Raw genomic sequence first — 56,793 nt, 5'->3', positions numbered from 1 at the left:
CAGGCCGTAGTGCCCGATATAGACAAAGGACGATGTCGCAAGGAACGCAAAGAAGCTCGCCATGCCGAGGCCACCGATGAAGGTGAGCCCGAGAAAGTGCCAGTCGCGCAGCAGCTCGCCAAAGCTGCCGAGCACATTGCGCACGCTGCCCGAGATGCGCTCATGCGCGGGGCGCGTCTCCGGCAGCAGCGAGGCCACCAGCACAAGGGCAATGACGGCTGCGATGGTCGTTGCAACGAACACGGCGCGCCAGCCGAATGGAACGATCAGCGCACTTCCGCCGAGCGGCGCGAGGATCGGTGATACCGAGAATACCAGCATGACCAACGCCATCAGCCTGGTCGCCTCAGGGCCGGTGTGCAGATCCCTGATGATGGCACGCGGGATCACGCCCATGGCGGCGGCGCCGAGTCCCTGGACGAAACGGAACGCGATCAGCCACGCCACACCCGGCGCCAGCGCGCAACCAATCGACCCGGCGATGAACAGCGTCAGACCTGCATAAAGCGGCGCCTTGCGGCCATAGACGTCGGATAGCGGACCATAAGCGATCTGGCACAGGCCGAAGGCGATGAAGAACGCAATCAGCGTCATCTGCGTCGCCGAGGTCGTGGTGTGCAAATCGGCGGTGATCGCCGGCAGCGCCGGCAGATACATGTCGATGGCGAAGGGACCGACGGCGGAGAGCAGGCCGAGCACGACGGCGTTGCGGGTAAAGGCGGACATGGGATTTTCTTTTCTTGTTCAACGTGGCCGGGACGCATCTTCGATCGCTGATCGTGACACGCCGGCTGGGATGAGGAGCAAGGCACAGCCTCTCACAACACCAATGATCTGACGGGGCGCCTTGTAGCGGAAGCGAGCCCTACATGCCAATCAAGCGGTTGGCATCGTGTCCCGCCCCTCACCCGCCGCGAAGACGCGGCGACCTCTCCCCGCGCAGGTGCGGGGAGAGGTAAGAAAGCGGCGTACGCCTCACATCACTCCATCGCGCAGTTGATCATCCAGGGCGCACCGAATTTGTCGACACACATACCAAATCCCTTTGACCAGAACGTGGCGCCGAACGGCATCTTGATGGTGCCGCCCTCGGACAATGCCGCGAACACCTTGGCGCCATCTGCAGGATCCTGGATCTGCAGACAGACCGACATGCCTTGCATCTTCTCAAAATAATCCGGCGGCGCGTCCGAGGCCATGATGACCTCGCCATCGACCGAGATCTGGCCATGCAGAACCTTCTTGGCCATCGACGGCGGCATCTGTTCCGCCGCGGGCGAGCCTTCCACATGCATGATGACGTCGATCTTGGCGCCGATCGCCTTCACGTAGAAATTGAGCGCCTCTTCGCAATTGCCATTGTAGTGAAGATAGGGATTCACCTGCATCGCTCTTTCCTCCGGTTAAAAACTCTGGTTTCGGATCGGGATCATCGCGCGCATAGCGGGATCGCGCAGGTACAGCCCACCCCATGCCATCACGCCGATGTAAAAGCCAAACAACAGATGCGTGAACAGCGGGCTGTCGACGCGCAGATGTGTCGCCATCGCGCCGCCGAGAAGCCCGGTGAGCAGAATGGCGCCGAAAACGGACGTGCGCGGGATCGCGTACAGCAATGCGCAGAGCAGCGTGAGAACGCCAAGGCCGCGCGCCTGCGCCATGCTGCCGCTATAGCCGAGCTGCTGCATGGTCTCGGTGACCTCCTTGATCGGCACCAGCTTGATCCCGCCATCCATCACCAGAAAGAGAATGACGAGGCCGCTGAGAATGCGGCCGATCCAGAGCGCGATACGGGAAACGGGCATGAAATGGTCCTGTGGTTCGAATAGCTGCCGATGTCTCAAAGACGAGCGGCATCGACGTAATCCGACACCGCTATAGAAATTATTCGCGGTGTGCTTTCTTCCCTCCCCCCTTGCGGGGGAGGGTGGCGCGCAGCGCCGGGAGGGGGGGGCCACACACGCCATCGCTTGTGGTGGGGGGGGGGGGGGGGGGGGGGGGGGGGGGCGCGGGGGGGGGGGGGGGGGGCGCCCCCCCCCCCCCCCCCCCCCCCCGCCACACACGCCATCGCTTGTGGTTACCCCCCTCCCCGGCCCTCCCCCGCAAGGGGGGAGGGAGCAGAAAGCGTCTCGCCCGTCTTTCGTTTGCGGCTACTGTTCGGCGGCTTGCTCTCCAGCATCAGCCGATCGAGATGCATCCGGATGTGATCGGCCTCCGCCGACGTATTGGCCAGCGCGATGGCGCGGTTGAAGCTTTCCCGCGCTTCATCGTTGCGGCCGAGTTGCATCAGATATGCGCCTTGCACGCCGAAAAAGTGGAAATAGTTCGAGAGCTTTGCGGCCAATGGCGCGATCATCTCCAGCGCCGCTTCGGGACCGCGCACTTTCGAAACCGCCACCGAGCGGTTGAGCGTGATCACCGGCGACGGCTGCAGGATTTCCAGCGAGCCATAAAGCAGGTCGATCTGTGCCCAGTCGGTGTGTTCCGGTTTCGCCGCGCGGGCATGCAACGCGGCAATGGCCGCCTGGATCTGATAGGCGCCGGTGCGGCGATGGCGCATCGCCTTGTCGATCAACGCCAGGCCTTCGGCGATCATCTTGGTGTTCCACAGCGTGCGGTCCTGATCGTCGAGCAGCACCAGCGCACCATTGGCATCGAAACGCGCCGCCGAGCGGGCATATTGCAGCAGCATCAACGCTACCAGGCCCATGATCTCCGGCTCGGCCGGAAACAGCTTGAGCAGCAATCGTCCCAGGCGGATCGCCTCCTCGCACAACGGCGCGCGCAGATCGATACTTTCGCCTGACGCCGAATAGCCCTCGTTGAAGATCAGATAGAGCATGGCGGCCACGGCCGCGAGACGCTCGCTGCGCTCCGGCGCGCCGGGCGTCTCGAACGGCACATTGGCCTTGGCGACGGAAGATTTGGCGCGGGTGATGCGCTGCTCCATCGCGGCATCCGAGACGAGGAACGCGCGGGCGATCTGCTTCACCGTCAGGCCCGAGACGATCCGCAGTGCCAGCGCAATCTGCTGCGTCGCCGGGAGTTGCGGATGGCAGCAGATGAACAGCAGCCGCAGAATGTCGTCGCGATAATGCGAGCCATCGAGACGCTCGGCGAGTTCGCTCTCGGCATCGTCCAGATCGGATATCGCGTGGTCGTCCTCCGGCAGCGGCTGCTGCTTCGCGCCACGGCGGATATCGTCGATAGCCACATTGCGACCGACCATGATCAGCCAGGCGGCGGCATCGCGCGGCGGGCCATTTTGCGGCCAGGTCTTCAGCGCGCGCAGGCAGGCGTTCTGGAACGCCTCCTCCGCGGTATCAAGGTTGCGGAAATAGCGCAGCAGCGCGCCGAGCGCCTGGGGACGCGCCGAGGTCAGCGCCGCATCGATCCAGGCGACATCGGTCATGGCTGAAACGCTCCGTGGAAGACGCCGATCGGGCGAATTTCATAGGCGCCGCCGGGATTGGCGCGGCCGAGGTCCTGCGCAATCTCCAGCGCGCCGTCGAGATTTTCTGCCTCGACCACATAGAAACCGAGCAACTGTTCCTTGGTTTCAGCGAAGGGGCCGTCCAGCACCACCGGCGGCTCGTCCTTACGCAACGTTGTCGCCGCGGTGGTCGGCAGCAGTCGCGCAACGGGACCGAGCCGGCCCTGTTGCGCGAGCTTGCCGTGCACAACGGCAAGCTTCGCCATCACGGCGTCGTCTTCGTCCTTCGACCAGCCGCCGACAACGGCTTCATCGTGGTAGCAGAGGATGGCGTAAAGCATGGGGTCTCCTTGGATGAAAGACGGTCGACATCGTGCGATCCCGACAGGTTAGCGGAAATTATTGTTGGGAGCGCGGCGACGTGGAACACGTCATGCGGAGGACCGGCATAACAGGCCGACCGCCTTCTGCAGGAACGCCTCCAGCTCTGCGCGCGGAACACCGGCACGGGACCGGATCGAGAACATATTCAGTATCGCAGACGCCATCTGCGACAGCGTGGGAACATCGATCGTCTCCGGCAATTCGCCGCGCGCGACGGCGGTCTTGAAACACCAGCCAAAGGCGTCATCGAGCTCGACAAAATTTTCGCGCATCATCGCGCCGATCTCCGGATCGGCGATAGCGTCGGACGCCACCGTCATGACAGCAAAACAGCCGCGCGGCGCGGTATCGCCTGTGGTGTAGATGTCGAGTGCCGCATCGAAGAACCGGCGCAGCCGCTCCCGGATGTCGATATCGGCCTTGAAGATCTCGATGACCCGGACGGTGTAGTCGTCGCGATAGCGCTGGTAGCTCTTGACATAAAGCGCGCGCTTGTCGCCGAAGGCGCCGTAGAGCGACGGCCGGTTCATGCCGGTCACTTCGCTGAGATCGTCGAGCGACGTCGCCGCATAACCGCCTTTGCGAAACAGCGCCAGCGCCTGCCCGATCGCCACATCGGGCTCATAGGCGCGTGGCCGGCCGCGGCGCTTCGGCTCGGTGGCCACCTCCGGCTTCGCCACGACGACGGGCTTTTTCTTTTTTTGTACCATTTCGCATTAATTCCTTGACCAGATTTATATTATGCGAGACGGTACGAAAATCAACCGGCGGACAGGTCGTAAACAGTCCGCCATCTCAAGGAGGCTTCCATGGATCTGTATTTCTCCCCGATGGCCTGTTCGATGGCCACTCGCATCGCGCTGTATGAGGCCGAAGCCGGCGCCGATGCCCGGTTCTTCGAGGTCGATCCACTGAACAAGGAGGTGCGCAACGACGGTTCGGATTTCCGCGACGTGAATCCGCTCGGTCTGGTGCCGACGCTGCGCACCGACGATGGCGTCATCCTCACCGAGAATGCTGCGATCCTGCAGCATGTCGCCGACTGGTTTCCGCAGTCCCCCATCGCCGCGGGTTCGGGCATCGACCGCAGCCGGCTGCAGCAGTGGCTCTGCTTCATCGGCACGGAACTGCACAAGGGGCTGTTCGTCCCGCTGCTGGCCAAGAAGGCCCCCCCGGAGATGAAGGCCTATGCACTACAAAGCGGGTTGTCGCGGCTGACCTATCTCGAAAACCATCTCACCGGACGCGACTTCCTGCTCGACAGGTTCAGCGTCGCCGACGCCTATCTTGTCACGGTGCTGAACTGGACGATGGTGTTGCCGGAGATCGATCTGAACAATTGGCCGGCGATCAAGGCCTATCACAAGCGCCTGCGCGAACGCCCGAGCATCGTGCGCGCGGTCACTGAAGAGTTCGAACTGTTCAAGGCCGAACAGGAACGGCACAAGGCGGCGGCGTGATCACGCCACCGCGCGGCGACCGATGATGGCAAAGCGCAATCGGCTGGAGATCCAGTCGATTGCCGCCACGGCGACCAGGATCATCAGGATCAGAAACGAGACCTTCTGCCATTCCAGCACGCGGATTTGCTCGGCGAGCTGAAGACCGATACCGCCCGCGCCAACGATGCCGATGATGGTGGCGGAGCGGGTGTTGGACTCGATGAAATACAGCACCTGTCCGGCGATGACAGGCAGAACCTGCGGCATCAAGCCGAAACGAATCTCGTGCATTGCGCTGCCGCCGGAGGCCCGAATGCCCTCGACCTGCTTCTTGTCGGCGGCTTCAATGGCTTCCGAAAACAATTTGCCGAAGGCGCCGAAATCCGAAATCGCGATCGCCAGCACGCCGGCAAACGGGCCGAGACCGACGACGTTGATCCAGACCAGCGCCCAGATCAGCGTATCGACGCCGCGAATCGAATCCAGAAAACGCCGGACCGGAAAGCGAAGCCACGCGGACGGAATGACGTTGCGTGCCGCGAGCAGACTGACCGGCAGCGCGAACACTGCAGCAAGGGTGGTGCCAAGCAGCGCGATCGACAGCGTCTCGCCCATCGCGTGCAGATAGGCAGGCAGTGACGAGCCGGGATCCGGCGGGATCATCATCATCGTGATCCAGCCAAGTTCGCGCAGGCCGGTCCACATCCGCGCCGGCGAGAAATCGAGTTCATTGAGCCCGAAGATGAAAAGCGCCAGCGCCGCGACCAGGATGGCGGGCACACCGGCGCGCGAGGCCATCGGGCGGTTGAAGACATCGGGATAGCGCCCGCGCAATGCGGGGGTATTGATGTCAGGCTGCCTGTTCATGATCTGGCTTCCTTGCCGAACAGACGGCCGCGCAGCCAGCCCGTGCCGATGTCGATGATGAAGACCGTGACGATGATCATCAGCAGGATCGCACTGACGTCGGAATAATAGAACTTTCTGACAGCAACGACGAGTTCCTGGCCGATGCCGCCGGCGCCGACGAAGCCCATCACGGAGGCACCACGCACATTGATCTCGAAGCGCAGCAGCGTGTAGCTCGCAAATCCGGCCGCGACCTGCGGCAGCACCGCAAAGCGCATGCAGTCGATCCAGCCCGCTCCGGTCGAGCGAATGCCTTCCACCGGCTTCATGTCGATATTCTCGACGATCTCGCCATAGAGCTTGCCGAGCGCCCCAACGCAGTGGATCGCAATGGCCAACACGCCGGCCATCGGGCCAAGGCCAAAGGCGATGACGAAGATCAGCGCGAACACGATATCCGGCACGGTCCGGCAGAATTCCATGAAGCGGCGCACGGCAAAGCGCAGCGGCACTGAGGGCGCAGTGTTCTCGGCCGCGAGAAAATTGAGCCCGAAGGCCAGCACGGCACCGATCAGCGTGCCGACATAGCTGATCAGCACGGTCTCGCCGAGCAGCGACAGCCACTTCTTCCAACCCCAGAACCATTCATTGACGTCGGTCCAGACCCGGGTGCCGGCCTCAAGCGTGAAGATACGATCGAAATAACTGCCGAAATTTCCGATCTTCTCCACAAAAGTCCTGAGATTGACCTCGGCGCCCAGCGCCGCGACGAACAGCGCTGCAAAGCAGGCCACCACGACGAACAGCGTGCGCAACCGCCGGCGCGCAACCGCCTTGCGGTAGGCATCGTTCAGCGCAGCGAGCTGCGGAGCCGGAAGGATGGAAACGGCGGCGGACATGATGTGCGGGCCTATCTAGGATCAAACACAGAAAAGGAGCCGGACCATTGCTGATCCGGCTCCCTTCAATGCTCAGGCGATCAGGACGCCTTCTTCTTACGAAGCGCGTCGACGAACTTGATCAGGTCGATGGTCGCGTCCCAATCCTTGGTGGTCGCGGCATGGAAGCCCTTCTTCTGGCCGTCCGACAGGCGATCAAAAGCCGCCTTGTCCTTGGTCGGTGCATCGACGAAGGCCTTGGCGATGGCGACCTTGAGCTCTTCGGGCAGGTCGGAGCTATAGGCATAGGGGCCGTTGATGATCGGGGCCGACTTGTGGATGATGCGGAAGTCTTCCTTCTTCATCGCCGAGCCGTCGGCATTCTTCAGCATGCCCTTGGTCAGCATCTGCTGCAGCGTCGAGTCGTTGTCGTTGGTCCACTGGTTGGCGGCGACATCGACGGTGCCCTGCGACAGCGCCAGCAGCGCATTTTCGTGGCTGCCGGTGAACACGACCTTGCTGAAATAGGTGTCGGCATCGGAGATGCCCATCTTGTCCAGCTCGAAGCGCGGCACGTTGTTGCCGGAGGTTGAATTCGGATCGACCAGACCGAGATTCTTGCCCTTCAGATTGTCGACCGACTTGTAGGGGCTCGACGCTTTGACGAAAAACACCGAGTAGTAGCCCGTCGAGCCATCGATGTTGATGTCGTTGGCGAAGGCATCGGTCTTGACGCCGGTGAGGCGGGCGCGCGCGAACGAGGCCGAGCCGTAGCTGGCGATGTGGATGTTGCCGGAGCGCTGGCCTTCGATGACGGCTGCGTAGTCATTGGCGATGCGCAAATTGACCTTCACGCCGAGTTCTTTCGACAGATAGGCGACGAAGGGCGCCCAACGCTCGGTGACGCCCGAGGCGTTTTCTGCCGGGATGATGGCGAAGGTCAGTTCCGGATACTTGGCCTTGTAATCCTGGGCCGAGGCCGAGGTGGCGGCGAAAGCCAGCGCCGCGGCGCTGAGCAGAATGGAGCGACGGTTGATCATGACAGTCCCTGTTTTGATCTGAGGTGAAACGTTTTTTCTTGGTAGAAGGCGCGTCTATCGCGGCGATGCCATCGTTACGATGACGTCACCGCGATAATTTCAACGCACTGCAATCACGCGACAGCAGCAACACCGTATTCGGGAACGCGGACAGGCGTCGGCATATGCGCCGATCCCATCACCTCATCGGCTTCGAGATCGTAGAGTTCACGGGCGATATGCTCGGTGAGCGCGGACGGCGCGCCATCGAACACGACGCGGCCGGCGGACATGCCGATCAGGCGATCGCAATAGGTGCGCGCCAGATCGAGCGAATGCAGGTTGCACATCACGGTGATGCCGAAGTGCTTGTTGATCCGCAGCAGCGCATCCATGACGATGCGGGTGTTGCGCGGATCGAGCGAGGCGATCGGCTCATCCGCGAGAATAATGTCGGGCTGCTGCACCAGTGCACGCGCGATGGCGACACGCTGCTGCTGACCGCCGGAGAGCTGATCGGCGCGTTGCGAAGCATATTGCGCCATGTCGAACTGCTCCAGCGCCGACATCGCCAGCGCGCGGTCGTCCTCGGGCCACATCTGGGTCAGCGAGCGCCACTGCGGCATCTCGGCCAGACGGCCCATCAGCACATTGGTCAGCACGTCGAGACGGCCGACGAGATTGAACTGCTGGAAGATCATGGCGGAGCGCGCGCGCCACTTGCGCAGATCGCGACCCTTGAGTGCGGTGACATCGGTGCCATCAAATACGATACGGCCTTCAGTGGGCTCGCACAGGCGATTTATCATGCGCAGCATGGTCGACTTACCGGCACCGGAACGGCCGATCACGCCGACGAATGCGCCCGGCTTGATCTCGAACGACGCGTTATCGACGGCAGCCTTGGCGCCGAAACGGCACGTCAGCTTATCCACCACCAGCATGAGGCACTCCAATGACAATAGACATCGCCACCGGTAACGCCCGCGTTTAACAATGATGTGACATGTGCCCTGCGCATACGGGTTATCGTCGTTGCGGGAAAAGGACGCCCGAATTCATGTGAACGTCACGACACCGTCACGAAACCGACCGAAGAGGTGCCCGCGCGCCAGCGCACACTCTAATATATCACCCACCGATTCCTCTTCCGTCGCACGAGCGTCACATGGCCGGAAAACAACTCTCGCTCACGCCAGCGGTCGATCCCACCGCGAAACTCGTCGATACCGAGCTCGGCGCCTATACCGAAGTCGGCGCGCGCACGATCCTCAACGAAGTGGCGATGGGCGACTATTCATATGTCGTGAATGACGGCCAGATCACCTACACGACGATCGGAAAGTTCTGCTCGATTGCGGCGATGACGCGGATCAATCCCGGCAATCACCCGATGCACCGGGCGACGCAAGCCCACTTCACCTATCGCGCCAGCGCCTATTTCCCCGGTGAGAGCGACGACGCCGACTTCTTCGCCTGGCGCCGCGCGCATCACTGCACTATCGGCCATGACGTCTGGCTCGGTCATGGCGCCATCGTGCTGCCCGGCCGCAAGATTGGCACTGGTTCTGTGATCGCCGCCGGCGCCATCGTGACCAAGGACGTCGCCCCCTATACGATCGTTGCCGGCAATCCGGCGCGGCCGGTGCGGCGGCGGTTTTCCGAAACTGTGGAAGATGGGCTGATGGAGCTCGCCTGGTGGGACTGGGAGCACGAGATGCTACGACAGGCATTGCCGGATTTCCGCAAGCTCCCGGTCGAGGATTTCCTGAGCAAGTATAAAGGCGTCAAGGCGCCCAGGCAGATGGCAGTGACATGACGGATATCTTTATCGACGGCGGACGCACTTTGCTCGGCCAGGACATGGCCGAGACCTCACTGCAGATTGGGGATGGCGTGATTGCGGACATCGGATCGGATGCACCCCATGGCGCGCTCGGCCTCGATGCCTCCGATCTGCTGGTGCTGCCGGGAATCGTCGATCTGCATGGCGACGCCTTCGAGCGGCAGTTGATGCCGCGCCCCGGCGTCGACTTCCCGGTCGATGTTGCCTTGATTGACAGCGACCGCCAGGCCATCGCCAATGGCATCACCACGGTGTTCCACGGCACCACGTGGTCCTGGGAGCCAGGCCTGCGCGGCGCGGAGAACGCCCGCAAGCTGCTGGATGCCATCGAGACGCTGCGGCCGAAGCTCGCCTCCGACACGCGCTTCCATCTGCGGCAGGAGACGTTCAATCTCGACGCCGAAGATGAGATCGTCGGCTGGCTGCAGGCCGGCCGCATCGATCTGCTCGCCTTCAACGATCATATGGACATCGCCGGCATCTCAAAGCCGGCAAAGCGCGCGCGGATGGTCGAACGTACCGGGCTCAGCAGCGATGCCTTCGACCAGCTGGTCGATCGCGTGCTGTCGCGCACCGATGAGGTGCCTGCCTCGATTGCCCGCCTCGCCAAAGCGGCGAGCGCTGCCGGCGTGCCGACGCTCTCGCATGATGACGCAACGCCTACGATGCGCGATGACTTCCGCAGGCTCGGCGTCAATATTGCGGAATTCCCGATCAACGAAGAGACCGCGAAGGCCGCGGCGGCGGCCGGCGATTTCATCGTGTTCGGCGCGCCCAATGTGGTGCGCGGCGGCAGCCATACCGGCTGGACCAAGGCGTCCGAAATGATCGCCAAGGGCCTCTGCTCGATCCTCGCATCGGACTATTATTATCCCGCGCAATTGCTGGCCGCATTCCGACTGGTCGAGGATGGTATCCTGTCACTGCCGCAAGCCTGGGCGCTGATCTCGTCCGCGCCCGCAAAGGCCGCCGGACTTATCGATCGCGGCGAGATCGCAGGCGGGCGCCGTGCCGATCTCCTGCTCGTCGATGACAGTGCCGCGCTGCGGCCGCGCATCGTCGCCGTCATCGCACAAGGCAAGCTCGTGCATCTGACCGATGCCGCGCGGCTGCAGCCGGCGCGTGCCATGCAACGTAAAGCTATTGCCGCAGCGTAACGCGGCTTTATGGTGCGGCCATGAATGAATTCCCGCGCTACGCGATCTATTATGCCCCCGACGCCAACAGTGCCCTCTCCCACTTCGGCGCCGAAATCCTTGGTTATGATCCCTTCGCCGGCAATGACGTGCTGGTGCCCGGCGATCTCATCATGCAAGCGCCGGACTGGCCGGCTGTCATCAAGGACCCACGCAAATACGGCTTTCACGCCACGCTGAAGGCACCGTTCTCGCTGACGTCGGAAGCCACCGAAGCCGACCTGATCGCGGCCTTCGATGAATTCGCCCGGATGCCCCGCGCCATCCCGGAAATCTCGCCTGTGGTTGGTATCATCAGCGGCTTCACGGCTGTGGTGCCGGATGCGCCCTCGACTGAGCTCGCCGCACTGGCGCAGACCTGTGTCGAAGGATTCGAGGTGTTCCGCGCACCGATGACGCCGGAGGATCGCGCACGGCGCAAACCGGAGAACCTGACGCCGCGGCAGGTCGAGCAGCTGGATCGTTTCGGCTATCCCTATGTGCGCGACGACTTCCGCTTTCACATGACGCTGACCGGACGGCTTGCACCCGAGCGCAGCGCCGCGGTACTGGCGATGCTGCAGCAGCGGTTCGCGACACTTGATCTCACCTCACTGCGGATCGACCGCATCGGCCTGTTCCACCAGACATCTGCGACGTCGCGCTTCCAGGTGCTGCGTCACGCGCCGCTGACGGCGACTTGACGCGTCACGAGGATGCCATCTCGTCGGCCCGTTTCCAGGCCGGAAACGGATCGGCGAGCTTGGCCCAACCGGCGATATCCATGCCGGGCTTGCCAGGCACGAGACAGGCATCGAGCCGACGACGGATATCGCTTTCATCCATGTCGGAACCGATGAAGACGATCTCCTGACGCCGGTCGCCATAGATCTCGTTCCAGTTCTTCTTCAGGGACTGCCGCCAATACGGATCGTCCGGCCAGCGATCAACGGGGACATTGGCCCACCAGAATCCCATGCCTTCGGTACGCACGATGGCGCCCGCCTGGCTGAGTTCGCCGACCCATTGTGGCCGCGTTGCCAGCCAGAAATGCCCCTTGCTACGGATCACGCCGGCCCAGCTCTCGCGCAGAAAGGCCTGAAACTTCTCGGGATCGAACGGCCGCCGCGCGCGATAGACGAAATTCGTCACGCCGTATTCTTCGGTCTCCGGCACGTGATCGGCGAAGCCATAGAGCTCCTTGTGCCAGAGCGGATGCTGCTGCGCCTTTTCAAAATCAAAACGGCCGGTATCGAGCACGCGGTCGAACGGCACGTTGGCAAAATTCGCCTCGATGATATCGGCATCGGGATTGAGCGCGCAGATGATCTTGCGCGCGCTGTTGCATTGCTCAAGCGTGGCGTCATTGACCTTGTTGAGCACCACGACATCAGCGAATTCGATCTGCTCCACCAGCAGATCCACCAGCGTGCGTTTGTCGCCGTCGAGGGCCTCGCCGCGGTCCTGCAGAAAGTCGGTGGAGGAATAGTCCTTCAGCAGGTTCACCGCATCGACGACGGTCACCATGGTATCGAGCTGCGCCACGTCGGAGAGGCTGTCGCCGTTCTCGTCGCGGAAATCGAAGGTCGCGGCCACCGGCAGCGGCTCTGCAATTCCGGTGGATTCGATCAGCAGGTAATCGAACCGCCGGCTCTCGGCGAGCGCACGCACCTCCTTCAGCAGATCGTCGCGGAGCGTGCAGCAGATGCAGCCATTGGTCATCTCGACCAGCTTCTCATCCGTCCGCGACAGGTTGGCACCGCCATCGCGAACCAGGGCCGCATCGATGTTCACCTCGCTCATGTCGTTCACAATCACCGCCACTTTCAGGCCGTGACGATTGTTCAGCACGTGGTTCAGCAAAGTTGTCTTTCCAGCCCCGAGGAAGCCGGACAAGACTGTGACGGGGAGTTTTTGCATCGAGATCGAACAGTCTTTTGAGGGTACGGGACATCAGGCTCTTCATGTATGAAATGTTATAACATTACATATCCGATGCCTGTCAACCCGCTCACCGATCCTGTCGATGCGCTGTCAGCTTTTCTGATCTGCCGGAAATCTCATCTGGCGCGGTCAGCCCACGCTCATTGCGTGGACGCTAGCCAGCCCGCGCGATTGTCTCGGCATCCACCGGCTTGGCAAAGGTCACGCGGTTTCGGCCGCTGGCTTTCGATGCGTAAAGTGCCCTGTCGGCAGCAGGTGTGAGATCGCAGGGATCGTCACCCTCGCGGCCGATGGCTATTCCGACGCTGGCGCCAACGGTCAGTTCCAGGCCATCGATGATGAACGGCTCCGAGAGCGTCCGAATGATGCGGCGGCCCAGCAACATTGCCTCCTCGCGATTGCCAACGACGGATTGCACCACGACGAATTCGTCACCGCCCATGCGCACCGCGAAGTCGCCGTCGCGCAAAATTCCGCTGAGCCGGCTCGCGACCGCCTGCAGCAGCGCATCGCCTACGGGATGGCCATGCACGTCGTTGACCTCCTTGAACCGATCGAGGTCGACGCTGTGAACGGCAATGAGACAGCCCACCGCCCTGGCGCGCGCGGCGATGATCGCGAGGCGTTCCTGAAAGCCGAGCCGATTGGCCAGACCCGTCAGCGCATCGTGCCGCGCGAGGGTCGAGAATTCATGCTTGAGCGAGATCTGCTCTATATTCTGCCGATAGATGAAACGCACGGTCTCGAAGCTGCCGAGCAGGAACGCTATCAGGATCACCGCATAGAAAGCCAGATTGCTATCGACGCGGGCGAGCGCCGCGAACGCCGTCGGCAAGGCGACCAGCATCAAGGCAGGCAATGCGATCCCCGGCCGGACGGAAATCCGGCAGACGATGCCGGCCGCATAGCCGAAGACCAGCGCCGTTGCGAGGAGTTGATGCGCAGGATTCTTCGCCCAGAAAGTCGCTGCGCCGAGTATTCCGATCAGCCCTGCGAAGACGTAGCTGCTCCACGCGTAAAGCCGCTCCCATCGCTCGGCCGCGGCGATTGTGAAGCTGCGTTGACCCTTACTGCGATGATAGACGCCTTCGGTGGCCACGCGGAAGATCGTGACGATCGCTCCGGCTGCACTCAACCCGTAGAACCATGGATTTGCAGAACTAATAGCGACGTGACACGAGACGATGGCCAGTGTGAAGCCGGCGATCGAGAGCGGCACTCGCGTCTGGAAGAGCATGTCGATGAGTTCGATCCGGACATGGTCCGGAACGCCTACGAAAATTGATCTCCAGAATTTGACCACGTCGCTTCTCCCCGAAGCACCCGATACCGCCAAAGTCTGAAATTTTCATCGGCGAACTCGCTCAAAATCTAACTGAGTTAACCGGCAGTTACCAATCGCACGCTTGTCCGTCAGGCGCAGAGCCTCTTCCGCTGGATGCAGAGAATTCGAGCTTATCGGGTAGAAGACTGGCGAACTCCGGACCAGTCACGGCGCGACGGGACCTGAAGCTCGCCATCGCGCCTTGTCCTGATCGATCAGAAGCCGAGCGCGAGACCATCCTTGCGGTGGTCCGAGGCGCCGAGCAGCACGCCGCGCTCGTAATCGATCTGGATCGCCTGGCAGCCGCCGATGCCGGTATCCATCATCTGCAGCGTATGGCCGCGGGCGGCCAGATCGTTGCGCACCGCTTCCGGGATGGTCTTTTCAAGCTGCAGCAGATTGTTGGTCGCGAACGAGCGCGGCGCCTCGGCAGCGGCCTGGATGTCCATCTTGCGGTCGATCACATCGGATATGAACTGGGCATGGCCGGTGGCCTGATAATGGCCGCCCATCACGCCGAACGGCATGACCGCGCGACCGTCTTTCATCAGCATGCCCGGGATGATCGTGTGCATCGGACGCTTGCGCGGGCCAAGCGAATTCACGTGGCCGGGCTTGGCACGGAAACTCCAGCCGCGGTGATGCAGCAGGACGCCGGACTTCTTCGCATAGATGCCGCTACCGAACGGGCCGAACAGCGAATTGATCAGTGACACGGCGTTGAGATCGCGGTCGACCACGGTCAGATAGACCGTGTCCTTGTGGATGACCGAGTCCCAATGCTCTTCTGGCGAAGCGTGCTTCATGTCGATTTTGGCACGGAGGTCGCCGATGAACTTGTCCGACAGGAAGCGCTCGACATCGACCTGCCCGTAAGCCGGGTCGCAGAAATAGGCATCGCGCGTGCGATAGGCCGCCTTGGTCGCCTCGGCAAGCACATGGATGCGGTCGGCCTCACTCAGATTGGCCATGTCGTAGCCGGCCAGCACGCGCAGAATCATCAGTGCCGCGAGTCCCTGGCCGTTTGGCGGGCATTCGGCGACATCATAGCCGTGATGATTGGCCGAGATCGGTGTCACATAGTCGGAGCGCTGCTCATTGAAATCATCGGCCTCGTGCACGCCGCCGACGGCACGCAGCGTGGTGATGATGTCGTCGGCCACCTGACCCTGATAGAAGCCGTTGCGGCCCTCGCGCGCGACCCGGCGCAGCGTGGCAGCGAGCGCCGGCTGGACGCGCTTGTCGCCGACCGCGGGGGCATGGCCGCCCGGCAGATACTGCGCGGTCGCGTCGGGATGCAGTTCCAGCTTGCGGCGCCATTTGGCCCAGTCGGCGGACACGCGCGGGGTGATGAGGAAGCCGTTCTCGGCGGCATCGATGGCTGCGGCAAACACGTCGGCCAGCGGCTTCGAGCCATGATCCTTGCTCAGCGTGCACCAGGCATCGATGGCGCCGGGCACGGTGACGGTCTCGACACAGGTCTCGGGAATGTCGCGGTCACCGGACGCCGCATATTTCTCGGAATCGATCTTGGCCGGCGTACGGCCGGAGCCGTTCAGCGCGATCGGCGCGCCGCCCTTCGGCGAATAGAGGGCGAAACAATCGCCGCCGATGCCCGTCATCGCAGGATCGGCCACGCATTGCACGGCGACCGCCGCCAGCGCCGCATCGATGGCATTGCCGCCTGATTTCAGCATCTCCACGGCAGCCAGCGTCGCCAACGGATGCGAGGTTGCGGCCATCCCGTGCTCGGCAACGGCGACGGAACGGGCAACGGCCATGAAATCACGCATGAGAGTCCTCTATCGGTACGAAGCCGCCTGGCGCAGATCGCGCGACGAGGCGGGAGAGATGCGGTCGAGCGCCGAGCAGATCGGCCCCCAGGCGCGCGGGGATGGCGTGTGGTTTAGCGTGTGAATCGGCAGTGCGGTAGCCGTTATGACAACAATGAGACTGGCAGCCGCTACCGCGAATACGATATCGCGCCGCAACCCAGTCGTGCAAATTTGAACGTAATGCGCGCGTGACCCACAACCGGCCTTCAGGAGCCGGATCAGCGCAACGCCGGGCAATGCCGCGAGCAGGGCCAAGAGGCAGCAGATCATGATGCGTGCCTCCCGGTCATGGCCTCAGGACTTGTGGCAGCACGAGCTGGCGATAGTTTCCGTGGGCGTTTCGGAGCTCAGAACGCTGCGGCCGTTGCGCTCCGGCGCGATATCCTGCGCTGGATTCGCCGTGAAGAAGCCATTCGGCTTCAACATGAAACCGGCGTATTCAACCGGCATCACCGGAAAATCCTCGGGCTTGCAGACATGGGTGTGGCCGAACGAGTGCCACAACACGATGTCGGTGTTCTCGATATTGCGGTTCTGCTCGATGTAGCGCGGCAGGCCATCGCCGCCGGCATGGACGTTCGGGTAATCGCCGCTGGCGTATTTTTCGGCGGGATCGTAGGCGGTGACCCAGACATGCCTAGTGGCGAAGCCGCCGCGCTTGCGCACGAAGCTGCCTTCCTGCGCCAGCATCAGCGGGCTCGGCATCACGGAGAGCCTGTAACCGGTGGGATTGCCGACGCTGTTCTTGCTGTTCGGGTTGGTGACCTTCCAGTAACGGCCGCTTTGGCCGTCGGCGATCGCTGCCGCATCGCGCTCGCGCGACAGCGTGCGGCTCTTGAGATCAAACGCATTGCCATGAGGATTGTCGGTGCCCCATGGGCGCTGCGCGAATTCATGCTCGGTCACGGTGTTGCCGCCGCCGTCGAGATCCATATGCATGCGGACATTGAAGAAGTGCTGATGGGTGGGACCGCCAAGATTTTCATCGACCATGCCGCCCCAGGCATATTTCTGGCCGGGTGCAACGGCAGCCGTCTGGATGATGCCGGTGAGCTTGGCCTCGAGTTGGATGGTCCCGTCCTGGTAGAGGTACCAGTAGAAGCCGTAGTCGTAGTTTCCAACAGTCGCGAAGAAGCTAATGACGAGGCGCCGCGAGCGGCGCACTTCGAACAGCCCGTTGCGGAATTCGTAGTGCTTCCAGAGGATGCCGTAATCCTCTTCATGCATGCAGACCGCATTCTTCATGGTGAACGGCTTGCCCTGCTCATCGGCCGCCGGGATATCGAAATAATGGATGTTGCCGAGGCAATCGCAGCCGAGCTCCAGCGCGTTGGCGAGCATACCCAGGCCATATTCGCCGGCATCGAAAGCTGACTTCCAGTAATGATTGGCCGTCGGATCGGCGTAAGGCACCACCATTTCGGTGACGCTGGCGCGGTGGATGATGGAGCGTTTCCTGTCGCCGTCCTGATAGGCGAGCTGGTTCAGCACCAGACCTTCACGCGGCGTGAAACCAACGCGAAAACTCCACTTCTGCCACTCCACATTCCAGCCATCGACCTTGAAGCTCGGCCCTTCCGGCTGCTCGATATTCAGCGGCTTGATGTCGGTGCGCAGATTGGCGTTCTCGTGGGCGCCGTAATTGCGCTTCTTCTTCGGGATCGGAATCACGACCTCGTCGTCGAGCAGATCGACCACTTTCTGGTGGATCAGATCGACGACGGCCACGACACCCTCAACCGGATGCGCATAGGCGTTGTCCTTGATGTCCTCGCGGAAGAACGTGACGGCACGCACGATGCGGCGGCCACGCTCGAAATCGCGGTCAAAAAAGCCCGACGAGAACGGATCGACCTGCGCCATCTCCATATCCTTGTCGGACATGCCACGACGGCGCATCGCGTTACGCCAGCCCTCGTCGGACTTGACGATCTGCTCGCACAGCATGAACTCACCGATCATCACCGGTGGCTGACCATAGGGCGCTTCGGAATTCGGCAGCAGCTTGCTTTCGACGATCTTGCTGGCGGTCAAATCGACGATGTATTCGGTCGATGCGCCGGTTGCGGAGTCCAGCACGACGATGAAGGCGAGTCGCGGAAGCGGCGTGCCACTGGCATAGGCGCGCAGATCGGCCTTGCTGGGCTCTTCCAGCCGCACGATGGGAAAGCGAGCCCGCGCCGACAGTTTGGCATCTCTCCTTACGAGATCGCAGGCCGCGCCGATTTCGTCGAGCGAGAGCGGGTTAAGCGGATGGAACGGCACCGGCGCAGCCGTTGGCTGAACGATCGCATCGCTCTCGATCTTGGTCATGACCGTCATAGGCAGAACTCCTGAAGGCGCTTGGCGCCGCGAGGGATTGGAAAGCGTCGAGGGCTAAGGGCTCTCATTGGAGGCGCTCGCGACCGGGAGCTGCCGAAAACAAGGCCTGTGTGTAGGGATGCTGCGGATTGTCGAAGATGTCGGCGGTCGGGCCGCTTTCGACGATCTCGCCGGACTTCATCACCATGATGCGGTCGCACAGCTCACCGGCAACGCGGAGGTCATGGGTGATGAACAGCATCGCGAGACCAAGCCGGCTGCGCAGATCCGCGAACAGTTTGAGCACCTGCGCCTGCACAGTGACGTCGAGCGCCGAGACGGCTTCATCGGCAATCAGAATCTGCGGCTCGGAGGCCAGTGCGCGCGCAATGCAGATGCGCTGGCGCTGACCGCCAGAGAATTCGTGCGGAAAGCGATCGAGGATCTGCGTGTCCATGCCGACGAGCTCCAGCAAGGTCGCGACCTTCGCGCGCGCCGCTTCGGGTGTCGCTCCAAAATTGACGACTCCTTCGATCAGCGATCGTCCGACCGAGAGGCGCGGATTGAGCGACCGATAAGGATCCTGAAACACGACCTGAATGTAGCGGCGATGCGGACGCAGCGTCTCGTTGGATGCGCGCGCGATATCGGTGCCTAGCAAGCTGATCTCGCCCGATGTCGGCTTCATCAGCCGCGACACGCAACGCGCCAGCGTCGACTTGCCGGAGCCGGACTCGCCGACCACGCCGAGGATTTCGCCGCGGCCCAAAGTGAACGCAGCTTCCTTAACCGCCTGCGTCACCCGGCCCCGGCCAAAGAAACCGCGATGGCCATAGGTCATCTTCAGTGCCTTGACCTCCAGCACCGACGGCGACGGGTCACGAATCTCGGCGGACTTGCGAATGCCCTTGGGCACGGAATCTATCAGCAGACGTGTGTAAGGCTGCGTGGGATTCTTGAGGACAGCGTCGGCGCTGCCGCTCTCCACGACCACGCCCTTCTGCATCACCACGACCTGATCGGCGATATCGGCAACGACCCCGAAATCGTGGGTGATGAAGAGCACTCCGATATTCTTGCGCTTCACCAGATCCTTGATCAGCACCAGGATCTGCTTCTGCGTCGTGACATCGAGCGCCGTGGTCGGCTCGTCGGCGATCAGCAGGATCGGTTCGAGCAGCATCGCCATGGCGATCATCACGCGCTGGCGCTGACCACCGGAGAGCTGATGCGGATAGGCCTGCATCATCTGTGCGGCATTGGGCAGCAGCATGTCTTCCAGCGCCGCGAGAACGCGCTTGTCGACTTCGGCCTTGGGATGCCGCTTTTCGGAATGCCATTCGATCAGCTCCGCAAGCTGCTCACGCACGGTCATCACCGGATTGAGCGCCGTCATCGGTTCCTGAAAGATCATGCCGATGCGGCTGCCGCGTAGTTCACGCATCCGGTCGTCCGCGGCCCCGATCAGCTCTTCGCCGAGCAGCTTGATCGAGCCGGCGACGGGCTTCAGCCCTTCCGGGAGCAGACCCATGACACTGAAGGCCGTGACCGACTTGCCGGAACCGGATTCACCGACGACGCAGACGATCTGCCCGAGCGGCACGGTGACATTGATATCTCGGACGATGCGGCGTGCCTCGGCATCATGCGTCAGCCCGACAGCGAGACCCGCGACTTCCAGGACGGCCTCGCTCATTTGACGCCTCCCACCGAACGCGCCAACCGGGGATCGAGCATATCACGCAGGCCGTCGCCGAGCCGATTGATGCCGAGCACGGTGAGCGCAATGCAGATACCGGGGAATAGCATCAAGCCGGGCCTGATCTGAAAGTACAGCCGCGCATCGGCCATCATGTTGCCCCAGCTCGGAATCTCGTCGGGCATGCCGATGCCGAGGAAGGATAACGAGGCCTCGATCAAAATCGCCGATGAGGCAATATAGGTGGCCTGCACGATCAGAGGCGCAAGAATATTGGGAACGATATGTCTGATAACCAGCACTGGCAGCCGCGTGCCCATGCTGACGGCGGCCTCGACATAGGCCTCCTCGCGTACCGTCAACACGACGCTACGTACCATGCGTGCCACACGCGGGATCTCGGGAATGGCGATGGCGATACAGATGGTCACGAGATTGGCGCCGAGCCCGCCGATCAGCGCAATAGCCAGCAGGATCGCGGGAATCGCCATCATACCGTCCATCATGCGCATCAGCACATTGTCGATCCAGCGCACCATGCCGGCGATCAGGCCAAGCGCGCTACCGGCCATAACCGCGATAACGGCCACCACCGCGCCCACAATCAGCGACACACGGCTTCCATAGATCAGCCGGCTCCAGATATCGCGGCCGAGATTGTCGGTGCCGAGCCAGTTAACCGCGCTCGGCGGGCGCAGCCGCAGGCGCGGCTTGAGCGCAGCCGGATCCACCGTCCACAAGACGCTGGCAAAGATCACTACCGACGCAAGCAGGATGAGAACCCCGAGGCCGAACAGGATCATCTTGTTGCGCAACAGCTTAGAGACGAAGGTCCACACATCGACGGGCGAAGATGCAGGCGCGATGACGGTGGTGGCGGTCATTGCGCGCTGATCCTCGGGTCGAAGAATGTGTAACTGATATCGACCAGGAGATTGATCGCCACATAGGCGCCGCCGAATACCATGATGATGCCCTGGATCACCGGATAGTCACGCGCCAGAACCGAGTCGACGGTGAGACGACCGAGGCCGGGCAGATTGAATACGCTCTCGGTGACGACAACGCCGCCGATCAGCAGCGCCACGCCTATACCGACGATGGAAACGATGGGCACCGCGGCATTGCGCAGCGCATGTTTGAACACCACGATGCGCTCCGGCAGGCCCTTGGCGCGTGCGGTGCGGACGAAATCCTCGTTCAGAACTTCGAGCAGGCTGGTGCGTGCGACACGGGCGATGAGCGCGACATAGACGAGGCTGAGCGTCAGCGTCGGCAGCGCGAGGTGCCAGAAGAACCGGCCAATTCCTTCGGACAGCGGTGCATAGCCCTGTACGGGAAAAAGGCCGAGCTGCATCGACAGCAGATAGATCCAGAAATAACCGATGGCAAAGGTCGGGACAGCGAAGCCGGTCACCGAGGTCCACATAGCGAAACGATCGAACCAGCCACCGCGACGCCATGCCGCGAGTACACCAATCGGCACGCCGACGAGCACCGAGAAAATGATGGTGGTGAGCGAGACGGCGAATGTCGGACCGACGCGCTGGGCGATCAGCGTCGAGACCGGCTGATTGGAGACGATGGAGATTCCAAGATCACCCTGAAGAAGCCGCCACAGCCAATGCAGGAATTGCACCGGCAATGGTTGATCGAGGCCGAGCCGCGCTCGGATCGCGGCGATCGCTGCCGGATCGGCATTGTCGCCGGCAAGCTGCGCCACGGGATCGCCGGACGAGAAGCGCAAAAGAAGGAACGCAATCAGCGCGACCACCACGAGCACGGGGACGACTGATACGGATCGCTTCAGGAGGACACCGGCGATCGCCATGACTTTATGCCGTTTTCTCGACGTTCCAGAACAGCGGCGCCGGCGCCCTCACGATGTCCTTGAGAGCTTTGCTGTGTGACACCGGCTGACGGAACTGGCCGCCCGGAATATGCGTCATCACATCATAGGCGCGCTTCTGGATCGCCTCGGCGACGGACTTCTGAGCGGCGGCTTCAGGCTCCAGCGCAAATTTGTTGCGCAGGCTTTCGATCTCGGTGTCTTCCGGCCAGCCGAAGAAGCCGCCATTCTTCCCGCGGGTGTCAAGCACCGTGCTGGCCAGCGGGTTCATGAGTTCAGTCGTGGTGGTGACCCAATGGGTCATCGACCAGCCGCCATTGGCGGTCGAATCCTGCTTGACGCGGCGCGCCAGCAGCGAGCCCCAGTCCATGGTCTGCACCTCTACATTCATGCCGACGGCACGGAGTTTCTGCGCGGTGACGGTGCTGGAGCCGGACAGCAACGGCGAGTCCGTGCCCTGCAGCATCACGACCTTCTCCCCCTTGTAGCCGCCCTTCTTCAGGAGATCCTTGGCGCGTGCGATATCCGGTTTGGTGTTCCAGCCAACCTCGCTTGCCAGCGGCGTGGTGACGCCGAACATTGCAGCGGAGGCCTGATAATATTCGGGATTGCCGACCTGCGCGTCGAGCCAATCGGCCTGGTCGCTGGCATACATCACGGCCTGCCGGATTTCCTGCTTGTTGAACGGCTCCGTGAGCCAGTTCATGCGCACCACCGACATGAAGCCGAGTGGATTGTAGTCGGCGACGGTAACGTCCTTTGCGGCAATCAACGACGGCAGGATGTCGTGCGGCGCGGCTTCGAGAAAATCGATCTCCTTGTTGATCAGCGCATTCGCTGCCGTCTGGAAGTCCGGCATGCTGATCCACTCGTAGCGATCGATCTTGACGATCTTGCCGCCCGCGAGGCCGTCGGACGGCTCGTCGCGCGAGACGTAATCCGCGTTGCGCTCATAGACGGCGCGGTTGCCCGGGCGAAACTCCGACGCGATGAAGCGGAACGGGCCGGAACCGACGAACTCCGTCACCGGCTGATCCGGCTCCTGCGCCGCTAGGCGCGCCGGCATAATGAAGGGCATGATGCTGGACGGCTTGGCTAGTGTCTGCAGGACCTGACCATAGGGGGACTTCAACACCATCTGGAACGTACGCTCGTCGACAGGCTTCAGCTCCGCGACAAAACCCATCATCCGCGAGCCCATGGTGTCGCGCTTGGCCCAGCGCTGCAGCGACGGGATCACGTCGGCCGACGTCACCGGCGCGCCGTCGTGGAATTTCAGGCCGGAGCGCAGCTTGAACGTATAGGTCAGCTTGTCGGCCGATATCTCATAGGCCTCGACCATCTGCGGTCGGATCTGGAATTTCGAGTCGGTGGAGAACAGCGTGTCATAGATGTTCAGGCCGTGGTTGCGGCCGGTCCATGCGGTGTTGATCAAGGGATCGGTGGCACGCAGCGGCGCGTGCATGACAGCGCGGATGACCTTGCTTGATTGCGCGCGCGCGATACGCGGCATCATGCCTGCGGCAAGAGCGGCGGCGCTGACCTTGAGCAACGAACGACGGCTGAAATCATTGAACATGGCGGTCTCCAGGCAATGAGAGTGATGCGAAAACGTCAGACGGGAGATTTGGACAGCGTTTCGCCGATGGCACGGAACGCGGCGAGCCAGCGATGGTCGATGGCGATATCCATCGGCTTCGGCTGTGCCGCGACCTTGACGATCACCGTATCCGTGGTGGGATCGATATAGATCCACTGGCCATGGATGCCGACGGCCGCCAGATCGAGCCGTGCGGGATCGATGGTGTACCAACATGCGCGATAGCGACCGCTCGGGAAAACGAAGGCGAGATCGCCATTCGCAAAGGCCTGCGTGTCGCCATTGAGATGGATATCGTCGATCCAGCCACCCGGCACAACCTGCATGCCATTGGCGAGACCGCGATTACGGATCATCTCGCCGAAGCGGGCGAGATCGCGCAATGTCGCACAGATGCCACCTGCGGAGCGCGACGCGCCATGTGTATCGAGCGTGATATAGGCGTCGTCTTCCGCGCCCATCGGCGCCCAGATATATTCTGAGAGGATCTGTGCATAGGGCTTGCCGCAGGCCTTCTCATAGACCCAGCCCAGCACGTCGGTATTGGTGGACACGTAGTGAAACACCTTGCCGTGCGGTCCGCCATTGGGCCGCAGCGTCGCAAGGAAGCTGCGCTGGTCGCCCTGCGCAGTACCATTCGGCAGAACATCCCAGCCGTTGCAGAGGCGATATTTGACGACATCTCCTTCCGGATCGTCGTAGTCCTCGTCGAATTTGATCGCGACCGTCATATCGAGCAGATGACGAACAGTGCATTCGCCGTAAACCGACGAGGCTACTTCAGGAACGTAGTGGGCGATCGGCTTGTCGGGATCGAGCAGACCGCGCTCGACGAGGATGCCGCCCAGCGTGCCGCAGATCGATTTGCTGACCGAGCACACCAGATGAGGCGTATGCGGGGTCATGCCCTCGCCGTACCATTCGCTGACGATCTTGCCGTGCTGCATCACCAGCAATCCGTCCGCGTAGGTCTGCGCCAGCGTTTCGGCGACCGTTGTCTGCTTTCCGTCGGCAACAAAGGCCACCGTGGTGAGATCGCGAACCGACGACGTCAGTGCGCTCGGCGTTGAGGAGCGTCGGATATCCGCCGTCGGCAGCACCTGCCGCGTATTGCGAAAGCTCCACTGGCTGTGGGGGTACTTCCGCCAATTAAACCGGGTCACCAGCGCCTCGGTCGAAGGAGGCGCACCCTTCATGACGTCACTTGGCTTCATCTCGACCTCGTATGGCAATGCACCATGATGGCGAACCGACCCGGCGGGCAGTTCGGACATGGGATCATCTGCGGAGGTCGGTTCGGCCGTTATCAAGAATCGGCAAATCTTCCGAAAATCAGCCCATGCCTTTCCGGCGGGACTGGCATAGGCTTTGCTTAGATTAACATCTGCACCCTGATTGAGCGGCCAAGAGTAGATCCGGCATGTTGTTGTCTCCTGATGTCTCTGCTGGTGGAAGCGCTGCAATAGCTGCGGATTCCTGGCTATTCGACACCGCGAGCGATGACGTCGATACGCATTGCGCCAATCTCGGCCGCTGGCGGCTGGATTACGATCAGATCAGTTGCGGCGCTTTTCGCGGCACTTTCACCGAGGTACGGCTGCCCGGACTTCAGGTGTTCAGGGAAACTACAAGCCAGAAAGTGCGCCAATACGGACTACTCGGCTCCGACAGCTTCGGCATCGCGCTACCGTGGAATACCCAGACCGACATCAATTTCAACGGCGCCTGCATGTCGCCGGGCAACGTCATCACGTGCTTCGATGCAGAAGTCGACATGTGCACACCGCCGGAGTTCGAGTTGCGCGGCGTCGTGATGGACGCGGCGCTGATGGAAAAGACACTGGCTGCTTTGCAGATCGAACTGCCCGAGGGTCTCTGGCATCAGTTGAGGGAATTGAAGACGGACACCGATGCGATCGACCGCGTCCGGCGGTTGCTGATTTACGTGCATCAGATCGTCGCGCAGACACCGCAGATTCTCGACGACGTTGCCGCCCGTCAGCATCTCGAAGACAATTTGCTATCAGAGATCATCGATCTGTTGCCGACGCTGCAGCCCTGCGACGACCTGCGTGGTGGCAATGCACGGAAGCGTCTGGTCGAACGCGCCTGCGCCTTGATGCTCGCGCGGCCGGACGAGCCGATGTCGATCCTCGATGTCTGCAAGGGCGTCGGTGCCAGCCGCCGCAAGCTGAACTACTGTTTTCAGGACGTGCTCGGCAGCAATCCGATCCACTATCTCCGAGCGGTGCGGCTCAACCGCGTCCGCCGCGAACTCAAGCAATGCACCGATGAGCAGATCGGTGTGTACGATATCGCGGTGAAGTGGGGCTTCTGGCACTTCAGCCAGTTCTCGCTCGACTACAAGCGCCACTTCGCGGAATTGCCGTCCGAAACCCTGCGCCGAGCGCGAATGCTTCACTCCTAGCGCGCTGGCCCCGCGGGCGAACGCCGTGTCGTCGAACGCGCAGTCTCATATTCATCGCGCGTGCGGGCGACCAGCGTCGCTACGGGCTCGATTGCAGCAACACCAGAGACAGAGTGGCCTGCGCTCCAGACGTCGCGCCACCGCTTGACGCCGGACGTCGCCTGCCGGCCATAGAGTGCATCGGCGCGTTCTTTGGTCATGTCCGTCGGCAGATCTTTCGGATCAAGGCCCGCGGCGACAATCGAGGGAACCAGCGTATTGGTTTCCAGGCCTGTGAAGGCCCGTGACAGCAGGACATCGTCGAGCTCGGACGTGACGAGCATCCGCTTGTACTCATCCACCGCCATGCTCTCCTTGGTGGCAATGAACTTGGTGCCCATATAGCTGAGATCACAGCCCAGCACCTCGGCGGCAAACACCGCCTGCCCGTCCGACACACCGCCGGCCAGCACGACCGGCCCCTCCCAGAACGAGCGAACCGCACGCACGAACGAAAAACCGTTGACCCAGCCGGTCTGCCCGCCGGCACCCGCCGTCAGCAAGACGAGTCCATCGACTCCCGCTGCAATGGCCTTCTTCGCATGGCGAATCGAGGCGACATCGGCAAACACCATACAGCCTGCCTCATGCAGCGGACCGACGACCGCATCCGGCGATCCGACGCTGGTGATCACCATCTCGCAGCCATGCCGGATCACCGTCGCCAGATCATCCTGCAAGGTCTCGCGACGAATGATGAGATTCGGACAGAACGGCGCGTCGTCCGGCCCGAGCGCGCCGAGAATACGCGTTATCCAGTGATCGAGCTCTTCGTCGGTTCGGCAATTGGCCGTTGGAAACGAACCGATCACGCCAGCCTTGCACGCCGCGATAACGAGTTCTGGGCCTGAGACGCGAAACATCGGCGCCGCGACCAACGGCACCGACAGCCGCCGCCGAACTGTTTCCGTAAAACGCGCCGCACTCGCTTTGCCGCTGGGATCAGCGATCACGTGGCGGTCGCTCGAAGACAGCGGCATCTGTTTCCATCCCTCTCATTTTTCGGGAGGATAGCCGGAATTCCCCGGTGACCGCTATAAGCTGGACGGAATGTCCGGCATGACGCGGTTACTCCGCGGGCGATGCCACTGCGTGCTCCTGTGCGCGGCCCTTCTCGTCCTTCTTGCGGCCCGGAAACAGGCGCTGCACCAACACATAAAGCACCGGCACGAAGAAGATGCCGAGCGCCGTCGCGGTGACCATACCGCCCGCGACGCCGATGCCGATGGCATTCTGGCTGGCCGAACCTGCGCCGGTCGCCATCGCCAGGGGCAGCACGCCGAGAACAAAGGCCAACGAAGTCATCAGGATCGGACGCAGACGCTGCCGTGCAGCGTGCAACGTCGCCTCGACCAGGGACTTGCCCGCCGCTTGTTGCTCGATAGCAAACTCCACGATCAGAATCGCGTTTTTCGCGGACAGGCCTATCGTCGTGAGCAGACCGACCTGGAAATAGACATCGTTGGCTTGCCCGAACATCGTGGCCGCCGCCAGCGCTCCAAGGATGCCGATCGGCACGGACAGCATCACGGCGAAGGGGATCGACCAGCTCTCATAGAGAGCCGCGAGGCAGAGGAACACGATCAGTACCGAAATCGCATAGAGATAAAGCGTCTGGCTGCCGGTCAGCCGCTCCTGAAACGACAGTCCGGTCCATTCATGCGTATAGCCGGCCGGCAGTTTCTTCACCTGCTCATCGACCGCTGTCATCGCGGTGCCCGAACTGGTGCCGGGTGCCGCCTGTCCCTGGATCTGCACGGCCGCCACGCCATTGTAGCGCTCGAGGCGCGGCGAGCCGTAGCTCCATCTTTCGCTCGCGAAAGCTGTGAACGGCACCATCGAGCCCGACCCGTTACGCACATACCATCTTCCGATATCGGTCGTCCCCATCCGGAACGGCGCGTCGCCCTGCACGTAGACCTGTTTCACGCGGCCGCGGTCGATGAAGTCGTTGACATAAGAGCCGCCCCACGCCGCCGACAGCGTCGTGTTGAGGTCGGTCAGGTTGATGCCAAGCGCCGTGGCTTTCGGCTGATCGATATCGAGATTGAATTGCGGCGTATCATCCTGTCCGTTCGGCCGCGACTGCGCGACACGCTTGTCGCCTGCAAGCTGTCCGAGCAATTGATTGCGGGTCTTTAGCAGCTCCTCGTGGCCGGCACCGCCGGAGTCCTGCAGATAGAAGTCGAAGCCACTGGCATTGCCGAAGCCCGGCAGCGACGGCGGCAACACGGTGAAGGCCATCGCATCACGAATCTTCGAGAAAACTGCCATCGCGCGTCCGGCGATAGCCTGTGCCGACTTCGCGTGATCCGCACGTTCCGCAAACGGCTTCAGGCTGATGAATGCGAGGCCCACATTCTGGCCTTGCCCGGCGAAGCTGAAGCCGCGCACCGCAAACACGCCCTGCACTGTATCCTTCTCATTCTCCATGAATTGATGCTCGACCTGCTTGATCACGTCGAGCGTGCGGCCGGCGGTGGCGCCCACCGGCAGCTGGATCAGCGAGATGAGCGTGCCTTGGTCTTCGTCGGGAAGGAACGAGCTCGGCAACCGGACGAATAGCAGCACCATGCCGGCGACAACGGCGACGAAAGCGATCAAGGCAGCGGCGGGCCGCCGTACCACAGCGCCCGTGGTCTTTTCATAGCCACTCGCGGTGCGATCGAAAGTGCGATTGAACCAGCCGAAGAAACCGCGCTTCTGGCCATGACTCTTCTCGGGCTTTTTCAGAATCGTCGCGCACAACGCCGGCGTCAGGATCATCGCCACCAGCACCGACAGCACCATGGCCGACACGATGGTGAGTGCGAATTGCCGATAGATGATGCCGACAGAGCCGCTGAAAAAGGCCATCGGAATGAACACCGCTGACAGCACGACACCGATGCCGACCAGTGCGCCGGTGATCTCGTGCATCGACTTCTCGGTCGCCTCACGCGGCGACAGGCCCTCTTCCTCCATCACGCGCTCGACGTTCTCCACAACGACGATGGCGTCGTCGACGAGAAGGCCGATTGCCAACACCATCGCGAACATGGTCAGCGTGTTGATGGAATATCCGGCAATCGACAGCACGCCGAAAGTGCCGAGCAGAACCACCGGCACGGCAATGGTCGGGATGATGGTCGCCCGCCAGCTCTGCAGGAATACAAACATCACAATGAAGACGAGCACGATCGCTTCGAATAGCGTGTGCACGACCTTCTCGATCGACAGTTTCACGAATGGCGTCGTGTCATAAGGGTAGATCACCTTCAGCCCCGCCGGCATATTCGCCGTGAGCTGATTGATGCGCACCTTCACACCCTCGGATGTGGCCACCGCATTGGCACCGGTTGCCAGGCTGATGCCCATGCCGGCCGCCGGCTTACCATTATAGCGCGCGACGGCGTCATAACTCTTGGAGCCGAGTTCGACGCGAGCGACATCCTTGATACGAACCGTCTGGCCAGACGTGCTGGTCCGCAGTATAACGTCGTTGAATTGTTCGATCGTCTGCAACCGGCTCTGCGATGTGATCGTCGCGTTGAGCTGCTGTCCATCGACTGCCGGGAGACCGCCGAGCTGGCCGGCTGTCACCTGAGTATTCTGTGCCTGAATGGCTGCAGTGACATCACCCGGCATCAGATTGTATTTCGCGAGCTTGTCGGCATCGAGCCAGATCCGCATCGCATATTCGGCACCGAACAATTGCACCTGACCCACACCGGAGACGCGGCTGATCGGTTCGTTGATCGAACTCGCCACATAATCCGCGATGTCGCTGGCGGTCATGCTGCCGTCCTCGGAGACGAAGCCGAGAACCATCAGGAAGCTCGACGACGACTTCACCACGCGCAGGCCCTGCTGCTGCACGACCTGCGGCAGAAGCGGCATCGCAAGCTGCAGCTTGTTCTGCACCTGCACCTGCGCGATGTCGGGATTGGCCTCGTTGCTGAAGGTGATCGAGATCTGCACGGTGCCGGTCGAGGTCGAGTAGGACGACATATATTGCAGATAGTCGACGCCAGTCATGTTCTGCTCGATGACCTTGGTCACCGAGTTCTCCGCCGTTTGCGCATTGGCGCCCGGATAGGTCGCGGAGATCGTGATCACCGTCGGTGCGATCTGCGGATACTGGGCGATCGGCAGCCCGAGAATGGCCAGCAGGCCGCCGAACATGATCAGGATCGCAAGGACCCAGGCGAAGATCGGGCGTTTGATAAAGAAATGCGACATGCCCGTTATTCCTTGCGGGCCGCGGGCGCAGCGTCGGCACCTGCATCAGCCTGCTTGCCGGGATTGAGGGTCAGGCCGGTGGCGGGATCGACGGTCACCTCGACAGTCCGGGCATTGGCGCCCGGCTTGACCTTCTGCAATCCGTCGATGATCACCCGATCGCCCGAGGCAGCGCCGCGCTCGATCAGCCAGTTGTTGCCGATCGCCTGAGTGACTTCGATAATGCGCTGCTCGACCTTGCCGTCTTTGTCGACGAACATGGCGGTCGCTTGCCCGAGCGGATTACGCGACACCGCACGCTGTGGGATCATGATCGCGGTGGGATCGATACCGGCCACGACGCGCGCTCGCACATACATGCCAGGCAATAGCGCCCGGTTTGGATTTGCGAAGATGGCGCGGGTGCTGACCGAGCCGGTCGCCTCATTCACGCTGGAATCGGTGAAGCTGTATTTGCCTTTCTGATCGTAGGTCTTGCCGTTCTCCAGCAACAGCTCGATCTGGACACGGCCGTCCGGCTGCTTCAACCGGCCGCTCTGAATCTGAGAGCGTAGCCGCTCCATTTCCGAGGTCGACTGATCGAGATCCACATAGATCGGATCGAGTTGCTGGATCGTGGTCAACGCACTGGCCTGGCTCGCGGTGACCAAGGCCCCCGGCGTGATCGACGACTTTCCAATGCGACCGGAGATCGAGGCGGTTACCTTCGTGCGGTCAAGCGCGATTGCCGCGGTATCGCGATTGGCCTCAGCGGCCTTGAGATCGGCTTCACCCTGCTTGAAGGTGGCGACGGCATCGTCGACATCCTGCTGACTGGCAGCATTGGTCTTGAGCAACTGCGTCTTGCGCTCGGCCTTGAGCCGCACGCTCACGAGATTGGCCTGCGCCTTCAGAACCGCAGCCTCCGCGCTTTCGAGCGCAGCCTGATATTGAACCGGGTCGATCTCATAGAGAAGATCGCCTGCTTTCACTTCCGAACCTTCGACAAAGTTTCGCTTCTGCAGGATCCCCGTAACCTGCGGCCGCACTTCCGAGACCTGATAGGCATTGACCCGGCCGGGAAGCACGGTGGAGACCGGCGCCTCCCGCGTCTTCAGAACCAGGACGCCAACTTCAGGTGCCGGCGGAGTCGCAGCTTCCTTCTTCGCCTCGCCGCATCCCGTGAGCGCCAGCAGGCCAACCAGGGCGAAAGGGCGCGCAAATCCAAGGCTCATCATCAGTTCACCAATACAAAACGGCGCCCGGCATCCGCGCAAATCGCGGACGACGTCGCCGTTGGAAATATGTGGAAACTCTTCGGTTTCCGTGCAGGAAACTTGGTAGTTTCCTTTCGGGAAGTCAAGCGCTACACTGCGCGGTAAGTCGCTGCTCAAGCGTTTGTGAGGCGGCCTCCATTAACGGGATCGATGCGCAATGGTTGCACCAGCAAGTGCGAGGAAGAATCGCGATGGCACTTTGTCGCAGGCAATACGTCTGCCGCCAGCGGCACCCACCCCATCAACCGCTTCAGCTCCGCCGTCTGACGAACGCACCGAGCATCTGCTGACGGTGGCCAAAACCACCTTCACGTTGAAGGGCTTCGCGGCGACCACCATGGACGACATCGCCGGTGCGGCCGGGATGTCGAAGAAAACGCTTTACAAGATGTTCGCCAGCAAGAGCGAGCTGTTCCGCGCGATGCTGTTACGCAGCCTGCCGCAGGTTCGTTTCGGTCACGTGGAAACCAAGGGCACGCCGATCGACCGGTTAAGGCTATCCCTGAAGCACATCGTCGATATCGCGCTGGCGCCCGACGAGATCGCGCTACATCGACTAATCATCAGCGAGCGCCTGTTGTCCCCGGATATCGCTGGCATCTTCGCCGAGGTCATCTTCGAACTAGGCGCCAAGGACGTGGTGGAGGCGCTGAAACAGGTGACGATCCGCCCCGAGCTCCGTGAGCAGCCCATCAAACAGGTGTCCGAAATGCTGCTCGGAATGGTGTTCGCCAATGATCATTTCAGGCTGATGGCCGATAACAGCTATCGCCTCAACCGGCGCATGCTCAACACGCGGATCGAGTTGGCGATCGCGATGTTCTGCAAGCCTGCCTGATCACGCATTCTATTTCTTAACCGGTTGATCACCATAATCGGCCAAGCTGCGCCATTGCGCGGCATACCGCCGCGCGCTTGGACCGGATACGGCATGTTCCAGATGTTCCTGCGGGCCCGTGCCCAGAACTATCTTCGCAGCCTTGTCGGCGAGCGTGAGTTCAGGGCGCGTTCGGCTGAACGCGATGCCGAAACTGATCGCGAGCGGCTGGATTACGTCCTTTCGGCCCTCGATAGCGCACTCAGCAATGCCGAAGCCGAGCAGGCCGGCCTCACCCGCCGCGTTGACGATGTGCTGGCGCGCGCGGCTGTAACCTTCGGCAATGGGGACGATGAGTATCTGACCCGAGAGAAGCTCGACAGCGATCACCTGGACCTGTTCGAAACCGAAATTTCAAACGGCCAGCGCCGGTTGCGCGACCTTGCTGTCAGCATCTCGCACTTCAAGTTCCTGAAGACCGCCATGCTGTCGCGGTTTCCGGATTACAAAGGGCCGGGGGCGCGGGCATCATCGTAACGGCAGACGCCTATTAGCTTCGGGCGGAATCCTTGGCATCGCTCCAACGCCGCTTGAAGCCCGCCGTATCCGGCGAACTGCCATCGCGATTGCGCCGCCGCTCACCGCTGAATGTCCGCATGTGATCGTTCACGAATGACATCAGTTCGTTGCGGAAACGCTCGGCCGAGAATTTCTCGGCCTGCATCCGGCAGTCAGCACGCGAAAATGAGCTTTCATTCGCCACGAAGGCACGGACGCATTCCGCAATCGCTTTCGGCTCGTTGGAATCGAAAAACATGCCGGTGCGCAATTCGGGAGAGGCCGAAACCGTCTCGCGCGCGCCGCCGCGGCCGAACGCCAGAACCGGCGCACCCTCGGATTCCGCTTCGACAACGATGATCCCGAAGTCCTCCTCGGCGGCAAAGACGAAGGCACGCGCGGTCGCCATTAATTCGCGCAGCTTCTCATCACTCACGAAACCGACAAATGTCACGTTCGGGCCAGCGATTGCCTTCAACCGCTCCGCATCCGGGCCGTCGCCTGCAACGATCAGCTTCTGATCCGGCAGTTCGGCAAAGGCCTGGATCACGGCTTCGATCTTCTTGTAGGGCACCAGACGGCTTGCCGCGAGGAAGTGGTCCCCGGTGGGCAGATCCGGCGGCAGCTTTGACATGGTCACCGGCGGATAGATGACCTTGGCGTCGCGGCCATAGACCTTCTTGATCCGCTTGGCGACGAAATTGGAGTTCGCCAGCATGGCGTCTGGCCCATGGGCCGTCCGCACGTCCCAGATCCGGATGCGGTGCAGCAGTGCCCGCGCCAACGCGCTCTTGATGCCAGCGGTGTACCCGCTTTCATTCAGATAAGCGTGCTGCAAGTCCCACGCATAACGCATCGGCGAATGCACATAGGATACATGAAGCTGGTTCGGGCCGGTGATCACACCCTTGGCTACCGCATAACTGCTGGAAATAACCAGGTCGTAGCCCGATAGATCGAACTGCTCGATCGCGATCGGCATGAGTGGCAAATATGACCGATGACGTTTGCGGATGAACGGCATCTTCTGCAGGAAGCTGGTGCGCGCCTTCTTGAAGCCGATCTTGGCGCGATCTTCCGGCGTCAGCACATCGAACAGCGTGAACACATCCGCTTCCGGATAGCACTGCAATATCTCGCGCAGCACCTGCTCGGCACCGCCCAGCGTGTAGAGCCAATCGTGGACGACAGCGACGCGCATAGGACCTCAACGGCGGAAACGACGAATGTGGGCTGACCTGAAAATAGACCAATGCGCCCCTTCTACAATCCACTCCTACAACTTGCGTTAATTCGATTGCGAACCGTCGGTAAAAATTGAATCAATTCAGATGTGTTCTGATAATCTCTGGGGAAGATGTTACCCGGTTCGCAGGGCGCGGTCGGTACCATGTCCATCCAAGGCAAAAGAGCGCGCATTCTGGCGCACCATCCGCGCCGTTCAGCATAACGAGAGTTTTTGCGCATGATGACGTTACGCCAGGTTGAAGTGATCCGCGCCGTCATGGTGACGGGCACCATTGGCGGCGCTGCCAAACTCCTGAATGTGTCCGCGCCCGGCATCAGCCGCCTGGTCAAATACACCGAGAAGTCGCTCGGCATCCGCTTCTTCCAGCGCCAGAACGGACGCTACTTCCCGACCCCTGAAGCGCAGAATATTTTCGAGCAGATCAACAGTGTTTACAAGAAAGTCGACGATCTCACCGAGATCATCTCGAAGATCGGCCACGGAACACTGTCGGAATTGCGCATCGGATCGGTTCCCAGTATCTCGCAGGTGATGGTGCCGCGTGCCATCGAGCAGGTGCGGCGGCGTTATCCCGGTCTGCGGATCGACATCAACATTCTCAAGCTTGAGGAGGCGATCGACTATCTGCTGCTCGGTCGCGGCGACTGCGTCGCCATGAGCTATCGGCTCGAACATCCCGGGCTCGACTTCATGCCGCTGGCGTCCGGCGAATTGTTCTGCATCGTGCCGGAGGGACACGAACTCGCAGGTCGCAAGCAGGTGTCAGCCAAGGAGATCATCCGGTATCCCCTCATCGGCATCGACCCCAACGACCCCTACGGTCGGATCATGGCCGAGATCTTCGCCCGCAATAAACTCAAATACGACATCACCATTCGAGCGAGATTTGGCACCACGGTCTGTGCCCTGGTGAAGGCAGGATTGGGCATCGCGGTCATCGACCAGTTCACGGTGGCCCATGGCGGCTATCCCGGCGTCGAGGTGATCCGCATCGTCGAGCCGACCCGGTTCGATACCTATGTCGCCGTGAAACGCGGCGCGCCGCTGTCACTGCATATCGAGCATTTCATCGACTGCCTGCGCACCGAGATGCGCGCAGTCGGCTCTCACAAAATTGCCGCTGCAAAGCCGGCCTCGCGCGTCCGTAAAAAATAACATCATGTTATGTTTGTTGTATAACAGGGTAATTGTGTTAGATCGCCGCCGCGCTATCTTCTGTCCTGTTTCTGATGATGATTGACAGTATTGGCCATCCGTTCATGACCTCTTCGACGCCCCATATCCCGGCGACGGGCCAACGTTTCCTCACCGGCCTGCTAGGCGCGCCGATCGCGCATTCAGCGTCACCGGCGATGCACGAGCGGGCCGCCGAGGCCATGGGCGCCCGCTGTCACTATCAGCTGATCGAAATCGCCGGCGCCGACCGCGGCGATTTGCGCGCCGTTCTGGACGGCGTCCGTCGTCTCGGTTTTGCCGGCATAAACGTGACCTTCCCCTATAAGGAAGCCGTGGTCGATCTGCTCGACGAGCTCTCGCCCGGGGCCAAGGCCATCGGCGCCGTTAACACGGTCGTGGTCCGCGACGGCAGGCTGACTGGCCACAACACCGACACCACGGGCTTTGCACGGGCCGCCAGGCAACTGGTCGCCAATTCCAACCACGGCCCGGTCGCGGTCATCGGCACCGGCGGCGTCGGCAAGGCCATCGCCTTTGCGCTGGCTGATCTCGGCGTTTCCGAGATCAGGATCTTCGATACGGACGCGGCCAAGGCCCGGCATCTCGTTTCCCTGCTCCACAACAAGCAAAGCATCCGCGTGGCGGACAGCGTCGATGACGCCGTTCGCGGCGCGGTCGGCATCGTCAACGGCACACCCATCGGCATGTTGCCCAACCGCGGCACGCCAGTGCCCGATGCGCTGCTGCATGCGGAAGCGTGGGTTGCGGATGCCGTGTATTCCCCGCTGTGGACGCCGCTGCTCAACGCGGCCAAGGCCAAAGGCGCGCCGGTCATGACCGGCCGCGATCTGGCGATCTACCAGGCCGCCGATGCCTTTGAGTTGTTTACAGGATTTGCGCCTTCACCGACTGAAATGGGAATTGCTTTCGACGCCGTCATGGTCAAAAGGTACCCGACACCAAACGCAGCCTGAATGAAGCGGCCGCTCATAAGGCCGCGCCCACAAACACAACAATAGCAACAGGAGGATTCTATGAAGCCAGTGTTTTTGGCGAGCGCCCTGCTCGCGACTGTATTGACCGGTGCTGCCATCGCGCAGTCCGGAGCCCCTATTAAACTCGCCAATGTCGCCGAATTGTCCGGCGGCGGCGCCACCGTCGGCACCAACTGGAAGAACGGCATCGATCTCGCGATCGAAGAAATCAATTCCAAGGGCGGTGTACTCGGCCGCAAGCTGGAAGTGACCCACGCAGACTCGCAATCGAACCCCGGTGTCGCCCGCGCACAGGTTCAGAAGGCACTGGACGCCGAGCCTTATGTGCTGCTCGGGCCCGGCTATTCCGGTTCGGTGAAGGTCACCGCGCCGCTCGCCGCCGAAGCCGGCATCGCACAGATCATGGGCGGCGAAGCCGCCGAACTGACCCAGGCCGGCAACAAGTTTCTGTTCCGCACCTCGTTCGGCCAGCAGTCGTCGATGCCCAAGGTCGCCAAATACATCAATGATGAATTGAAGGCGAAGTCGGTCGCCATCGTCTGGGTCAACAACGACTTCGGCAAAGGCGGGCGCGATTCCATCAGCAAGGAATTCGCCAAGTACAATATCAAAGTCGCGGCCGATCTCTCCACCGAAGCCGGCCAGGCCGACTTCGCGGCCGATGTCAGCAAGATCAAGTCGGCAGCGCCGGATGCAGTCTTCGTTTACGTCAACGAAGAAGAGAGCGCGCGCATACTGAAGGAGTTGAAACGCCAGGGCATCACTGTGCCGCTGGTCGGCGAAACCACACTGGTCGGACAGAAGGTCGTCGAACTCGCCGGCGACGCGGCCAATGGCGCGCGCGGCCATGTCGGCCTCACCACCGACGCGCCGGTCGAACTGATCAAGGCGTTCCGCGACAAGTTCGTGAAGAAGTACAACTACGTCCCAGACCATAACGGCCTCAAGGGCTGGCTCGCGATCTACATGATCAAGGCCACCACCGAGAAGATGGGCAAGGTCGATTCCAAGGGCTTCGCCGATGCCCTGCACGGCTTCACTATCACCGCCGCCAAGGAGCCGGGCATCCTGATGGACGCGACTTTCGACGCCAATGGCGACATCGATAGACAGGGTTTCCTCGTCGAGATCGTCGAGGGCAAGCAGGTCGTCAAGCAGGTGCTGCCAAAGCTCGGCAACTGAGGCCTCGCGTACTTAACCTCTCCCCACTTGCGGGGAGAGGTCGGAGCCGAGCGGAAGCGAGGCTTCGGGTGAGGGGGAGCGAGTGTTTCACTCGCAAGAGCCCCTCACCCCAGCCCTCTCCCCGCAGGCGGGGCGAGGGAGCGCGCGGCCGGTGCTTTAGCTGCCGGCCATTTGGAGAACCACATGTCCAACCTTCTCGATCTCCTCATCGCAGGTCTTGCCACCGGGGCGATCTACGCGATCGTCGCCGTCGGCTTCACGCTGCTGTGGCAGACCTCACAGACCATCAATTTCGCGCAGGGCGAATTCGTCATGCTGCCGGCCTTCCTGATGCTGGCGGTGATGCATGCCGGTGCGCCGTTCTGGCTGGCGATCCTGATTGGCATCGCGCTGTCGCTGCTGCTGCTGGGCCTCGGCTTCAAAATGTTGCTGGTCGATCCAATGCTGCGCCATGGCGTGCTGCCGCTGGCGATTGCGACCATGGCCCTGGCCATCGGCATCAAGGAAGCCGCCAAGCAATTCTGGAGTGCCGAAGCCTCGCCATTTCCATCGATCATCCCGGGCGGTGACGTCACGATTTTCGGCCGCGTCGTCGCCCTGCAGAGCATCGGCGTGCTGGTGCTGGCGATTCTCGCCGTGCTCGGCCTGACAACGCTGCTGAACCGCACCTCCATCGGTCACCAGATGCAGGCTGCCGCGCAAAACCCGACCGTCGCGCGCATCATCGGCGTGCCCGTTGAACGCATGATCCTGCTGACCTTCCTGATCAACGCGTTTCTGGTCGCGCTGGCTTCACTCCTCATCACTCCGATCTATCTCGCTAAATTCTCCAACGGCGAAGTGCTTGGCCAGGCCGCATTCATCGCCGCCATTGTCGGCGGCTTCAACCAGGTCCGCGGCGCCATTGCCGGAGGCCTGCTGATCGGCGTCGTCGACAATCTGTCAGCCGCCTATGTCTCCACCCAGTATCGCGCCGCCGTGCCATTGGTTCTGCTGATCGCGATCATTCTGTTTCGGCCACAGGGCATGCTCGGCCGGCCCGAGGAGCGCACCGTATGACCGCGGCGAAGACCCTCAAGATCGGCTTCGGCATCGTTGTCATTGCCGCGCTGATCATCGTCCCGATGAACTTCAACCGCTACGGTCTGTTCATCCTGAGCCAGTGGGCGGTGATGACCATCGCCGCCATGGGGCTTAACCTGACGCTGGGCTATGCAGGACAGGTCTCGCTGGCGCAGGGCGCCTTTGTCGGCATCGGCGCTTATACGGCTGCGATCATGACATCGAATGGTCTGCCGCTCATCGGAGCGCTCGGCGTTGCCATCGTGCTGTGCTTCGCCATCGGCTGGATTCTCGGTTACCCCGCGCTCCGCGTACAGCATCACTATCTGGCTTTTGTCACCCTCGCCTTTTCGACGCTCGCTTTTCTCGTGTTTCGGAACGAGGATTGGCTGACCAAAGGCATCTACGGCATCAGCAACATCCCGCGCCCCGAGATCTTCGGCTATCCGACGCGGCGACCACTGCCGTTCTATTATGTCTGTCTCGGTTCGCTCGGCATCGTCTCGCTCGCCGTCTGGTGGCTGATCCGCTCGCCCTGGGGCCGCGCTTTCATTGCGCTGCGCGAAAATCCCGTTCGTGCGCTCTCGCTCGGCATCGACACACGGCGCTATACGCTGATGGCCTTTGCAATTGGTTCCGCACTCGGCGGTGTCGCGGGCACGCTCTATGCGCCGCTGACCCAATATGTCGATCCCGTGCCGTTCCACCTGTCGCTGTCGCTCGATCTCTTGATGATGGTGATCGTCGGCGGCTCCGGTTTCTTCTTTGGGCCGTTCCTCGGCGCGATGATTGCCGTGTTGCTGCCTGAATGGCTGCGCTTCACGCAGGGCTACTATCTGATGCTCTATGCCATCGCGGTGATCCTGCTGCTAATCTACTCACCCACCGGCATTCTCGGCATTCTCGATCGTTACATCTCCGAACGCCGCACCAAGGCAGCCTCCGCATTGCGTGCGGTCGCCAAAGCGAAACTGGAAACGGCGCCATGACCGCGGTTCTCGAAGTCAGCAATATCCGTAAGAGCTTTGGCGGCATCACCGCCGTCAACGGCGTCTCGTTCGATGTGCAGGAAGGGGAAATCCTCGGCCTGATCGGCCCGAACGGCTGCGGCAAGTCCACTTTGTTCAACTGCATCCTCGGCCAGCTCACGCCAAGCGCCGGCGAAGTGAAGGTCGACGGCAAGGTGGTCACCGGCATGCGGCCGTCAGAGCTGAACGGCCTCGGTGTCAGCCGCACGTTTCAATTGCTGCAGGTATTCCCGAAGCTGTCAGTGCGCGAAAACCTGATCCTTGCCGGTCAGGAACACCAGGGTAACATGCTGTCGCGCCTGCTCGGCCCATCCGATGCCGGACTGACAGAGGCGGCCAACCAGATGATCGGCTTCTTCAAGCTCGACCATCTCGCCGATGAGCCCGCGGGCGGCCTCTCTTATGGCCAGCAGAAACTGCTCGATGCCGCGATGGCCTTCATGGGCGGACCGCGCCTCGTGCTGCTCGACGAGCCTGCCGGCGGCGTCAACCTGACCATGCTCGCGGATCTCAAGGATCGCCTCGCGGCGATCAACCGGGAGAAGCGCGCCACTTTCGTTGTCATCGAGCACAACATGGAATTCGTGATGTCGCTCTGCACACGCGTGATGGTGATGGCCGAAGGCAAGGTTCTTGCGGTGGGGCGACCGGACGAAATCCGCGCCAATCCTGCCGTGATCGAAGCCTATCTGGGACATTGAGGATAGTGCCATGAGCGATGCAATCCTGGACGTTCAGAACCTTGTCGGCGGCTACGGCAAGATGACGATCTTGAATGGCACCACCTTCTCGGTGCCGCCTGGGTCGATCACCACCGTCATCGGGCCAAACGGCGCCGGCAAGTCCACGGTGTTCAAGGCGATCTTCGGTCTGCTGAAGCTGCGCGAAGGCAAAGTCGTATTCAAGGGCAAGGACGTCACCGGTCTCGGCCAGCGCGCACTGCTGACGGCAGGCATCTGCTATGTCCCGCAGGGCCGCAATATCTTTCCGGAATTGACGGTCCGTCACAATATCGAGCTGGGTGCCGTCGCCGCCGGCCGCGACATCACCGATCTCCCGGCTCGTATCGAGGCCGCTCTCGATAAATTCCCCGTGCTGCGCACCAAGGCGAAGCAACAGGCCTCGACGCTATCCGGCGGCGAGCAGAAGCAGCTTGAAATCGCTCGCGGCCTGCTGCTCAATCCACAGCTGGTGCTGATCGATGAACCTTCCATTGGGCTGTCGCCGCTGATGGTGCTGCAGACCTTCAACATCCTGAAGGAGCTGCGTGACCGCGGTGTCTCGATCCTGATGATCGAGCAGAACGCACGCTCGGCACTGGAGATTTCCGATTTCGGCATCGTGCTCGAACTCGGCCAGACCCGCTTGATGGACAAGGCCGACCGTGTGCTCAACGATCCGCGCATCGGACAGTTGTTCCTCGGCGGCGCCATGACGGAGACCGCGGCATGAACAAGCTCTCGATCGCTACCGTCTCGCTATCAGGCGCACTGGATGAGAAACTCCGCGCTATCGCGGCTGCCGGCTTCGACGAGGTCGAGATCTTTGAAGCGGACCTTCTGTCCTTCAATGGAAGCCCAAGGGACGTCGGCCAGATGTGCCGCGGCCTCGGCCTGACCATCTGCGCCTTCCAGCCGTTCCGTGATTTCGAAGGCATGCCGGAGCCGCAGCGCAGCCGCAACTTCGCCCGCGCCGAGCGCAAATTCGATCTGATGCAGGAATTGCAGACCGATCTGATGCTGGTCTGCAGCAACATTTCCCCGGCCTCGCTCGGCGGTATCGACCGGGCAGCAGCGGATTTTCGTGAGCTTGGGGACCTCGCCGCGAAGCATGGCATGCGTGTCGGCTTCGAGGCGCTCGCATGGGGCGCCCATGTCAACGACTATCGCGATGCCTGGGAGATCGTGCGCCGCGCTACTCACCCGTCCATCGGGGTGATCCTCGACAGCTTCCATGCCCTGGCCCCGGCATTTCCCGTCAGTGCCATTGCATCGATCCCGGCCGACAAGATCTTTCTGGTGCAACTCGCCGACGCGCCGAAGCTGGGCCTCGATGTCTTGTCCTGGAGCCGGCATTTCCGCTGCTTCCCCGGTCAGGGCGACCTGCCTGTGGCTGAGTTCATGGAAGCGGTGCAAGCCACCGGCTATAGCGGCGCGTGGTCGCTCGAGATTTTCAACGACCAGTTCCGCGCAGGCTCTGCCGTTCGCACCGCCACTGACGGATTGCGCTCACTGATCCTGTTGCAGGATCAGCTGGCAAAGACACCCGCCGACGCCCTGCAGCCCAAGACATCCACCCGCGGCGTCGGCTTCATCGAATTCGCCGTCAACGAGACCAAGGCCGCGGACCTCGCAACGCTGCTCGGCCAGCTCGGCTTTCGCAAAACCGGCGCGCATCGCAGCAAGGACGTCGAACGCTGGTCCCAGGGCGCGATCGAACTCGTGATCAATTCAGAGCCGGACGGTTTCGCGCATTCGCATTACGTGACGCATGGCCCCGGCGTGTGCGCCATCGCACTGGACGTCGGCAATACCAAGCAAGCCATGGCGCGCGCTGAAGCGTTGCAGGCGCGGACATTCTATCAGCCAGTCGGACCGGGCGAACTGGAAATCCCGGCGATCCACGGCGTCGGCGGAAGTCTTCTCTATTTCCTGGAAGCCGCCGGCAAGAACTGGGACGTAGATTTCGAGCCGCTGCAGAGCAATGCCGGTACAGACCATCTCTCCGTCGTCGATCACATCTCGCAATCGATGCCCTATGACGAGATGCTGTCATGGCTGTTGTTCTACACCGGCATTCTCGACCTGCAGCGCCTGCCGCAGATGGAAATTCCGGACCCGGTCGGCCTCGTGCAAAGCCAGGCGCTGATATCAGCCAATCAGTCGCTGCGCATCATCCTGAACGGATCATCCGCAACGCGCACGCTGTCGAACCGCTTCATCTCGGAGTTCTTCGGTTCCGGCGTGCAACATATCGCGTTCTTGTGCGACAATATCTTTTCCGCTGTGGCCGATATGCGCAAACGCGGCGCCAAATTCCTGCGTATTCCCGACAATTATTACGATGACGTGGAAGCCAAATATGGGCTCGATGCCGAGCTGATGGCTGCGCTGCGCGACAACCAGATCCTGTATGATCGCGAAGGCGACGGCGAATTCTTCCAGATCTACACGCCGAGCTTCGATGAGCGCTTCTTCTTCGAGATTGTCGAGCGTCGCAACTATCAGGGATTTGGTGCGGCCAATGCTGGCATCCGGCTCGCCGCGCAAACGCGTGACGCGCGGCCTGTTTCGATGCCGCGCGCCTGACGAACTCGTTAAGACTTACTTCGGCCGAACGCTTTGATCGCCACCGGGACTGCCGGGCGGCGGAATCACCGGCGTATTGCTGCTATCCGAATTCGGCGCGCGTGCCCGCATCGCAGGATCGACATTGCTCGGCGGACACAGAACGCCATCTGATTTCGCGAGTTTATCGCCCAACGGCTCCGGGCTCTGGCCGGTCGTCGTACCGCTCGGAGCAATCGTCCCCTGTGGGGTCGTTTGTGTGGGTGCACAATCGACATTTGCGCGCTCGGCCGATGGCGGCGCGGTCTGTGCGGGAGGTGTGGCAGGCGTCGGCGGCGCCTGCGCAAAGGCGGCGCCGGAACCGGCGATGACTAGACCTGCGATGACGAGCGACTGTTTGATCTGCATCCAGAGCCAACCGCGGGCGCGAACGGAGGTTCCGGTCCCGCGCTCCACAGTCAGGATTTAATGTAGCGGATCAGCGAAAAATGCCCCATCGGCGGCATCGGCCGGCGCTCGGCCAGCGTGATCCCGCCATGGACCGTTGCCCAGTCCACCAGCCGCTTCCACGGAAATTCCGGTCGCCAGCCGAGACGGCGCGCCAGCGGCGCAAAGGCCAGTTCGAAAATCTTGCGCGGACCGCTTTCAGCGCCGATGTGATTGACGAGAATGAGCTCGCCGCCTGGTTTCAACACGCGGATGAAATCGTCCAGCGTCGCTTCCGGATCGGGTACGGCTGTGATGACATATTGTGCCACGACGGCATCGAAATGATTGTCGGGGAATGCGAGGTTCTTCGCGTCCATGACCGCCAGCGTTTCGACATTGGTGAGATTGTGGGTGCGGACGCGCTCATGCGCCTTGCGCAGCATCGGCTCGGAAATATCGACGCCGCAAATCTTCGTGGTGCGGGCGTAATCGACCAGCGACAGACCTGTGCCGACACCGACATCAAGGATGCGGCCGCCGATGCGATCGGCCTCGATGATGGTCGATTGCCGACCGCTATCGAACACCTTGCCAAAAACGAGATCGTAAATCGGCGCCCAGCGCCCGTAAGCCTTCGCGACCCCCGCGCGGTCGATATCGCCAGCCATGCCCCTACCCTGAACTCTTACACACGCATTGCTGCGACGGCAGGGACACTAGCATCGCGGGGGGAGGTGCTGACAGGGCTTTTCGCCGCAGCGCTCTTGATGAAGCCGCCGCCGAGCACGCGGGCCTGCCCGTCCGGCGCGTCGTAGAACACACAGGCCTGACCGGGCGACACGCCCTCTTCGCCGCCGACCAGTTCGATCTCGTAGCCGCCATTCACGGCGCGCAGCCAGGCCGGCTGTGGTCCACGGGTCGAGCGCACCTTGACGAACAGTTCGAGACCACTGCCCACGGCGCTATCGAGCGTCCCGCCGCCGATCCAGTTGACGTCGCGCAGCACAATGCGGTGCATCCGCAAGGCCTCGCGCGGGCCGACGACCACGCGCCGGGTGACGGCATCGAGCTTGATCACATAGAGCGGCGCGCTCGCTGCAATACCGAGGCCGCGGCGCTGGCCGATGGTGAAATGGATAATGCCATCGTGGCGGCCGATGACATGGCCATCCATATCGACGATCTCGCCCGGTTCGAGCGCATTCGGCTTCAAACGCTCGATCACGTCGGTGTAGCGGCCGGACGGCACGAAGCAGATGTCCTGGCTGTCCTGCTTGTCGGCGACCGACAGATCGAACTGCCGGGCCAATTCGCGGGTCTGCGGCTTGCTCATGTCACCGAGCGGAAAGCGGAGATAATCGAGCTGTTCCTGCGTGGTGGCGAACAGGAAATAGCTCTGGTCGCGATCGGCATCGGCAGCGCAGACCATGGCACGCGAGCCGTCAGCAAGGCGGCGTGAGGCCACGTAATGCCCGGTCGCCAGCGCCTGCGCGCCGAGATCGCGCGCGGTGGCCAGCAGATCGCGGAACTTGACGGAACGATTGCATTCGATGCACGGCACCGGCGTTTCGCCGGAGGCATAGCTCGCGGCGAAATTGTCGATGACGGACTCGCGGAACCGGCTTTCGTAATCCAGCACGTAATGCGGGATCCCGATCCGCTCGGCCACGTCGCGGGCATCATGGATGTCACGGCCGGCGCAGCAGGCGCCCTTGCGATGGGTGGCGGCGCCGTGATCGTAGAGTTGTAGCGTAATACCGACGACGTCGTAGCCCTGCGACTTCAACAGCGCAGCCGTCGCCGAGGAGTCGACGCCGCCGGACATGGCGACCACGACCCTGGTGTCCTGCGGACGGCCTTCGAGATCGAGACTGTTGAGCATGGTTTCGGTCACTGATGCGACCGCGCTGGCTGCAAACCGTCGCGATCAGGAAAACGGAGCCAAATCCCGGAACTTAAGGTCGGTCCGACAATGGGTTGGGATATGGGACTTTAATATAGGCCGCCTTGCGCTCAATCAATCACGGCGCCTCGCCGGAAACGGCAATTCTTGCCGCCGGGCAGAAAAGATAATGCTGCGACGGTCCCCACGGAGGTTCCACCCGAATTACAACATACTGATTTATATAGATATTTTTATAAAACGAGAGGTGGCCCGGTCCTTGCTGAAAGGAGGATAGAACTCTTCTGGAAAGGCCGCCCGTGGTTAGCGTCACGTCCGATATCGTCTCAAACGTCTCGTTTCAGAACGCACGATCGAATTCGTCCCGCGACGATCAGCGGTCGGACGCCGACAGCTTCAGCTCGCTGGTCGACAGCAACACCGTTGCCAGCGCCAATAGCGACCGCGCCGCGGCCGCCCAGCCTGATCTGCCAGCACCCGCACGGCGCGACGACACGCGCTCCTCGAGCAATGACCGCACGCGGCAGTCCGATGATCGCACCGACAACGCGGCCGCCAATGCACGTGACCGCGACACCCAGGCAGCCGATGCCGCGCAGGACTCCCGCAAGGCGAAGAAGAGCGATCCGAGCGACACGAAGGCCGATTCCAAGGCCGACGCGAAGACGGGCGACAAGACCGACACCAAGGACGCCTCGTCCAAGGATGCCGACAAGACCGCAACGACCGATGTCGATGCAACGGGCTCAACCGAGAAGCCCGTCGCGGTCGCCGCCGTCGCCGTTGCGATCCCCGTGCCCGTGGCCACGACCGATGTTGCGGTAGCTCCGGCAGCGCCCGAAACCACCGGCGTTGCACAGCCTCTCGCCATCGCTGCAGCCGTTTTGAAAGCCCAGACGGCAGTGACCGAAGCCGCAACGGTTGACGCCGAAGCGGCGCCTGCATCGACGGCCCCGGAAGCCGAAGCGAATTTCGCGGCACTTATCGCATCCGCGACACCCGCGGGCGGCAAAGCCGGCGCGAAGAAGACCAGCGCAGCCGATGCCGCAACGGCATCAACGGCTGAGGTCAAATCAGAAGACAAGACCAAGACCACCGAGACGACGTCCGCGCAGCCAGCCGACGCGGCCGCAACGTCGACCGTCGGCAAGGATGCCAAGCCGGGCGACAAACTCGTCGATGGCGTAGCAACTGACGCGACCACTGTTGCACCGGAAGCTGCAAAGCCTGCGGCTGGCGCTGCCCATGAGCGTCGCACCGAACACACCGCTCAGGCTGCAGTGCCGGATGTGACTGCGCCGACCACCAATAGCTTGCAGCAGCAGCCGTTGCAGACCGCACCGACGCCGATTGCAGCTGCGACCCCGCAACTGACCGCCACGATAGCGACCAATGCGCCAGTGCCTTTGAATGGCGTCGCTGTCGAGATCGCCCAGAACGCCAAATCGGGCAAGAGCAGCTTCGACATCCGGCTCGACCCTGCTGAGCTTGGCCGTATCGATGTCCGCCTCGAAGTCGACAAGCATGGCAATGTCACCTCGCACCTCACCGTCGAGAAGCCGGAAACCCTGACCATGTTGCGCCAGGATGCACCGCAACTGCAGCGCGCACTCGAACAGGCCGGCCTCAAGACTAACGACAGCGGACTACAATTCAGCCTGCGCGATCAGTCGCAAGGCCAGCAACAGAACAGTGGCGAGAATTCGGGCCGCAACGCCCAGCGCCTTGTGATCCACGAAGACGAGTCCGTGCCTGCGATCGCTGCGGGCCGCGGTTATGGCCGCATGCTGGGATCCAGCAGCGGCGTCGACATCAGTATTTGAGGAGCGAACCATGGCAGTTGACGCAACGACTCCACCCCCTGTCGTATCCGGTACCACACCGGTATCGAACTCGAGCAGCAGCTCCGGCTCGACGACGACCGGTATTGCCGATAATTTTCAGACGTTCCTGACACTGCTGACGACGCAACTGCAGAATCAGAACCCGCTCGATCCGCTTGATACCAACCAGTTTACGCAGCAGCTCGTGCAGTTCGCGGGCGTCGAACAGCAGCTCAAGTCGAACGATCAGCTGAAAGCCCTGGTCGATCTTGGCAAAGCTACGGAAGCGACGCAGGCACTTATCTATGTCGGCAACAACGTCGCCGTCGATGGCAGCACGGCGCAATTCAAGACGTCGGCGACATGGAATCTGCTCGCCGACAAAGACTCTACAGCCACCGTCAACATTACGAATTCAGCTGGTAACGTTGTCTACACCGGCAAGTATACGTTGAAGTCCGGCAACGGCACTTTCGTATGGGACGGTAAAGGCAATGATGGCGTTCAGTATCCCGAAGGGGCCTATACGCTGACGGCAACGGGCAAGGACGACAACGGTCGCGACGTCGCCATCTCTACGGAAGTCCAGGGCGTTGTCGATTCCGTCGATCTGTCAGCGAGCCCCGCCCTGCTCTCGATCAACGGCACCAACTATACCGTCGACAAGATCAAGCGTGTGGTGCGTCCGACGACGGCGCCAACGACTCCCTCGCCGCCAACCACACAGACAACCTGACGCTGCGCCGCATCATCTCCTCGGGACGATTATTTCGAACCAAATCCAGTTCTATTCGCATTGGAGTTGTAGGCTTAGGCAAATTTTAAGTCGCTGGGCGTAGATTGTTGAAGTGAGTTCAGTGGTTGAGAGTTTGTGAGTACGCCATGACAGAACCCCATCGCCCGAGGGTCAAATACGTCATCGGGCCTGACGGCAGTCCGTTAACAATTGCGGATCTGCCCGCGCCCGGAACCAAACGGTGGGTCATCCGCCGCAAAGCCGAAGTTGTCGCCGCCGTCCGCGGTGGCCTTCTGTCTCTTGAGGAAGCCTGCAGCCGCTATACGCTGACAGTCGACGAATTCCTCTCCTGGCAGTTCTCGATCGACCAGCACGGTCTGGCAGGACTGCGGACCACCCGCATCCAGCAGTATCGTCAGTAAACGAATCGTTAATATCTCCAATTCGATGAAAACCGGCTCCCTCATGGGAAGCCGGTTTTCGTCATTTGGCCATATTTTTGCCACCCGTTAACCGCCGTTAACCATATCGAAACCATACCCCGGCAAAATTTGCCCAGTCGGTCTTTGAGGCCGAATCTCAGGGGCTGGTTCGTGCAGAGTCTTCTAGGTTTCCTTAAGGGTCTCGGCGCGGCGCGCCTGATGGCGATGGTTGCGGTGACCGCCGCACTCATCGGCTTCTTTGCTTTCGTCATCATGCGGGTCACCACGCCGCAGATGACCACCCTGTTCACGGACCTGAGCGTCGAGGACTCCTCGGCGATCATCAAGGACCTGGAACGCCAGGCCATCCCCTATGAGCTGAAGAACGACGGTGCCGCCATCATGGTGCCGAAGGACAAGGTGACTCGCCTGCGCATGAAGCTGGCCGAAGGCGGCCTGCCCAAGGGTGGCGGCGTCGGCTACGAGATCTTCGACAAGTCGGACGCTCTCGGAACAACAAGCTTTGTCCAAAATATCAATCACTTACGCGCCCTCGAAGGTGAATTGGCGCGAACCATCCGGGCGATCGACCGGGTACAGTTCGCCCGCGTTCACCTCGTCCTGCCGGAACGCCCCCTGTTCTCCCGCGAAGCTCCCGAGCCTTCGGCCTCGATCGTCGTCCGCGTCCGCGGCGCCCTCGACCCGCAGCAGGTCCGGGCGATCCGCCATGTCGTCGCCTCGGCCGTCAACGGCCTGAAGCCGGCCCGGGTTTCGATCGTTGACGAAGCGGGACAACTGCTCGCCGACGGCGCCGCCGACGCGACCATGGAGGGCGCCACCGGCGACGAGCGCCGCGCCGGCTTCGAGAAGCGGATGCGCAGCCAGGTCGAAGCGATCGTTTCCTCGGTGGTGGGCGCAGGCCGGGCCCGGGTCCAGCTCACAGCCGACTTCGACTACAACAAGGTCACGCAGACCTCCGACAAATTCGACCCGGAAGGCCGGGTCTTGCGCTCCAGCCAGAGCCGCGAAGAATCCTCCGCCGTCGGCGAGCGGGATGGCCAAGTCACCGTCAACAACGAACTGCCAGGCAATCAGGCGGCCGGCAACACGGGGACGGCGAAGGATCAAAGCAAGAAGTCGGAAGAAACCAACAATTACGAAATCTCCCGCGTCACCAAGACCGAAGTTACCGAAGCAGGCCGTGTCAATCGCATCTCGGTCGCGGTACTGGTCGACGGTAGCTACAGCAAGAACGAGAAGGGCGAGCAGGTCTACGCCCAACGCCCCAAGGAAGAACTCGATCGCATCGCAGCGCTGGTCCGTTCGGCCATTGGCTTTGACCAGAAGCGCGGCGATCAGGTCGAGGTCGTCAACCTGAAATTCGCCGAGGGCCCAACTGTCGTTCCGACGCCGGAGCCGACCGGTCTGCTCGGCATGATGCAATTCACCAAGGATGACGTGATGCACGTCATCGAACTCGCGGTCATGATGCTGCTCGGTCTGGTCGTGATGTTCATGGTCATCCGCCCGCTGGTCCGCCGCGTCCTCGCCTCTGAGCCCGTGCCGGCGCTCCCTGCAGCCAACGCTCTCGTTCTTCCCGACGGTGTCGCCCTCAGCGCTGACGGACAGACCGTCATTCCCGCCAGCGGCCCCAACATGATCGACGTCGCCACCATCCAGGGTCAGGTCCACGCGCAATCCGTGCATCGCGTGGGCGAACTGGCCGATCGTAACCCCAACGAAACCGCAGCCATTGTTCGCGCATGGCTGCAGGAACCGGCGTGATCTGAATGGCATCCGTTCCGCAAACCACCGGCGATAACAGCAGCGACATCGCCAGCGTCGTAGCATCGCTCGCACAGCGCCAAGGTGGCCGTGCGCCAGCGAAGCCGCTGAGCGGCCCGAAGCGCGCAGCCATCCTGATGCTGGCGCTGGGTGAACAATATGGTGGGAAGGTCTGGGCGCAGCTCGACGACGACGAAGTGCGCGAACTTTCACTTCACATGTCGTCGCTCGGCACCATCGAGCCGGAGACTGTCGAAGATCTGCTGCTCGAATTCGTGTCACGGATGTCCGCCTCCGGCGCCCTGATGGGCACTTTCGATGCCACCGAGCGTCTGCTGACCCAGTATCTGCCGTCCGAGCGCGTCAGCGGTATCATGGAAGAAATTCGCGGCCCTGCAGGCCGCAACATGTGGGAAAAACTCTCGAACGTGCAGGAAGAGGTTCTCGCGAACTACCTGAAGAACGAATATCCGCAGACCGTCGCCGTGGTGCTGTCGAAGCTGAAGCCGGAGCATGCAGCGCGCGTGCTCGGCATCCTGCCCGAGGATCTCGCGCTCGACGTCATCAACCGCATGCTCAAGATGGAAGCGGTGCAGAAAGAAGTCATCGAGCGCGTCGAACAGACGCTGCGCGTCGAATTCATGTCGAACCTCTCGCAGACCCGTCGTCGCGACGCGCACGAAGTCATGGCGGAAATCTTCAATAACTTCGACCGCCAGACCGAAACGCGATTCATCACCTCACTGGAAGAAGACAATCGCGAGGCGGCCGAGCGCATCAAGGCACTGATGTTTACCTTCGACGACCTCATCAAGCTCGATGCCGGCTCGGCACAGACCCTGATGCGCAGCATCGACAAGGACAAGCTGGGTATCGCATTGAAGAGCGCCAACGAGGAGGTCCGCGCCTTCTTCATGGGCAACATGTCGTCCCGCGCCGCCAAGATGCTGACCGACGATATGGCCGCGCTCGGCCCGGTCCGTCTGCGCGACGTCGACGAGGCCCAGGCACTACTCGTCAATCTCGCCAAGGATCTCGCCGCCAAGGGCGAAATCGTGCTGACCAAGAACCGCGCCGACGACGAGCTGGTGTATTGATGGCCGCCCCCGCAAAATTTCTGTTCGATATGGACTTCGCAGCGCCCGACAAGACGCGGGCGCCCGCGATCACGCCGGCCGAGATCGCGGAGAAGGTCGCCAACGCCGAAGCCCAGGCCTATCGCGCCGGCTTCGATGCGGCCCAGCGCGAGGCGAAGGCCGAAAGCGACCGTCGCGCCGCATTGGCGCTGGAACAGATCGGCGTTGCGATCTCCTCGATCTCGTCGCGCTTCGGGGCCATCGAAGAAAAGATGGAAACCGAAGCTGTCGATGTCGCGGTGTCGGTGGCACGCAAACTCTGCAGTGAATTGATCGCCGTCGAACCGCTCACGGAAGTCATGGCCCTGGTCCACGACTGTTTCAAGAATCTGGTGTCGACACCGCATCTCGTGGTGCGCATCAACGATCAGCTCTACGACGAAGCACGCGAACGCATCGAGAAACAGGCCAAACAAAGCGGCTTCGCCGGTCGCCTCGTCATCCTCGCCGAGCCGGATATCGAGAACGGCGACTGCAAAATCGAATGGGCGGATGGCGGCGTCGTGCTGGAGCGCGCAACCATCGACGCCAAGATCAACGAACTCGTCGGACGCTACATGGCGTCGCGCAATCAGGCCTGACAGGGCTGTGAGGACTAGCATATGAGCGATCCCCAGGTTCCGCTTCCCGATCTCAATGCCACCGATCCCGGCGCGATGGGGGACGTGGGCTATGCTGACGAAGAACAGGTCACGCGTATTGCCGCCGATCTCGAAGCGGTCTTCGACGTTCCGGTTCAAGTATCGGCCGTGCTCGGCCGCTCCAAGATGGGTGTGGGCGAATTGCTGAAGCTCGGGCCCGGCACCGTGCTCGAACTCGACCGCCGCGTTGGCGAAGCGATCGACATCTACGTGAACAACCGCCTGGTGGCGCGCGGCGAAGTCGTCCTCGTCGAAGAAAAGCTCGGCGTCACCATGACTGAAATCATCAAGGCTGAACGCAGCTAATTCGAGACAAACGGCGCCTCAAGGGCGCGACCAGGATATAACAGGAGATCACCATGCGGCTTCTCATCGTTGGTACCCTCAAGGGCCAACTCACCACCGCCACCAAGATCGCCATGGATAACGGCGCCTCCGTGGTTCATGCCGAAGGCCACGATCAGGCGATGGGCGTGTTGCGCGGCGGCAAGGGCGCGGATCTCCTGCTGGTGGATGTCGCCCTCGACATCCGCGACCTCGTGATGCGGCTGGAAGCCGAACACATCCATGTACCGATCGTCGCCTGCGGCATCACCACCGATGCCCGCGCTGCGGTGGCGGCGATCCATGCCGGCGCCAAAGAATACATCCCGCTGCCGCCAGATCCGGAACTGATCGCCGCCGTTCTGGCCGCCGTCGCCAACGACTCCCGCGACCTGATCTATCGCGACGAGATGATGGGCAAGGTGGTCAAGCTGGCGCAGCAGATCGCCGGCTCCGATGCGTCGGTGATGATCACGGGCGAATCGGGCACCGGCAAGGAAGTGCTGGCGCGCTATGTCCATACCCGCTCCAACCGCGCCAAGAAGCCGTTCATCAGCATTAACTGCGCTGCAATCCCCGAGCATCTCCTGGAGTCCGAACTGTTCGGCCACGAGAAGGGTGCCTTCACTGGCGCGATCGCACGCCGCATCGGCAAGTTCGAGGAAGCCACCGGCGGCACGCTCTTGCTGGACGAAATCTCGGAAATGGACGTGCGGCTGCAGTCGAAGCTGCTGCGCGCCATTCAGGAGCGCGTCATCGACCGCGTCGGCGGCACCAAGCCGGTGCCGGTGGACATTCGCATCATCGCAACCTCGAACCGCAACCTGTCCGACGCCGTACGCGAAGGCACGTTCCGCGAAGATCTGCTGTTCCGCCTCAACGTCGTGAACCTGAAGATCCCGCCGCTGCGCGATCGCCCGGCCGACATTCTCGAACTGGCGCAACATTTCGCCAAGAAATATGCCGACGCCAATGGCGTTCCGGTGCGTCCGATCTCCGCCGAGGCGCGGCGCGTGCTCACCGCCAATCGCTGGCAGGGCAACGTCCGTGAACTCGAAAACACGATCCACCGTTCGGTGCTGATGGCCAACGGCGACGAGATCGGCGCGGATGCCATCCTGACCCCGGATGGCGATCGTCTCGATCTCGCCAAGACGCCGCCGGCCGTGGCGCATGCAACCATGGCGGCAGAAACCGTGACCCGCGCACTGGTCGGCCGTACCGTAGCCGATGTCGAGCGCGATCTGATCCTTGAAACGCTGAAGCACTGCCTCGGCAACCGCACCCATGCGGCCAACATTCTTGGCATCTCGATCCGCACGCTGCGCAACAAGCTCAACGAATATGCCGATGGCGGGTTGCCGATCACACCGGCGGGAGCAGGCGCCGGCGACTATCGTGCTGCCATGGGCGCGATGTAATTACGCGAAGAACGACAACGACGCGCCCTGCGAATAGCTCGGCGCGTCCTGCTTGCGAAAAATCTTGATCGGATCGCCCGGCGTCAACTCCTGCCGGGTGAACATCGCATAGGCGTAGAGCGCGAGATAACCGATCGAAATCGCGCCGATCACATAGACGATCCCAATGCCGATCCGCTTCATGCGACCGCACCCCGCCGCACGAGATGGCGAAGCCACAGCCAGATCATCGGGACGACCACCAGTTCGCCGATCAGGCTGATCAGCAATCCCACGGTCGGAAAGCCATGACTGAGCACCGCTAGCAAACGCGCAGCCGCACCAAACACGAGAATGAAGGTTACGATCGAAATCCGCTCAAAGCGTTTTTCGATCTGCGGGATCGCCGACCAGTAGATCAGCCCGACCGCCACCAGCACGCCTTTGATGAAGCGCACATAGCCTTCCATCGTCACGCCGAGCCTGACGCCTGAGAGGCTGGTGCCGAACAGCACGCCGGTCAGGCCGAACAGGATGGCCACGAGGCCGACAATCGCCAGTGCGATCTGAAGCAGTCTGCGTTCCAAAATGGGCTCCCTGGGCTCAAGCAGCCTAATAACTGCGTCATGGAACGACAATGAGCAACCGGCCACGTTGGCGCACACAACTTGGGGGTCTCCGGCTTGCGTCAGACGCCTGAATGGTTAGCTTTCCCCGCTGAGTCGCGGCAAAATGGCTGCGCACCGCTTTCCAGAGACGCAATGCCGACCTTTACCCCGCATCAGGATGCCGCGCTGAAAGCCGTCGACGACTGGCTGAAGGCGAAGCCAGGCCGCAACGGCACACCGCAGGTGTTCCGGCTGTTCGGCTTTGCCGGTACCGGCAAGACGACATTGGCGCGGCACGTCGCCGACAATGTGGACGGCGAGGTGAAATTCGCAGCCTTTACCGGTAAGGCGGCGCTGGTGATGCGCAACAAGGGCTGCGACGGCGCCTCCACGATTCACTCACTGATCTATCGCGCCCGTGAGAGCGGCGAGGAGCAGCCGAATTTCGAACTGTGGGACGACGCGCCAGCCTCCAAGGCCAAGCTGATCGTGATCGACGAATGTTCGATGGTCGACGCCGAGCTTGGCCGCGACCTGCTGTCATTCGATTGCCCTCTGCTGGTGCTGGGCGATCCCGCGCAGTTGCCGCCGATCCAGGGTGGCGGCTTCTTCACCGAGACCGAGCCCGACGTGATGCTGACCGAGGTGCATCGTCAGGCCGAACACGATCCGATCGTGCGCATGTCGATGGATGTCCGCGAGGGTCGGTCGCTGCAGCCCGGGCAATACGGCCTCAGCGAAATCGTGTCGCGCAAGGCGCTCGATCCGGACCGCGTGATGGCCGCCGATCAGGTGCTGGTCGGCCGCAACAACACGCGGCGCGCCTACAATATGCGTGTGCGACAGAAACTTGGCATCGAGGACCTGCTGCCGGTGGCCAATGACAAGCTGGTCTGCCTGCGCAACAACCGCAAGAAGGTGCTGTTCAACGGCGGTCTGTGGCGTGTGAAGGCGCGTGCTGCCTCGAAGTCGCAGATCATCACCATGCGGATTTCGCCGGATGAGGATTTCGGCGGCAAGGTCACCAAGGTCTCGGTGCGCGCGGACTGTTTCTCCGGCGGTGTTGAGACGCTGCCATGGGAACAGCGCAAGCCTTACGATGAATTCGACTACGGCTACGTGCTGACCGTGCACAAGAGCCAGGGTTCGCAATGGGATGATGTCGTTCTGTTCGACGAGAGCTTTGCATTTCAGGAGAGCCGCGCCCGCTGGCTCTACACCGGCATCACCCGCGCCGCGAAGCGCTTGAGCATCGTGGTTTAACGCGCGTATTTTGCAATCAATCGCATGCGCTGATCTGACGCGTCTCGCTCCTAGGCATCGTGGAACAAGATGCCCGCCCGAACGTTTCGGCCACTTACGCTTAATAAGGAGCTCGATATGCATCCCGCGAAAATCTTGACGATGGCTACGATGATCGGCGCAAGCGCGCTGGCGTTTTCGGCGCCGGCAATATCTGCGCCACTGCTTAGTCAGCCCGGCCTCGCCAGTGCCGTACCGTCGGCCACCGAGAACGTGCAGTATTATCGCCGCTACGGTTATGGCCCACGCTACGGCTACGGTCCTGGCTACTATCGCCGCGGACCCAGCGCTGGTGCCGTCGTCGGCGGCCTCGCAGCAGGCGCCATCATCGGCGGCGCGATTGCGGCTAGCCAGGCCAACGCGGCAGCCCAGCAGAACGCAGCCTATTGCGCGCAGCGCTATCGTTCCTACGATCCGGCGTCAGGCACTTATCTGAACAACGACGGCAATCGTTATCCCTGCCCATAGGCGGTTAGCGTCATAGTCAATCAAAAAGCCGCGGGACGCCTGTTCCGCGGCTTTTTCCTGCCATCCAGATCCTCACGAACTCGTGTGCGGCATCGCGTAACAACTGGCATCCTCTTCCGTATCTCGGATGTGCCGACCGGAAATGCCGATTGCGTACCATGGGCTCCGGTCTAGACTGCCGATATCCGGCCATCGATCATCAAGAGGACCTGCTATGCGCCGCTCCCTGTTCAGCCGCCTCTCTCTCTGCGCCGTTGTCGGCGCCTTGGCGATTTCGACCGCCCTCGTTTGCCCCACTTTTGCTGCCGAAGAGGCTGTCATCATTCCCGCACCAGCAACGGACATACCGGCTGCGACCGGCATTCAGACCGCGGTGATTGCGGGTGGGTGCTTCTGGGGCGTCCAGGGCGTGTTTCAGCACACGGCAGGCGTCGTCAACGCCGTGTCCGGCTATGCCGGCGGCTCGAAGAGCTCCGCCAATTACACAGCGGTGAGCACGGGCTCGACCGGACACGCCGAAGCGGTCGAAATCAAATACGACCCGCAAAAGATCAGCTACGGCAAGATCCTGCAGATCTATTTCTCGGTGGCACACGACCCGACCCAGCTGAATCGCCAGGGCCCGGATTCGGGTACGCAATATCGGTCGGAAATTTTCGCGACGACGCCGGAGCAGAAGAAAGTGGCGGAAGCCTATATCGCCCAGCTCAACGCTGCAAAGGTCTACAAGAAGCCGATCGTCACCAAGCTCGGAATGCTTGAAGCCTTCTATCCGGCGGAAGCTTATCATCAGGACTACCTGACGCTGCACCCGAACCAGCCCTATATTGCCTATAACGATATTCCGAAGGTCGAGAACCTGAAGAAGATCTTTGCCCAGAACTATATCGAAAAGCCGACGCTGGTGAGCGCGTCGAAGGTCACAAATTGACCTGAGCGC

Annotated in this window: 54 protein-coding genes (1 of these 54 running past the window's edge); 26 read left to right on the top strand and 28 right to left on the bottom strand. The window is 61.8% G+C overall.

Annotation, left to right across the window (positions count from 1 at the left end; all coding sequences use genetic code 11):
- From AB7783_RS28980 to AB7783_RS28955, 6 genes are all read right to left on the bottom strand, one after another.
- Nucleotides 1-726 carry the 5' portion of a multidrug effflux MFS transporter gene (locus tag AB7783_RS28980; RefSeq protein ID WP_441279539.1) on the bottom strand. Its footprint begins 474 nt before the window's first position, so only the first 726 of its 1,200 coding nucleotides appear in the window; its start codon is at nt 724-726; the stop codon falls past the left edge of the window.
- Between the two features lie 254 nt (nt 727-980).
- Entirely contained in the window at nt 981-1,388 is a 408-nt protein-coding gene (locus AB7783_RS28975; RefSeq protein ID WP_068733526.1) for a VOC family protein, read from the bottom strand.
- 15 nt (nt 1,389-1,403) lie between these two features.
- A complete protein-coding gene (locus tag AB7783_RS28970; protein WP_441279538.1) occupies nt 1,404-1,805 on the bottom strand; it encodes a DoxX family protein in 402 nt (133 codons plus the stop codon).
- A 272-nt stretch (nt 1,806-2,077) separates the two neighbouring features.
- Entirely contained in the window at nt 2,078-3,412 is a 1,335-nt protein-coding gene (locus tag AB7783_RS28965; RefSeq protein WP_441279537.1) for an RNA polymerase sigma factor, read from the bottom strand.
- Nucleotides 3,409-3,774, bottom strand: coding sequence for a YciI family protein (locus tag AB7783_RS28960; protein WP_092139199.1), 366 nt, complete (start codon nt 3,772-3,774; stop codon nt 3,409-3,411). Before AB7783_RS28960 ends, AB7783_RS28965 begins: the two co-directional genes overlap by 4 nt.
- A gap of 90 nt (nt 3,775-3,864) precedes the next feature.
- Nucleotides 3,865-4,527: a TetR/AcrR family transcriptional regulator gene (locus AB7783_RS28955; protein ID WP_441279536.1), complete on the bottom strand. Its 663-nt coding sequence runs from the start codon at nt 4,525-4,527 to the stop codon at nt 3,865-3,867.
- Between the two features lie 99 nt (nt 4,528-4,626).
- On the opposite strand from AB7783_RS28955, the gene AB7783_RS28950 reads away from it, so the two are divergent.
- Nucleotides 4,627-5,277, top strand: a complete 651-nt coding sequence (locus tag AB7783_RS28950; RefSeq protein WP_441279535.1) for a glutathione binding-like protein — start codon at nt 4,627-4,629, stop codon at nt 5,275-5,277.
- On the opposite strand, the gene phnE (AB7783_RS28945) is transcribed toward AB7783_RS28950, so the two are convergent.
- The 4 genes from phnE (AB7783_RS28945) to phnC form a co-directional block, all read right to left on the bottom strand.
- Nucleotides 5,278-6,126, bottom strand: coding sequence for a phosphonate ABC transporter, permease protein PhnE (phnE, locus tag AB7783_RS28945; RefSeq protein WP_441279534.1), 849 nt, complete (start codon nt 6,124-6,126; stop codon nt 5,278-5,280). It lies immediately after the preceding gene.
- Nucleotides 6,123-7,007 (bottom strand): phosphonate ABC transporter, permease protein PhnE, encoded by an 885-nt coding sequence (gene phnE / locus AB7783_RS28940; RefSeq protein WP_441279533.1) that lies wholly within the window; start codon nt 7,005-7,007, stop codon nt 6,123-6,125. The genes phnE (AB7783_RS28945) and phnE (AB7783_RS28940) overlap by 4 nt, the downstream gene beginning before the upstream one ends.
- Before the next feature lie 80 nt (nt 7,008-7,087).
- Nucleotides 7,088-8,026 carry a phosphonate ABC transporter substrate-binding protein gene (phnD, locus tag AB7783_RS28935; RefSeq protein WP_439062263.1) on the bottom strand — a complete coding sequence of 313 codons (939 nt, stop codon included), beginning with the start codon at nt 8,024-8,026 and terminating at the stop codon, nt 7,088-7,090.
- A 113-nt stretch (nt 8,027-8,139) separates the two neighbouring features.
- A complete protein-coding gene (gene phnC, locus AB7783_RS28930) occupies nt 8,140-8,949 on the bottom strand; it encodes a phosphonate ABC transporter ATP-binding protein (RefSeq protein ID WP_231077998.1) in 810 nt (269 codons plus the stop codon).
- A gap of 224 nt (nt 8,950-9,173) precedes the next feature.
- Between phnC and AB7783_RS28925 the strand changes: the two genes are divergently transcribed.
- The 3 genes from AB7783_RS28925 to AB7783_RS28915 are packed head-to-tail and all read left to right on the top strand — an operon-like array spanning nt 9,174 to nt 11,730.
- A complete protein-coding gene (locus tag AB7783_RS28925) occupies nt 9,174-9,824 on the top strand; it encodes a chloramphenicol acetyltransferase (protein WP_439079476.1) in 651 nt (216 codons plus the stop codon).
- Nucleotides 9,821-11,008 (top strand): alpha-D-ribose 1-methylphosphonate 5-triphosphate diphosphatase, encoded by a 1,188-nt coding sequence (locus tag AB7783_RS28920; RefSeq protein WP_441279532.1) that lies wholly within the window; start codon nt 9,821-9,823, stop codon nt 11,006-11,008. The genes AB7783_RS28925 and AB7783_RS28920 overlap by 4 nt, the downstream gene beginning before the upstream one ends.
- A gap of 20 nt (nt 11,009-11,028) precedes the next feature.
- Nucleotides 11,029-11,730, top strand: a complete 702-nt coding sequence (locus tag AB7783_RS28915) for a DUF1045 domain-containing protein (RefSeq protein ID WP_441279531.1) — start codon at nt 11,029-11,031, stop codon at nt 11,728-11,730.
- A gap of 4 nt (nt 11,731-11,734) precedes the next feature.
- Here AB7783_RS28915 and zigA read toward each other — a convergent pair whose 3' ends face one another.
- From zigA to AB7783_RS28870, 9 genes are all read right to left on the bottom strand, one after another.
- Nucleotides 11,735-12,946: a zinc metallochaperone GTPase ZigA gene (gene zigA, locus AB7783_RS28910; protein ID WP_120288517.1), complete on the bottom strand. Its 1,212-nt coding sequence runs from the start codon at nt 12,944-12,946 to the stop codon at nt 11,735-11,737.
- A 178-nt stretch (nt 12,947-13,124) separates the two neighbouring features.
- Nucleotides 13,125-14,273, bottom strand: a complete 1,149-nt coding sequence (locus AB7783_RS28905) for a diguanylate cyclase domain-containing protein (RefSeq protein WP_441279530.1) — start codon at nt 14,271-14,273, stop codon at nt 13,125-13,127.
- Between the two features lie 236 nt (nt 14,274-14,509).
- Nucleotides 14,510-16,087 (bottom strand): gamma-glutamyltransferase, encoded by a 1,578-nt coding sequence (gene ggt / locus AB7783_RS28900; RefSeq protein ID WP_441279529.1) that lies wholly within the window; start codon nt 16,085-16,087, stop codon nt 14,510-14,512.
- A gap of 336 nt (nt 16,088-16,423) precedes the next feature.
- Nucleotides 16,424-18,442 carry a primary-amine oxidase gene (locus tag AB7783_RS28895; protein WP_441279776.1) on the bottom strand — a complete coding sequence of 673 codons (2,019 nt, stop codon included), beginning with the start codon at nt 18,440-18,442 and terminating at the stop codon, nt 16,424-16,426.
- A 73-nt stretch (nt 18,443-18,515) separates the two neighbouring features.
- The gene (locus AB7783_RS28890) at nt 18,516-20,126 is read right to left on the bottom strand and encodes a dipeptide ABC transporter ATP-binding protein (RefSeq protein ID WP_441279528.1); all 1,611 of its coding nucleotides are present in this window, start codon (nt 20,124-20,126) and stop codon (nt 18,516-18,518) included.
- The gene (locus tag AB7783_RS28885) at nt 20,123-21,013 is read right to left on the bottom strand and encodes an ABC transporter permease (protein ID WP_441279527.1); all 891 of its coding nucleotides are present in this window, start codon (nt 21,011-21,013) and stop codon (nt 20,123-20,125) included. The genes AB7783_RS28890 and AB7783_RS28885 overlap by 4 nt, the downstream gene beginning before the upstream one ends.
- Nucleotides 21,010-21,954 (bottom strand): ABC transporter permease, encoded by a 945-nt coding sequence (locus AB7783_RS28880; protein ID WP_439080039.1) that lies wholly within the window; start codon nt 21,952-21,954, stop codon nt 21,010-21,012. The genes AB7783_RS28885 and AB7783_RS28880 overlap by 4 nt, the downstream gene beginning before the upstream one ends.
- Nucleotides 21,955-21,964: 10 nt before the next feature.
- Entirely contained in the window at nt 21,965-23,557 is a 1,593-nt protein-coding gene (locus AB7783_RS28875) for an ABC transporter substrate-binding protein (protein ID WP_441279526.1), read from the bottom strand.
- A 35-nt stretch (nt 23,558-23,592) separates the two neighbouring features.
- On the bottom strand, nt 23,593-24,792 hold the full coding sequence (locus AB7783_RS28870) for a serine hydrolase domain-containing protein (RefSeq protein WP_441279775.1): 1,200 nt from the start codon (nt 24,790-24,792) through the stop codon (nt 23,593-23,595).
- Nucleotides 24,793-24,998: 206 nt separating this feature from the next.
- Between AB7783_RS28870 and AB7783_RS28865 the strand changes: the two genes are divergently transcribed.
- Nucleotides 24,999-26,006, top strand: a complete 1,008-nt coding sequence (locus AB7783_RS28865; RefSeq protein WP_441279525.1) for a helix-turn-helix domain-containing protein — start codon at nt 24,999-25,001, stop codon at nt 26,004-26,006.
- Here the strand turns inward: AB7783_RS28865 and AB7783_RS28860 are convergent.
- The 3 genes from AB7783_RS28860 to AB7783_RS28850 all read right to left on the bottom strand — a co-directional run bounded on the left by AB7783_RS28860 (nt 26,003) and on the right by AB7783_RS28850 (nt 31,483).
- The gene (locus AB7783_RS28860) at nt 26,003-27,025 is read right to left on the bottom strand and encodes an NAD(P)H-dependent flavin oxidoreductase (protein ID WP_441279524.1); all 1,023 of its coding nucleotides are present in this window, start codon (nt 27,023-27,025) and stop codon (nt 26,003-26,005) included. The two genes, AB7783_RS28865 and AB7783_RS28860, sit on opposite strands and share 4 nt — an antisense overlap.
- Nucleotides 27,026-27,113: 88 nt before the next feature.
- The gene (locus AB7783_RS28855; RefSeq protein WP_441279523.1) at nt 27,114-30,266 is read right to left on the bottom strand and encodes an efflux RND transporter permease subunit; all 3,153 of its coding nucleotides are present in this window, start codon (nt 30,264-30,266) and stop codon (nt 27,114-27,116) included.
- A 5-nt stretch (nt 30,267-30,271) separates the two neighbouring features.
- Nucleotides 30,272-31,483 (bottom strand): efflux RND transporter periplasmic adaptor subunit, encoded by a 1,212-nt coding sequence (locus tag AB7783_RS28850; RefSeq protein ID WP_441279522.1) that lies wholly within the window; start codon nt 31,481-31,483, stop codon nt 30,272-30,274.
- 196 nt (nt 31,484-31,679) lie between these two features.
- Here AB7783_RS28850 and AB7783_RS28845 point away from each other — a divergent pair, with 196 nt between their 5' ends.
- On the top strand, nt 31,680-32,360 hold the full coding sequence (locus AB7783_RS28845) for a TetR/AcrR family transcriptional regulator (protein WP_441279521.1): 681 nt from the start codon (nt 31,680-31,682) through the stop codon (nt 32,358-32,360).
- A gap of 93 nt (nt 32,361-32,453) precedes the next feature.
- On the top strand, nt 32,454-32,876 hold the full coding sequence (locus AB7783_RS28840; protein ID WP_441279520.1) for a hypothetical protein: 423 nt from the start codon (nt 32,454-32,456) through the stop codon (nt 32,874-32,876).
- Nucleotides 32,877-32,889: 13 nt separating this feature from the next.
- On the opposite strand, the gene AB7783_RS28835 is transcribed toward AB7783_RS28840, so the two are convergent.
- Complete coding sequence (locus tag AB7783_RS28835) at nt 32,890-34,098, bottom strand: glycosyltransferase (RefSeq protein WP_441279519.1); 1,209 nt, start codon at nt 34,096-34,098, stop codon at nt 32,890-32,892.
- Nucleotides 34,099-34,362: 264 nt separating this feature from the next.
- On the opposite strand from AB7783_RS28835, the gene AB7783_RS28830 reads away from it, so the two are divergent.
- The 8 genes from AB7783_RS28830 (at nt 34,363) to AB7783_RS28795 (ending at nt 42,897) form a co-directional block, all read left to right on the top strand.
- Nucleotides 34,363-35,301, top strand: a complete 939-nt coding sequence (locus tag AB7783_RS28830; protein WP_441279518.1) for a LysR family transcriptional regulator — start codon at nt 34,363-34,365, stop codon at nt 35,299-35,301.
- 104 nt (nt 35,302-35,405) lie between these two features.
- On the top strand, nt 35,406-36,296 hold the full coding sequence (locus tag AB7783_RS28825) for a shikimate dehydrogenase (RefSeq protein WP_441279517.1): 891 nt from the start codon (nt 35,406-35,408) through the stop codon (nt 36,294-36,296).
- Between the two features lie 60 nt (nt 36,297-36,356).
- Nucleotides 36,357-37,499: an ABC transporter substrate-binding protein gene (locus AB7783_RS28820; protein WP_441279516.1), complete on the top strand. Its 1,143-nt coding sequence runs from the start codon at nt 36,357-36,359 to the stop codon at nt 37,497-37,499.
- A 183-nt stretch (nt 37,500-37,682) separates the two neighbouring features.
- Nucleotides 37,683-38,558, top strand: a complete 876-nt coding sequence (locus AB7783_RS28815) for a branched-chain amino acid ABC transporter permease (RefSeq protein WP_093759434.1) — start codon at nt 37,683-37,685, stop codon at nt 38,556-38,558.
- Complete coding sequence (locus AB7783_RS28810) at nt 38,555-39,550, top strand: branched-chain amino acid ABC transporter permease (protein WP_089262043.1); 996 nt, start codon at nt 38,555-38,557, stop codon at nt 39,548-39,550. The genes AB7783_RS28815 and AB7783_RS28810 overlap by 4 nt, the downstream gene beginning before the upstream one ends.
- Nucleotides 39,547-40,290 carry an ABC transporter ATP-binding protein gene (locus AB7783_RS28805; RefSeq protein ID WP_089262045.1) on the top strand — a complete coding sequence of 248 codons (744 nt, stop codon included), beginning with the start codon at nt 39,547-39,549 and terminating at the stop codon, nt 40,288-40,290. The genes AB7783_RS28810 and AB7783_RS28805 overlap by 4 nt, the downstream gene beginning before the upstream one ends.
- A gap of 10 nt (nt 40,291-40,300) precedes the next feature.
- Entirely contained in the window at nt 40,301-41,041 is a 741-nt protein-coding gene (locus AB7783_RS28800) for an ABC transporter ATP-binding protein (RefSeq protein ID WP_441279515.1), read from the top strand.
- Nucleotides 41,038-42,897 (top strand): bifunctional sugar phosphate isomerase/epimerase/4-hydroxyphenylpyruvate dioxygenase family protein, encoded by a 1,860-nt coding sequence (locus tag AB7783_RS28795; RefSeq protein ID WP_441279514.1) that lies wholly within the window; start codon nt 41,038-41,040, stop codon nt 42,895-42,897. The genes AB7783_RS28800 and AB7783_RS28795 overlap by 4 nt, the downstream gene beginning before the upstream one ends.
- 15 nt (nt 42,898-42,912) lie before the next feature.
- Here AB7783_RS28795 and AB7783_RS28790 read toward each other — a convergent pair whose 3' ends face one another.
- Genes AB7783_RS28790 through mnmA form a run of 3 tightly spaced genes read right to left on the bottom strand, consistent with a single transcriptional unit; the run spans nt 42,913 to nt 45,187 of the window.
- The gene (locus AB7783_RS28790; RefSeq protein WP_441279513.1) at nt 42,913-43,284 is read right to left on the bottom strand and encodes a hypothetical protein; all 372 of its coding nucleotides are present in this window, start codon (nt 43,282-43,284) and stop codon (nt 42,913-42,915) included.
- A 50-nt stretch (nt 43,285-43,334) separates the two neighbouring features.
- Nucleotides 43,335-43,973: a class I SAM-dependent methyltransferase gene (locus tag AB7783_RS28785; protein WP_089262053.1), complete on the bottom strand. Its 639-nt coding sequence runs from the start codon at nt 43,971-43,973 to the stop codon at nt 43,335-43,337.
- A gap of 17 nt (nt 43,974-43,990) precedes the next feature.
- Nucleotides 43,991-45,187, bottom strand: a complete 1,197-nt coding sequence (gene mnmA, locus AB7783_RS28780) for a tRNA 2-thiouridine(34) synthase MnmA (RefSeq protein WP_439062706.1) — start codon at nt 45,185-45,187, stop codon at nt 43,991-43,993.
- A gap of 320 nt (nt 45,188-45,507) precedes the next feature.
- Here mnmA and AB7783_RS28775 point away from each other — a divergent pair, with 320 nt between their 5' ends.
- The 8 genes from AB7783_RS28775 to flbD all read left to right on the top strand — a co-directional run bounded on the left by AB7783_RS28775 (nt 45,508) and on the right by flbD (nt 53,496).
- Entirely contained in the window at nt 45,508-47,031 is a 1,524-nt protein-coding gene (locus tag AB7783_RS28775) for a flagellar hook-length control protein FliK (RefSeq protein ID WP_441279512.1), read from the top strand.
- Between the two features lie 10 nt (nt 47,032-47,041).
- Nucleotides 47,042-47,767, top strand: a complete 726-nt coding sequence (locus tag AB7783_RS28770) for a flagellar hook assembly protein FlgD (RefSeq protein WP_441279511.1) — start codon at nt 47,042-47,044, stop codon at nt 47,765-47,767.
- 146 nt (nt 47,768-47,913) lie between these two features.
- Nucleotides 47,914-48,189: a CtrA inhibitor SciP gene (sciP, locus tag AB7783_RS28765; protein WP_002714638.1), complete on the top strand. Its 276-nt coding sequence runs from the start codon at nt 47,914-47,916 to the stop codon at nt 48,187-48,189.
- 171 nt (nt 48,190-48,360) lie between these two features.
- Nucleotides 48,361-49,974 carry a flagellar basal-body MS-ring/collar protein FliF gene (gene fliF / locus AB7783_RS28760; RefSeq protein ID WP_441279510.1) on the top strand — a complete coding sequence of 538 codons (1,614 nt, stop codon included), beginning with the start codon at nt 48,361-48,363 and terminating at the stop codon, nt 49,972-49,974.
- Between the two features lie 5 nt (nt 49,975-49,979).
- Entirely contained in the window at nt 49,980-51,071 is a 1,092-nt protein-coding gene (fliG, locus tag AB7783_RS28755) for a flagellar motor switch protein FliG (RefSeq protein WP_089262059.1), read from the top strand.
- Entirely contained in the window at nt 51,071-51,691 is a 621-nt protein-coding gene (locus AB7783_RS28750) for a FliH/SctL family protein (RefSeq protein ID WP_093759440.1), read from the top strand. Before fliG ends, AB7783_RS28750 begins: the two co-directional genes overlap by 1 nt.
- Nucleotides 51,692-51,712: 21 nt before the next feature.
- Nucleotides 51,713-52,057 (top strand): flagellar motor switch protein FliN, encoded by a 345-nt coding sequence (gene fliN, locus AB7783_RS28745; protein ID WP_089262063.1) that lies wholly within the window; start codon nt 51,713-51,715, stop codon nt 52,055-52,057.
- Between the two features lie 53 nt (nt 52,058-52,110).
- Nucleotides 52,111-53,496, top strand: coding sequence for a sigma-54-dependent transcriptional regulator FlbD (flbD, locus tag AB7783_RS28740; protein WP_068733445.1), 1,386 nt, complete (start codon nt 52,111-52,113; stop codon nt 53,494-53,496).
- On the opposite strand, the gene AB7783_RS28735 is transcribed toward flbD, so the two are convergent.
- Entirely contained in the window at nt 53,497-53,679 is a 183-nt protein-coding gene (locus tag AB7783_RS28735) for a hypothetical protein (RefSeq protein WP_093759441.1), read from the bottom strand.
- Nucleotides 53,676-54,062, bottom strand: a complete 387-nt coding sequence (locus AB7783_RS28730; protein WP_158596755.1) for a DUF4345 domain-containing protein — start codon at nt 54,060-54,062, stop codon at nt 53,676-53,678. Before AB7783_RS28730 ends, AB7783_RS28735 begins: the two co-directional genes overlap by 4 nt.
- Nucleotides 54,063-54,236: 174 nt before the next feature.
- Here AB7783_RS28730 and AB7783_RS28725 point away from each other — a divergent pair, with 174 nt between their 5' ends.
- The 3 genes from AB7783_RS28725 to msrA all read left to right on the top strand — a co-directional run bounded on the left by AB7783_RS28725 (nt 54,237) and on the right by msrA (nt 56,784).
- Entirely contained in the window at nt 54,237-55,346 is a 1,110-nt protein-coding gene (locus AB7783_RS28725) for an ATP-dependent DNA helicase (protein ID WP_093759443.1), read from the top strand.
- A gap of 117 nt (nt 55,347-55,463) precedes the next feature.
- Complete coding sequence (locus tag AB7783_RS28720; protein WP_441279509.1) at nt 55,464-55,853, top strand: BA14K family protein; 390 nt, start codon at nt 55,464-55,466, stop codon at nt 55,851-55,853.
- 214 nt (nt 55,854-56,067) lie between these two features.
- On the top strand, nt 56,068-56,784 hold the full coding sequence (gene msrA, locus AB7783_RS28715; protein ID WP_441279508.1) for a peptide-methionine (S)-S-oxide reductase MsrA: 717 nt from the start codon (nt 56,068-56,070) through the stop codon (nt 56,782-56,784).
- Nucleotides 56,785-56,793 lie beyond the last annotated feature (9 nt).

It is taken from the genome of Tardiphaga sp. 172_B4_N1_3, assembly GCF_052076035.1.
Taxonomy (GTDB): Bacteria; Pseudomonadota; Alphaproteobacteria; order Rhizobiales; family Xanthobacteraceae; genus Tardiphaga; species Tardiphaga robiniae.
This window is presented reverse-complemented; position numbering and strand designations above follow the sequence as displayed.

What these genes read in the sequence shown, in the direction of transcription:
- AB7783_RS28725 (WP_093759443.1), top strand. Translation starts at nt 54,237, where the DNA reads ATGCCGACCTTTACCCCGCATCAGGATGCCGCGCTGAAAGCCGTCGAC.
- phnE (WP_441279533.1), bottom strand. Translation starts at nt 7,007, where the DNA reads ATGTCCGCCGCCGTTTCCATCCTTCCGGCTCCGCAGCTCGCTGCGCTG.
- AB7783_RS28950 (WP_441279535.1), top strand. Translation starts at nt 4,627, where the DNA reads ATGGATCTGTATTTCTCCCCGATGGCCTGTTCGATGGCCACTCGCATC.
- AB7783_RS28835 (WP_441279519.1), bottom strand. Translation starts at nt 34,098, where the DNA reads ATGCGCGTCGCTGTCGTCCACGATTGGCTCTACACGCTGGGCGGTGCC.
- mnmA (WP_439062706.1), bottom strand. Translation starts at nt 45,187, where the DNA reads ATGCTCAACAGTCTCGATCTCGAAGGCCGTCCGCAGGACACCAGGGTC.
- AB7783_RS28785 (WP_089262053.1), bottom strand. Translation starts at nt 43,973, where the DNA reads ATGGCTGGCGATATCGACCGCGCGGGGGTCGCGAAGGCTTACGGGCGC.
- AB7783_RS28960 (WP_092139199.1), bottom strand. Translation starts at nt 3,774, where the DNA reads ATGCTTTACGCCATCCTCTGCTACCACGATGAAGCCGTTGTCGGCGGC.
- msrA (WP_441279508.1), top strand. Translation starts at nt 56,068, where the DNA reads ATGCGCCGCTCCCTGTTCAGCCGCCTCTCTCTCTGCGCCGTTGTCGGC.
- AB7783_RS28825 (WP_441279517.1), top strand. Translation starts at nt 35,406, where the DNA reads ATGACCTCTTCGACGCCCCATATCCCGGCGACGGGCCAACGTTTCCTC.
- AB7783_RS28890 (WP_441279528.1), bottom strand. Translation starts at nt 20,126, where the DNA reads ATGAGCGAGGCCGTCCTGGAAGTCGCGGGTCTCGCTGTCGGGCTGACG.
- AB7783_RS28975 (WP_068733526.1), bottom strand. Translation starts at nt 1,388, where the DNA reads ATGCAGGTGAATCCCTATCTTCACTACAATGGCAATTGCGAAGAGGCG.
- AB7783_RS28840 (WP_441279520.1), top strand. Translation starts at nt 32,454, where the DNA reads ATGTTCCAGATGTTCCTGCGGGCCCGTGCCCAGAACTATCTTCGCAGC.
- AB7783_RS28810 (WP_089262043.1), top strand. Translation starts at nt 38,555, where the DNA reads ATGACCGCGGCGAAGACCCTCAAGATCGGCTTCGGCATCGTTGTCATT.
- flbD (WP_068733445.1), top strand. Translation starts at nt 52,111, where the DNA reads ATGCGGCTTCTCATCGTTGGTACCCTCAAGGGCCAACTCACCACCGCC.
- AB7783_RS28860 (WP_441279524.1), bottom strand. Translation starts at nt 27,025, where the DNA reads ATGCCGCTGTCTTCGAGCGACCGCCACGTGATCGCTGATCCCAGCGGC.
- phnD (WP_439062263.1), bottom strand. Translation starts at nt 8,026, where the DNA reads ATGATCAACCGTCGCTCCATTCTGCTCAGCGCCGCGGCGCTGGCTTTC.
- AB7783_RS28870 (WP_441279775.1), bottom strand. Translation starts at nt 24,792, where the DNA reads ATGAAGCCAAGTGACGTCATGAAGGGTGCGCCTCCTTCGACCGAGGCG.
- AB7783_RS28855 (WP_441279523.1), bottom strand. Translation starts at nt 30,266, where the DNA reads ATGTCGCATTTCTTTATCAAACGCCCGATCTTCGCCTGGGTCCTTGCG.
- ggt (WP_441279529.1), bottom strand. Translation starts at nt 16,087, where the DNA reads ATGCGTGATTTCATGGCCGTTGCCCGTTCCGTCGCCGTTGCCGAGCAC.
- AB7783_RS28915 (WP_441279531.1), top strand. Translation starts at nt 11,029, where the DNA reads ATGAATGAATTCCCGCGCTACGCGATCTATTATGCCCCCGACGCCAAC.
- AB7783_RS28770 (WP_441279511.1), top strand. Translation starts at nt 47,042, where the DNA reads ATGGCAGTTGACGCAACGACTCCACCCCCTGTCGTATCCGGTACCACA.
- AB7783_RS28790 (WP_441279513.1), bottom strand. Translation starts at nt 43,284, where the DNA reads ATGCAGATCAAACAGTCGCTCGTCATCGCAGGTCTAGTCATCGCCGGT.
- AB7783_RS28800 (WP_441279515.1), top strand. Translation starts at nt 40,301, where the DNA reads ATGAGCGATGCAATCCTGGACGTTCAGAACCTTGTCGGCGGCTACGGC.
- AB7783_RS28885 (WP_441279527.1), bottom strand. Translation starts at nt 21,013, where the DNA reads ATGACCGCCACCACCGTCATCGCGCCTGCATCTTCGCCCGTCGATGTG.
- AB7783_RS28735 (WP_093759441.1), bottom strand. Translation starts at nt 53,679, where the DNA reads ATGAAGCGGATCGGCATTGGGATCGTCTATGTGATCGGCGCGATTTCG.
- zigA (WP_120288517.1), bottom strand. Translation starts at nt 12,946, where the DNA reads ATGCAAAAACTCCCCGTCACAGTCTTGTCCGGCTTCCTCGGGGCTGGA.
- fliG (WP_089262059.1), top strand. Translation starts at nt 49,980, where the DNA reads ATGGCATCCGTTCCGCAAACCACCGGCGATAACAGCAGCGACATCGCC.
- AB7783_RS28820 (WP_441279516.1), top strand. Translation starts at nt 36,357, where the DNA reads ATGAAGCCAGTGTTTTTGGCGAGCGCCCTGCTCGCGACTGTATTGACC.
- AB7783_RS28720 (WP_441279509.1), top strand. Translation starts at nt 55,464, where the DNA reads ATGCATCCCGCGAAAATCTTGACGATGGCTACGATGATCGGCGCAAGC.
- sciP (WP_002714638.1), top strand. Translation starts at nt 47,914, where the DNA reads ATGACAGAACCCCATCGCCCGAGGGTCAAATACGTCATCGGGCCTGAC.
- AB7783_RS28920 (WP_441279532.1), top strand. Translation starts at nt 9,821, where the DNA reads ATGACGGATATCTTTATCGACGGCGGACGCACTTTGCTCGGCCAGGAC.
- AB7783_RS28895 (WP_441279776.1), bottom strand. Translation starts at nt 18,442, where the DNA reads ATGACCAAGATCGAGAGCGATGCGATCGTTCAGCCAACGGCTGCGCCG.
- AB7783_RS28750 (WP_093759440.1), top strand. Translation starts at nt 51,071, where the DNA reads ATGGCCGCCCCCGCAAAATTTCTGTTCGATATGGACTTCGCAGCGCCC.
- phnC (WP_231077998.1), bottom strand. Translation starts at nt 8,949, where the DNA reads ATGCTGGTGGTGGATAAGCTGACGTGCCGTTTCGGCGCCAAGGCTGCC.
- AB7783_RS28925 (WP_439079476.1), top strand. Translation starts at nt 9,174, where the DNA reads ATGGCCGGAAAACAACTCTCGCTCACGCCAGCGGTCGATCCCACCGCG.
- AB7783_RS28970 (WP_441279538.1), bottom strand. Translation starts at nt 1,805, where the DNA reads ATGCCCGTTTCCCGTATCGCGCTCTGGATCGGCCGCATTCTCAGCGGC.
- AB7783_RS28805 (WP_089262045.1), top strand. Translation starts at nt 39,547, where the DNA reads ATGACCGCGGTTCTCGAAGTCAGCAATATCCGTAAGAGCTTTGGCGGC.
- AB7783_RS28845 (WP_441279521.1), top strand. Translation starts at nt 31,680, where the DNA reads ATGGTTGCACCAGCAAGTGCGAGGAAGAATCGCGATGGCACTTTGTCG.
- phnE (WP_441279534.1), bottom strand. Translation starts at nt 6,126, where the DNA reads ATGAACAGGCAGCCTGACATCAATACCCCCGCATTGCGCGGGCGCTAT.
- AB7783_RS28965 (WP_441279537.1), bottom strand. Translation starts at nt 3,412, where the DNA reads ATGACCGATGTCGCCTGGATCGATGCGGCGCTGACCTCGGCGCGTCCC.
- AB7783_RS28830 (WP_441279518.1), top strand. Translation starts at nt 34,363, where the DNA reads ATGATGACGTTACGCCAGGTTGAAGTGATCCGCGCCGTCATGGTGACG.
- AB7783_RS28865 (WP_441279525.1), top strand. Translation starts at nt 24,999, where the DNA reads ATGTTGTTGTCTCCTGATGTCTCTGCTGGTGGAAGCGCTGCAATAGCT.
- AB7783_RS28815 (WP_093759434.1), top strand. Translation starts at nt 37,683, where the DNA reads ATGTCCAACCTTCTCGATCTCCTCATCGCAGGTCTTGCCACCGGGGCG.
- AB7783_RS28955 (WP_441279536.1), bottom strand. Translation starts at nt 4,527, where the DNA reads ATGGTACAAAAAAAGAAAAAGCCCGTCGTCGTGGCGAAGCCGGAGGTG.
- AB7783_RS28850 (WP_441279522.1), bottom strand. Translation starts at nt 31,483, where the DNA reads ATGATGAGCCTTGGATTTGCGCGCCCTTTCGCCCTGGTTGGCCTGCTG.
- fliN (WP_089262063.1), top strand. Translation starts at nt 51,713, where the DNA reads ATGAGCGATCCCCAGGTTCCGCTTCCCGATCTCAATGCCACCGATCCC.
- AB7783_RS28795 (WP_441279514.1), top strand. Translation starts at nt 41,038, where the DNA reads ATGAACAAGCTCTCGATCGCTACCGTCTCGCTATCAGGCGCACTGGAT.
- AB7783_RS28875 (WP_441279526.1), bottom strand. Translation starts at nt 23,557, where the DNA reads ATGTTCAATGATTTCAGCCGTCGTTCGTTGCTCAAGGTCAGCGCCGCC.